43 protein-coding genes, 1 tRNA gene and 4 pseudogenes (1 of these 48 running past the window's edge) are annotated in these 57,671 nt (G+C 65.1%); 26 read left to right on the top strand and 22 right to left on the bottom strand.

Annotation, left to right across the window (positions count from 1 at the left end; all coding sequences use genetic code 11):
- On the bottom strand, positions 1 to 182 hold the 5' portion of the coding sequence (locus J7U37_RS18875; RefSeq protein ID WP_056181968.1) for a dicarboxylate/amino acid:cation symporter. Its footprint begins 1,129 nt before the window's first position; 182 of the gene's 1,311 nt are visible here — the first part of the coding sequence; its start codon is at positions 180 to 182; its stop codon lies beyond the left edge, outside the window.
- Positions 183 to 390: 208 nt separating this feature from the next.
- Here J7U37_RS18875 and J7U37_RS18870 point away from each other — a divergent pair, with 208 nt between their 5' ends.
- Both J7U37_RS18870 and J7U37_RS25165 read left to right on the top strand, forming a co-directional pair.
- Complete coding sequence (locus tag J7U37_RS18870) at positions 391 to 1,290, top strand: LysR family transcriptional regulator (protein ID WP_247636687.1); 900 nt, start codon at positions 391 to 393, stop codon at positions 1,288 to 1,290.
- 516 nt (positions 1,291 to 1,806) lie between these two features.
- On the top strand, positions 1,807 to 4,485 hold the full coding sequence (locus J7U37_RS25165) for a cadherin-like domain-containing protein (RefSeq protein WP_282103980.1): 2,679 nt from the start codon (positions 1,807 to 1,809) through the stop codon (positions 4,483 to 4,485).
- 412 nt (positions 4,486 to 4,897) lie between these two features.
- On the opposite strand, the pseudogene J7U37_RS18860 reads toward J7U37_RS25165, so the two are convergent.
- The 3 genes and pseudogenes from J7U37_RS18860 to J7U37_RS18850 form a co-directional block, all read right to left on the bottom strand.
- Positions 4,898 to 6,046, bottom strand: a pseudogene (locus J7U37_RS18860) (HlyD family type I secretion periplasmic adaptor subunit); the annotation flags it as partial.
- 108 nt (positions 6,047 to 6,154) lie between these two features.
- Complete coding sequence (gene istB / locus J7U37_RS18855; RefSeq protein ID WP_348773007.1) at positions 6,155 to 6,928, bottom strand: IS21-like element helper ATPase IstB; 774 nt, start codon at positions 6,926 to 6,928, stop codon at positions 6,155 to 6,157.
- Positions 6,918 to 8,294, bottom strand: a pseudogene (locus J7U37_RS18850) (IS21 family transposase). The gene istB and the pseudogene J7U37_RS18850 overlap by 11 nt, the downstream one beginning before the upstream one ends.
- 541 nt (positions 8,295 to 8,835) lie before the next feature.
- Here J7U37_RS18850 and J7U37_RS18845 point away from each other — a divergent pair.
- Both J7U37_RS18845 and J7U37_RS18840 read left to right on the top strand, forming a co-directional pair.
- Positions 8,836 to 10,530, top strand: a complete 1,695-nt coding sequence (locus J7U37_RS18845; RefSeq protein WP_247636683.1) for a methyl-accepting chemotaxis protein — start codon at positions 8,836 to 8,838, stop codon at positions 10,528 to 10,530.
- A 220-nt stretch (positions 10,531 to 10,750) separates the two neighbouring features.
- Positions 10,751 to 12,061: a hypothetical protein gene (locus tag J7U37_RS18840; protein ID WP_247636682.1), complete on the top strand. Its 1,311-nt coding sequence runs from the start codon at positions 10,751 to 10,753 to the stop codon at positions 12,059 to 12,061.
- 345 nt (positions 12,062 to 12,406) lie between these two features.
- Here the strand turns inward: J7U37_RS18840 and J7U37_RS18835 are convergent, their stop codons facing one another.
- A complete protein-coding gene (locus J7U37_RS18835; RefSeq protein WP_247636681.1) occupies positions 12,407 to 14,002 on the bottom strand; it encodes a porin in 1,596 nt (531 codons plus the stop codon).
- A 611-nt stretch (positions 14,003 to 14,613) separates the two neighbouring features.
- Between J7U37_RS18835 and J7U37_RS18830 the strand changes: the two genes are divergently transcribed.
- Positions 14,614 to 15,048, top strand: coding sequence for a sensor histidine kinase (locus tag J7U37_RS18830; RefSeq protein WP_056181574.1), 435 nt, complete (start codon positions 14,614 to 14,616; stop codon positions 15,046 to 15,048).
- A gap of 119 nt (positions 15,049 to 15,167) precedes the next feature.
- Here J7U37_RS18830 and J7U37_RS18825 read toward each other — a convergent pair.
- A tRNA-Gly gene (locus J7U37_RS18825) sits at positions 15,168 to 15,241 on the bottom strand.
- A 94-nt stretch (positions 15,242 to 15,335) separates the two neighbouring features.
- Between J7U37_RS18825 and J7U37_RS18820 the strand changes: the two genes are divergently transcribed.
- The 3 genes from J7U37_RS18820 to J7U37_RS18810 are packed head-to-tail and all read left to right on the top strand — an operon-like array spanning position 15,336 to position 18,017.
- On the top strand, positions 15,336 to 16,898 hold the full coding sequence (locus J7U37_RS18820; RefSeq protein ID WP_247636680.1) for an integrase arm-type DNA-binding domain-containing protein: 1,563 nt from the start codon (positions 15,336 to 15,338) through the stop codon (positions 16,896 to 16,898).
- A complete protein-coding gene (locus J7U37_RS18815; protein WP_247636679.1) occupies positions 16,895 to 17,467 on the top strand; it encodes a hypothetical protein in 573 nt (190 codons plus the stop codon). Before J7U37_RS18820 ends, J7U37_RS18815 begins: the two co-directional genes overlap by 4 nt.
- A complete protein-coding gene (locus J7U37_RS18810; protein WP_247636678.1) occupies positions 17,460 to 18,017 on the top strand; it encodes a hypothetical protein in 558 nt (185 codons plus the stop codon). Before J7U37_RS18815 ends, J7U37_RS18810 begins: the two co-directional genes overlap by 8 nt.
- Before the next feature lie 138 nt (positions 18,018 to 18,155).
- On the opposite strand, the gene J7U37_RS18805 is transcribed toward J7U37_RS18810, so the two are convergent.
- Positions 18,156 to 19,336 (bottom strand): IS3 family transposase gene (locus tag J7U37_RS18805; RefSeq protein ID WP_247636677.1). Its coding sequence is split into 2 segments (ribosomal slippage): positions 18,156 to 19,075 and positions 19,075 to 19,336, totalling 1,182 coding nucleotides; the frame shifts between segments, so codons are not numbered across the junction.
- A 515-nt stretch (positions 19,337 to 19,851) separates the two neighbouring features.
- Between J7U37_RS18805 and J7U37_RS18800 the strand changes: the two genes are divergently transcribed.
- Both J7U37_RS18800 and J7U37_RS18795 read left to right on the top strand, forming a co-directional pair.
- A complete protein-coding gene (locus J7U37_RS18800) occupies positions 19,852 to 20,241 on the top strand; it encodes a hypothetical protein (RefSeq protein WP_247636676.1) in 390 nt (129 codons plus the stop codon).
- Between the two features lie 866 nt (positions 20,242 to 21,107).
- Positions 21,108 to 21,626 (top strand): hypothetical protein, encoded by a 519-nt coding sequence (locus tag J7U37_RS18795; RefSeq protein ID WP_247636675.1) that lies wholly within the window; start codon positions 21,108 to 21,110, stop codon positions 21,624 to 21,626.
- A 114-nt stretch (positions 21,627 to 21,740) separates the two neighbouring features.
- Here the strand turns inward: J7U37_RS18795 and J7U37_RS18790 are convergent.
- Positions 21,741 to 22,843, bottom strand: a protein-coding gene (locus tag J7U37_RS18790; RefSeq protein WP_247636674.1) for an IS3 family transposase whose coding sequence is annotated in 2 segments (ribosomal slippage) — positions 21,741 to 22,582 and positions 22,582 to 22,843 — 1,104 coding nt in all. Because the reading frame shifts where the segments join, the coding sequence is not laid out codon by codon here.
- Positions 22,844 to 22,920: 77 nt separating this feature from the next.
- On the opposite strand from J7U37_RS18790, the pseudogene J7U37_RS18785 reads away from it, so the two are divergent.
- Positions 22,921 to 23,178, top strand: a pseudogene (locus J7U37_RS18785) (ISL3 family transposase); the annotation flags it as partial.
- Between the two features lie 105 nt (positions 23,179 to 23,283).
- On the opposite strand, the pseudogene J7U37_RS18780 reads toward J7U37_RS18785, so the two are convergent.
- From J7U37_RS18780 to tssI, 5 genes and pseudogenes are all read right to left on the bottom strand, one after another.
- Positions 23,284 to 23,643, bottom strand: a pseudogene (locus J7U37_RS18780) (transposase); the annotation flags it as partial.
- 632 nt (positions 23,644 to 24,275) lie between these two features.
- Positions 24,276 to 24,644, bottom strand: coding sequence for a hypothetical protein (locus tag J7U37_RS18775; protein ID WP_247636673.1), 369 nt, complete (start codon positions 24,642 to 24,644; stop codon positions 24,276 to 24,278).
- 667 nt (positions 24,645 to 25,311) lie between these two features.
- Positions 25,312 to 26,703, bottom strand: coding sequence for a type VI secretion system-associated FHA domain protein TagH (gene tagH, locus J7U37_RS18770; RefSeq protein ID WP_247636672.1), 1,392 nt, complete (start codon positions 26,701 to 26,703; stop codon positions 25,312 to 25,314).
- Positions 26,704 to 26,852: 149 nt separating this feature from the next.
- The gene (locus tag J7U37_RS18765) at positions 26,853 to 27,413 is read right to left on the bottom strand and encodes a hypothetical protein (RefSeq protein WP_247636671.1); all 561 of its coding nucleotides are present in this window, start codon (positions 27,411 to 27,413) and stop codon (positions 26,853 to 26,855) included.
- A gap of 7 nt (positions 27,414 to 27,420) precedes the next feature.
- On the bottom strand, positions 27,421 to 29,244 hold the full coding sequence (gene tssI, locus J7U37_RS18760; RefSeq protein WP_247636670.1) for a type VI secretion system tip protein TssI/VgrG: 1,824 nt from the start codon (positions 29,242 to 29,244) through the stop codon (positions 27,421 to 27,423).
- A gap of 99 nt (positions 29,245 to 29,343) precedes the next feature.
- Between tssI and J7U37_RS18755 the strand changes: the two genes are divergently transcribed.
- From J7U37_RS18755 to tssH, 9 genes are all read left to right on the top strand, one after another.
- On the top strand, positions 29,344 to 29,886 hold the full coding sequence (locus J7U37_RS18755) for an OmpA family protein (RefSeq protein ID WP_247636669.1): 543 nt from the start codon (positions 29,344 to 29,346) through the stop codon (positions 29,884 to 29,886).
- Between the two features lie 131 nt (positions 29,887 to 30,017).
- A complete protein-coding gene (locus J7U37_RS18750; protein WP_247636668.1) occupies positions 30,018 to 31,391 on the top strand; it encodes a type VI secretion system ImpA family N-terminal domain-containing protein in 1,374 nt (457 codons plus the stop codon).
- A 277-nt stretch (positions 31,392 to 31,668) separates the two neighbouring features.
- On the top strand, positions 31,669 to 32,229 hold the full coding sequence (gene tssB / locus J7U37_RS18745) for a type VI secretion system contractile sheath small subunit (RefSeq protein WP_247636667.1): 561 nt from the start codon (positions 31,669 to 31,671) through the stop codon (positions 32,227 to 32,229).
- Between the two features lie 69 nt (positions 32,230 to 32,298).
- Positions 32,299 to 33,792 carry a type VI secretion system contractile sheath large subunit gene (gene tssC, locus J7U37_RS18740; RefSeq protein ID WP_247636666.1) on the top strand — a complete coding sequence of 498 codons (1,494 nt, stop codon included), beginning with the start codon at positions 32,299 to 32,301 and terminating at the stop codon, positions 33,790 to 33,792.
- A 108-nt stretch (positions 33,793 to 33,900) separates the two neighbouring features.
- Positions 33,901 to 34,383: a type VI secretion system tube protein Hcp gene (locus J7U37_RS18735; RefSeq protein ID WP_247636665.1), complete on the top strand. Its 483-nt coding sequence runs from the start codon at positions 33,901 to 33,903 to the stop codon at positions 34,381 to 34,383.
- Positions 34,384 to 34,541: 158 nt separating this feature from the next.
- Positions 34,542 to 35,036, top strand: a complete 495-nt coding sequence (locus tag J7U37_RS18730; RefSeq protein WP_247636664.1) for a GPW/gp25 family protein — start codon at positions 34,542 to 34,544, stop codon at positions 35,034 to 35,036.
- Positions 35,033 to 37,000 (top strand): type VI secretion system baseplate subunit TssF, encoded by a 1,968-nt coding sequence (gene tssF / locus J7U37_RS18725; RefSeq protein WP_247636663.1) that lies wholly within the window; start codon positions 35,033 to 35,035, stop codon positions 36,998 to 37,000. The genes J7U37_RS18730 and tssF overlap by 4 nt, the downstream gene beginning before the upstream one ends.
- 61 nt (positions 37,001 to 37,061) lie before the next feature.
- Positions 37,062 to 38,144, top strand: a complete 1,083-nt coding sequence (gene tssG, locus J7U37_RS18720; RefSeq protein WP_247636662.1) for a type VI secretion system baseplate subunit TssG — start codon at positions 37,062 to 37,064, stop codon at positions 38,142 to 38,144.
- Between the two features lie 9 nt (positions 38,145 to 38,153).
- Positions 38,154 to 40,817: a type VI secretion system ATPase TssH gene (tssH, locus tag J7U37_RS18715; RefSeq protein ID WP_247636661.1), complete on the top strand. Its 2,664-nt coding sequence runs from the start codon at positions 38,154 to 38,156 to the stop codon at positions 40,815 to 40,817.
- A 136-nt stretch (positions 40,818 to 40,953) separates the two neighbouring features.
- Here tssH and J7U37_RS18710 read toward each other — a convergent pair whose 3' ends face one another.
- Positions 40,954 to 41,223, bottom strand: coding sequence for a hypothetical protein (locus tag J7U37_RS18710; RefSeq protein WP_247636660.1), 270 nt, complete (start codon positions 41,221 to 41,223; stop codon positions 40,954 to 40,956).
- Positions 41,224 to 41,297: 74 nt separating this feature from the next.
- On the opposite strand from J7U37_RS18710, the gene J7U37_RS18705 reads away from it, so the two are divergent.
- From J7U37_RS18705 to J7U37_RS18695, 3 genes are all read left to right on the top strand, one after another.
- Positions 41,298 to 41,801 carry a D-Ala-D-Ala carboxypeptidase family metallohydrolase gene (locus J7U37_RS18705; protein ID WP_247636659.1) on the top strand — a complete coding sequence of 168 codons (504 nt, stop codon included), beginning with the start codon at positions 41,298 to 41,300 and terminating at the stop codon, positions 41,799 to 41,801.
- Positions 41,802 to 41,929: 128 nt separating this feature from the next.
- Entirely contained in the window at positions 41,930 to 42,223 is a 294-nt protein-coding gene (locus tag J7U37_RS18700) for a hypothetical protein (RefSeq protein WP_247636658.1), read from the top strand.
- Between the two features lie 37 nt (positions 42,224 to 42,260).
- On the top strand, positions 42,261 to 42,821 hold the full coding sequence (locus J7U37_RS18695; protein ID WP_247636657.1) for a hypothetical protein: 561 nt from the start codon (positions 42,261 to 42,263) through the stop codon (positions 42,819 to 42,821).
- A gap of 11 nt (positions 42,822 to 42,832) precedes the next feature.
- On the opposite strand, the gene J7U37_RS18690 is transcribed toward J7U37_RS18695, so the two are convergent.
- The gene (locus tag J7U37_RS18690; RefSeq protein WP_247636656.1) at positions 42,833 to 43,126 is read right to left on the bottom strand and encodes a PAAR domain-containing protein; all 294 of its coding nucleotides are present in this window, start codon (positions 43,124 to 43,126) and stop codon (positions 42,833 to 42,835) included.
- A 287-nt stretch (positions 43,127 to 43,413) separates the two neighbouring features.
- On the opposite strand from J7U37_RS18690, the gene J7U37_RS25320 reads away from it, so the two are divergent.
- The 3 genes from J7U37_RS25320 (at position 43,414) to J7U37_RS18675 (ending at position 47,692) form a co-directional block, all read left to right on the top strand.
- Entirely contained in the window at positions 43,414 to 44,748 is a 1,335-nt protein-coding gene (locus J7U37_RS25320; RefSeq protein ID WP_247636655.1) for a M23 family metallopeptidase, read from the top strand.
- 66 nt (positions 44,749 to 44,814) lie between these two features.
- Complete coding sequence (locus J7U37_RS18680; RefSeq protein ID WP_247636654.1) at positions 44,815 to 46,881, top strand: caspase family protein; 2,067 nt, start codon at positions 44,815 to 44,817, stop codon at positions 46,879 to 46,881.
- A 217-nt stretch (positions 46,882 to 47,098) separates the two neighbouring features.
- A complete protein-coding gene (locus J7U37_RS18675; protein ID WP_247636653.1) occupies positions 47,099 to 47,692 on the top strand; it encodes an invasion associated locus B family protein in 594 nt (197 codons plus the stop codon).
- A gap of 70 nt (positions 47,693 to 47,762) precedes the next feature.
- Here the strand turns inward: J7U37_RS18675 and J7U37_RS18670 are convergent, their stop codons facing one another.
- The 7 genes from J7U37_RS18670 to tssL all read right to left on the bottom strand — a co-directional run.
- Positions 47,763 to 48,137, bottom strand: coding sequence for a hypothetical protein (locus J7U37_RS18670; RefSeq protein WP_247636652.1), 375 nt, complete (start codon positions 48,135 to 48,137; stop codon positions 47,763 to 47,765).
- Positions 48,138 to 48,163: 26 nt separating this feature from the next.
- Complete coding sequence (locus tag J7U37_RS25315; protein ID WP_348773006.1) at positions 48,164 to 49,819, bottom strand: transglycosylase SLT domain-containing protein; 1,656 nt, start codon at positions 49,817 to 49,819, stop codon at positions 48,164 to 48,166.
- Positions 49,820 to 49,919: 100 nt separating this feature from the next.
- Positions 49,920 to 52,010 (bottom strand): serine/threonine-protein kinase, encoded by a 2,091-nt coding sequence (locus J7U37_RS25155; protein ID WP_282103978.1) that lies wholly within the window; start codon positions 52,008 to 52,010, stop codon positions 49,920 to 49,922.
- Entirely contained in the window at positions 52,010 to 52,831 is an 822-nt protein-coding gene (locus J7U37_RS18650; RefSeq protein WP_247636651.1) for a protein phosphatase 2C domain-containing protein, read from the bottom strand. The genes J7U37_RS25155 and J7U37_RS18650 overlap by 1 nt, the downstream gene beginning before the upstream one ends.
- Entirely contained in the window at positions 52,822 to 53,562 is a 741-nt protein-coding gene (tagF, locus tag J7U37_RS18645) for a type VI secretion system-associated protein TagF (RefSeq protein ID WP_247636650.1), read from the bottom strand. The genes J7U37_RS18650 and tagF overlap by 10 nt, the downstream gene beginning before the upstream one ends.
- Before the next feature lie 4 nt (positions 53,563 to 53,566).
- The gene (gene tssM / locus J7U37_RS18640; protein ID WP_247636649.1) at positions 53,567 to 57,154 is read right to left on the bottom strand and encodes a type VI secretion system membrane subunit TssM; all 3,588 of its coding nucleotides are present in this window, start codon (positions 57,152 to 57,154) and stop codon (positions 53,567 to 53,569) included.
- A 76-nt stretch (positions 57,155 to 57,230) separates the two neighbouring features.
- Positions 57,231 to 57,671: type VI secretion system protein TssL, long form (gene tssL / locus J7U37_RS18635; RefSeq protein WP_247636648.1), on the bottom strand; the 441-nt coding region annotated here is incomplete at its 5' end.

The raw sequence follows: 57,671 nt of genomic DNA, 5'->3' as shown, positions 1-57,671 counted from the left end.
ACGATGCCCTGGACGACCACGCCGAAGACGAGCGGCGCGATGGCCATCTTGATCAGCTTGATGAACCCGTCGCCGAGGGGCTTAAGGGTCACTGCAAAGTTCGGCCAAGCTATGCCCAAGACGATGCCGAGGACGAGGGCGGCGACCACCTGCCCGAACAACGAACGGAAGAACCGCATCATCATACCCCAGTCCGTGGTCGAGTCGTTCCATGCCGGGCTCAGCCCGTTTTGTTCAAGCACGATCCACGCCGCAGGCGCTTTGGTCGGTCGACCTAAGCCTGCAGGGCTTCGAACGCTCGTCTTGCACGGTGGCACCATGTTACCAGCACATCTAGACGTCAAATATTCCGTATGTCTCGGTTAAGATTTATGAGATATCAATGTGACGATGGAACTTCGCCACCTCCGCTATTTCGTCGCCGTTGCTCGGCACTTGAGCTTCACCGCTGCCGCCGAGAGCCTCGGCATCGCCCAACCGCCGTTAAGCCAGCAGATCCGGGATCTCGAGGCCGAGGTTGGCACCGCGTTGTTCGAACGAACGACGCGGCGGGTGTCGTTGACGAGGGCGGGCGTCGATTTCCACGCACAGGCGCTCGACATTCTGGAAAGGTCCGGTGAGGCCGTGGAGCGAGCGCGGGCCATCGGTACCGGTATCGCCGGCATCGTCAATGTCGGTCTGACGGGATCGATGCTGGCCGGCCCGCTCGGACGCGCCATCCGCGACTTCGCGATGATCTATCCCGACGTGGATTTGCGTATTCACGAGATGTCGCCGGACCGACAGATCTCGATGCTGAAGGCTGGGCAGACCGACGTCAGTTTCCTGCGCAGTCCACCCCCAGACGTCGACCTCGTCAGCGAACGAGCCTGGTGCGAGACCGTTACCCTTGTCCTGCCGCGAGGCCACCGCCTGGCGCGGAGAGGGGCCATCGACCTTGCCGACCTGGATCGGGAGCCGTTCGTGTTCTTGCGGCTCTCGGACTCGCTGTTCGCCAAGCACCTCTGGCAATGCTGCGTCAACGCCGGGTTCGTCCCGAACATCACGCACCAAGTCGTCGAAGCTGCGTCGTTGACGAGCCTCGTTGCGGCTGGGCTCGGCATCGCCATCATCCCAGAGTTCGTCGCCCGACTGGCGCACGCGGACGTCGTATACAAGCCTGTCAGTGGACAACCGATCCGCGCCGACGTCTACGCCCTATGGTCAAGAGAGAAATCGGGACCATCGATCAGGAACTTTCTGGATGTTCTTCGATCAACAACGATCGCGAACATTAGAAATGACGTCTGAAAGCCTGCTGAAGGCCTGCCTCTGAGTTCGCATTGTGGACGGTGTTGGCTTTCCCGCCTCAGGCGACGTGAAACGGTGTGCGATCGGAACCGCATTCGACCGCTTGCGGGAAGGTTTCAAGTCGAGACGCATTTCGACGCCTCGCCAGTTCTCGAAGGGCGGTGATGGGTCGATGGCGCCACGGCCCGTCAGAACAATCATCTCGCCTGCACTCCGAAGTAAAATCTGCTGTTTAGCTGCGTCGATCTGTGTATATTTGACCAATGTTGTGTAATTATTTGAGATTAATGCTCGACATTTCATGGGCTGTCAAATTATAAAAATGGAAGCTTGACCATAAGACGGTTTGATCGTGTGGCGGGTTGCTTAATTGACGCATGTTAATGAATCGAATTGATTGACTCAATCCGATTTGGGCGATATCGGTAACTTCGTAGTTCAATGAAATTACAGTGTATCCGCTGAGGCTTTAGAAAAGTAGCGAGGTCTCGCCAATCTCGTTGCGCCGAGGAAAATATGTCCTACGTCGTGATACTCAACGAAACGTTCTCGTCATCCTCGGTCCTCACCAAAGGTGCCGCCTATGGAACGGTGGACCAGGGCGACATGATCTGGTTCCATCCCAACAACTCTGGAACGGCTTTCGCCAACGGTGACATGACGTCGGGTCATTGGCTGAACCGTCAGTTTGATCCGGTGAGCATTGCGGATGGCAACCTCGTCGTCACAACTCGGCCGGTGCCGAATGCGACGGGGGAGCGCGATGGGTTCACGACCATCGGAGGTATCGTCACCATTGATCCTGGCGCCCTCGATCCGAGCAAGGGCATGTCCTTTGGCTATGTGCAGATGGACAGCTTTGCTATTCCCAATGAACTCGGGCGCACGGGTTGGTATGGTGGAGCGCTGTTCGGCAAGAATCGCGCAGATTGGCATGAAGAGATTCAGCTGAGCGAGACTTCCAACAACCGTTTGGCGGTCGGAACGCACTGGGACATGCTTGGTCCGAATCCTTATAACGATGCCTTATTCACAAGTAACGCTGATATTGGCATGGCTACGCTCAACAACGTATGGGTGACCACACGTGCCACGTTCGGCGTTGAGGGGGGCGTTCTCTGGGAGGTCGGTCTGCAGGGCGAGCCGCTGCACGCGACCTACCGAAGCGAGATGCCCGAGCAGGGCCGTCCCAGCGACCTTGAGCTGGTCATTCAGACGCAGGTTCCGCGGGGTAATCAGTTCGAGACGCAGACCCAAACACAGAAGTACGACAATGTGATCTTCGCCGAAGCAGGTCTTGAGAATGGGCGTGTTGTCGATGTGGTCAGCACCCGACTGGATCTCAGCGACCACAGTTTCGCCGCGCTCCGTTACCTCGGCAATCACACCTGGGAGATCGATGACAATCTGTGGGTTGGTAAAGCGATTGCTAAGACGATCATCGATGTGAGGACAGATACGGGCTCGCACATCAGTGCCAGCGGCGTTGATGCAGATTTCTACCAGGCCGCGTACGGCGATCAGCTCGCCCAAACGGGCATGACAGCGGATCAGCACTACAATACGATCGGCTGGAAGGCTTTGCTCGATCCGAATGCGGTGTTCAACACCGCCTACTATCTCAGCACCAACCTTGATGTGGCGGCTCTCAATATCAACCCGCTTCAGCACTACCTTGAGGTTGGCGAAGCGGAGGGCCGCAAGCCAACCAGTCAATTGTTCGATCCGGACAACTATTATGCTGCTCATCCCAATGTGAAAGCAGCTGGTCAGAGTGCCATGATGCACTTCATGACGTCGGACAACATCCACGATCTGTCTTCGGATCTCAACTACGAGGGCGCCTATCCCGGAGGCAATCACCCGCCTTCCGCGATAGCCGACATCCTGTTCATGCAGGCAGGTACGCCCCTGATACTCTCGGCATCTGCGCTGCTGGCCAACGACACCGATGTGAACGGTGATACCCTGAGCCTGACCGGTGTCACCGCCGGTCTGAACGGCACGGTCCTGCTCAGCGGCGATCACGTCACCTTCATCCCGACGGCGGGCTTCTCTGGCGTGGCTACCTTCAGCTACACCCTTTCCGATGGAGCCCAGCACAGCGCGATCGGCAACGTGACCGTCAACGTCGCGCCCGCTCCTCCGCCACCCCCGCCGCCTCCGCCGACCCAAACCACGGCGCAGTATACGACGGGCGACGACGGCGCGAACGTCATCGACCACTCAGCCCGATCGGCACCTCAGCTGATCGCCGCCAAGGGCGGCAACGATATCGTCACCGGGGGGAGCGGTAACGATACGATCAACGGTGGCGAGGGCAATGATGTCCTCACCGGCGGGCTCGGTGCCGACCGCCTGACGGGTGGCGCGGGCGACGATCGCTTCGTATTCACCAAGGGAGATCTGGCCGGCACCACTGTCGCGACCGCCGTGCTCGACCGTGTGGACGATTTTGGCGGCGCCGGTGTGCCCGGCGGCGATGTTCTCGTCTTCCAGGGCTTCGATCCTGGCGCCGCCCTCATCCACATCAGTGCCAGCAACACGCTTCACAGCTACGAGGTCCGGGAAGGCGGAACGGCTGTCGGCCGCATCACCGTGGTACACGCCGGCCCCGCGCTCCTTTCGGACGACGTCTTCTTCGAAGGCGCCGCGCCGCCCACCCCGCCTCAGACTGCTCAGTACACCGCCGGGACGGTGGGTAACGATCTCCTGGACGTGTCGTCCCGCGGGACGCGGCCGCAGCTGGTCAACGGGCAGGACGGCAACGACATGCTGATCGGCGCGTCAGGGAACGACACCCTGAACGGCGCTGCGGGCGACGACCAGATCGTCGGAGGCAGTGGTAAGGATACCCTGACCGGTGGGACCGGCGGCGATACGTTCTTATTCAGGAGCGTCGAGGAAGCGGGGAACGGCACGAATACGACCACCGGGCGGGATGTGATTACGGATTTTCTCAGCACTCAGAGCGACCGGATCGATCTTTCAGCCATCGATGCGGTGGCGGGAGGGAGCGACGATGCATTCAGCCTCATCGGGACCGCAGCTTTCACCGCTGCAGGACAAATCCGGTACGTCGTGTCGGGCAGTACAACCATCATCGAAGGTAACGTCTCGGGAGCCGACGGCGCTGAGTTCCAGATCCAGCTTTCGAAGGCGATGCTGCTGACGGAAATCGATTTTCATCTTTGATGCCGGTGACCGGCCGCGACCCGCTTGGATCAGTCCCATAAAGTCCAGCCAAGAACGGCCCTGCATCAGCCACTTACCCCAGATGGATGGGAGCCTCCGGGCCTGAACTCAGCAGACTGTCCCAAATCATCTGGCGACGCACACCCTCCGCGCGGGCGACGGCGACGAGCAGATCATCCTGGCGGCAGATGGCGATGCCGGTTGTGTTGACGGGAAGAGGGTTCGGATACCTTGGACATACCCCTATCCATGGAGCCGGGGGAGGATGACGGAACACCTTCAGCCTATCCATTACCTCCCGCTACATCACCCAGCGCGTTCCACGATCCTTCAAAGCCGCCAAACTCAAGCTGAGAATCAGCCATCCCGCCCCAAGGAGATATTTCGAGGGGTTTGAAAAAGTCGCCGTCGCTCAGCGCTCACGGAGGGCCTCCCCGGCGATCTGCCGGATCGGCGAAAGGACGTAGTCGATGAGACGGCGTTGGCCCGTCTTGATCTCGGCCGTCACCGACTTGCCGGCCCTCAGAGGGATGGCCGTTCCATCGATATCGAGCGTGGTCCCGACGAGGCGGAGAGTGATCGGGAAGACGAGGTTCTGCATCCGGTCTGCCCCGACGCACGCGCGCTCACGCCTCGGGCGCGTCGAATCCTGTTCGAGGAGACTGGCATCGGGCTCGGGAATGGCATCCGACGCGACCCGCGTCACCGTCGCATCGATCGTACCGTAGCGGGTAAAGGGAAAGCTCTCGATTTCGAGCACAGCCGGCTGGCCGACCTTCACGAAGCCGATGTCTTTGTTGGGCAGGTAGCACTCGACCTCCAGACCGGCATCCTCCGGAACGATCCGCATCAATTCGTCGCCCGGGTTGACCACTTGGCCGATTGTGGTCAGCGACAAGGATTGCACGATTCCGTCGATGGGGCTGCGGATTGTCGTCTGATCCAGCTCGAGCGAAGTCCGCTCCAGACGCTGCTGATAGACGGATACCTGCCATTCGGCTTGGTTCAGCTTCTCCGAGTTTTCAGCGACGAAGGCTTTGATCGCGGCTTCGATGACGCTGTCGATGACCTGGAGGTTGGACTCGATCTCCGCGATCTGGCCGGTCTCCTGGGCCAGCGTGGCCGTCTGCATCGCTAGCGTTTCGCTCGCATCGATGACGCTCGCCCGCGTACCGGAATTCGTCGCCGCAAGTGACTGGCGCATGTCAACGCGCTCGCGGAGGATATTGACCAGGGCCTTCTGCGCCTCGATCGTCGCCATCAGGCGGTTCCGCTCGGCCTTTGTCTGATCCGCCTGGGATCGCTGCTTCTGAATGTTGGCGGCGAGCGCGGCGAGGTCCGCGGCCAAGTTCCGGGCCTTGGCCTCGCCGATCGCCGACGGAATGGAATCCGGAAAGGGAATTGCGGGCGGTTCTGGCCCGAGGCCCGCCTGGACATAGGAAAGGGCCGCTCTCCGCCGCAGAACCTCGGCCCGAAAATTCGCAAGTTCGGACAGGACTGCCTCGCGCTCGGTCATCGCCTCGCGAGGATCAAGCCTCATCAGCGGATCGCCGCGATGAACGAGGGCACCGTTGTCTGTTGATTTTCACTGAGAGTTGACCCGGCGTTTTCGTTGAGAAGTGACCCAGGTTCAGGGGCTGATGTTTGTCATCGGACGGGCTTGGTCAACTCACGGCGCGGCTCCTTTTCGGTTTTTCGGCTGCGGCACTGGCCCGGAAGCGGAGCTGTCGTTTCCAGTCTCCAGGATGTGGCAGTGGTGGGTGAGGCGGTCGAGTAGCGCGGTGGTAATTTTGGCATCGCCAAAGATCTCGTCCCACTCGCTGAAGCTGAGGTTAATGGTGATCACGACGCTTGTGCGCTCGTAGAGCTTGGACAGCAGGTGGCACAGCAGGGCTCCTCCTGAAGCGCTGGAGGGTAGATAGCCCAGTTCATTTAAAATGATCAGGTCTTGACGCAGCAACCGTTCCAACAGCTGGCCTGCTTTGTTTTGAGCTTTCTCTTGTTCGAGTGCATTGACCAGATCGATGATCGCGAAGAAGCGAACCTTCTTGCGATGGTGCTCGACGGCCTGCACGCCCAGGGCGGTCGCGATATGCGTCTTGCCAGTGCCCGGGCCACCGATCAGGACAACATTGTGCGCGCCGTCGAGGAAGTCGCCTCTGTGCAGGGTGCGAACCATGGCCTCGTTGACCTCACTGGCAGCGAAGTCGAACCCGGTCAGATCCTTGTAGGCTGGAAAGCGGGCGGCCTTGATCTGATAGGCCACGGATCGAACTTCCCGCTCGGCCATCTCAGCCTTGAGCAGCTGGGACAGGAGCGGGACGGCTCCTTCGAAGGCGGGTACGCCTTGCTCCACCAGATCCACGACGGCCTTGGACATGCCGTACATCTTGAGCCCACGCAGGATGACGATGATGGCGGCGCTGGCGGGATCATGACGCATGGGGTGCCGCCTTCCTGCGGAGCGCGTCGTAGCGCTCGACATCGGCCTTCGGCTCCTGAAGCAGGGCGAGCGCCTGTGGGGCATCGATGGTGGCCCCGCTCGATGGCTTCCCGTCGAGTAGCCGGTACAGGATGTTGAGGACGTGGATCTTGGTGGGAACGCCACCGTCGAGCGCCCGTTCGACCGCGCAGAGAACGGACTGCTCGTCATGGTGCAGCACGAGTGCCAGAATCTCCACCATCTCCCGGTCACCGCCCGGATGCTTAAGAAGGTGACCTTGCAGCCGCCGGAACGCGTCCGGCATGTCGGCGAAGGGAGCCCCGTTGCGCAGGGCGCCCGGCTTGCGCTGGATGACGGCCAGGTAGTGGCGCCAGTCGTAGACCGTGCGCCCGACCACGGTATGCGAGCGCGCGATGACCCGGGGATGCTCGCACAGGATCCGGCCTTCCGCAGCCACAACGATGCGCTGCGGGTAGATCCGCAGGCTCACGGGACGGTTGGCAAAAGAGGCCGGAACCGAATAGCGGTTGCGCTCGAAATGTACGAGGCAGGTCGGCGAGACCCGCTTGGTGTGCTCGACGAAGCCGTCGAAGGGACGGCCAAGCGGCATCAGGCTCGCCACTTCATTGGTTCACGCATCCGCGAATGTGCTGGGGAGTTCCCCATGCGAGATCTCCTTCCAAGCCGCAATGCAGCGCGTCTCAAGCCAGGTGTTCAGCCCGTCGAGATCGCCAAAGCTGGGTAACGGTTGCCATAGTCGACGACGCGCATCCTGAACGTTCTTCTCGACCTGACCCTTCTCCCAGCTCGATGCGGGATTGCAGAAGGTTGTGTCGAACAGCATCTCGTGGGTCTGAAGCGGGTACGGCCGCACGACGAAGACCCGACTGTGCGACAGCTTTGTATGAGCAACCTGGAGCTTGACGCGCTCGCCCCCGAGAACCGCCCAGTCCTCACTCCAGCCGAATTGGAACGCCTCCCCTGGCGCGAAGACCAGAGGAACGAACGTTTCCCGTCCCGTGGTCTGCTGCTGGGTCTGCCGGTCTTCTTTCCAACGGCGGATGAAAGCCGCGAACGGACCATAGGAGCCGTCTTAGCCAAGAGTAACAAGATCGGCGTGCAACTGCCGCGCAGTCCGCCGCTGCTTGCGGGACCGGTTCGCCTCGGCCTTCAACCAGCCTGACAGTTTTGCGGCGAACGGGTCCAACCTGCTGGGCCGTTCCGGCGCTCGATAAAGTGGTTCCTGCGTGTCCGATCGCAGATATTTGCGAATGGTGTTGCGCGACAATCCGGTCCATCGCGAAATCTCCCGGATCGGCATCCCTTCTCGGAATGCCCAGCGCCGGATGATGCTCAATAATGCCATGTCGATCACTCCATGACCCCCGACCAGCAAGCCAGGGGTGGGTTCAGACACGGGTCACTTCTCGATGGAAACTTCGGGCTCCGCCGGGTCAACTCTCAGCGGAAATCAACATCTACGGCATCCCCGAGCACATCCGCTGCGACAACAAGCCGGAGATGATCTTAAAGCCGCTCCGCAATTGGCTCGCCGAGCAAGGTACTAAAGTCCAGTAAGTAATATGAAAAATTCAATAAACTAATGAGCGCACTTAGATTTTATGTAGTTAGATCAATAACAGTTTCTTGCTAAATGATATTATCTATCCGAAAGACGAGGAGAAAATCCTGTTGTTGGGCTGGGCAGCGCCTAAGCTTGCATCATACAAATATATTAATAGTACGAATAGGCAATATACAATCGATATTTCAGGAATTTCAATTTTAAATATCATGTTATAGCCGCGATGTAGCGGCATTTTAACTGAATCGGTCAAGACTATCGCTCAGGTCAAATGTTCGGCACCATTTCAGGGCTGCCCGGGTGAACACCCTTGGGAGACACGATGCTCGATCGCCTTCGCCACCCCTCCTTGTCCCTTGGCGCGCGCGCCAGCCTGATCGGCACGGTCTTGATCGTGCTAGCCTGCGCCAGCGCCCTCGGGCTGACGGTGCTCGACTTGCGCTCGGACATGCTGAGCCGCGCCGGGACTGCTCTCGACCGCAACCTCAAGCTTCTGCGCACCACGCTCACCGACGAGGGCGGCCACTCAACATTCAATCTCAAGGACGGACGCTTGACTGTTGGAACCCACGTCATCGACGAGGCCGAGCCAGCCGTCGACCGCGTCAAGGACATCCTGGGCGGCACCGCCACCGTCTTCCTCGGCGATACGCGCGTGGCCACCAACGTGATCAATGCCCAGGGGCAGCGCGCCGTCGGCACCAAGCTCGCCGCAGGACCGGTCCGCGATACCGTGCTGGTCCGGCGCGAGACCTATCGCGGCGAGGCCGACATCCTCGGGACCGCCTATTTGACGGCCTACGAACCCATCCTCGACGCCAAGGGCGAACCGCTCGGCATCCTCTTCGTCGGCGTGCGCAAGGCCGATTACCTCGCAAGTCTCGACGAGACCGCCCTGCGCGCGGCGGGTGTCGGCGGCCTGCTCTGCCTGATCGGCAGCGGCGTCCTGTGGTTCGCCCTCCGGCGCGCCACGGCGCCCCTGCGCGGCCTGGAGACCACGATGCGCCGGATGGCCGAGGGCGACACGGCGGCTGCGGTGCCCGGGATGGAGCGCCGCGACGAGGTCGGCGCCATGGCCCGTGCCGTCGACGTGTTCCGCGTCGGTCTCGCCCGCACCCGGGCGTTGGAAGCCGAGACCGCCCAGGTTCGAACCGACGGCGAGGTCCAGCGTCGAGCCGCCCTCCAGGCGATGGCGCGGGACTTCGAGAGCGCGGTCGGCGGAGTCATGGCTGGCGTCACCGTAGCCGCGACCCAGCTTCAGGTGACGTCACACGGCATGGCCGGGACCGCGACGGAGACGGCGACCCAGGCGACCAACGTTGCCGCAGCAGCCGAGCAGGCGGCCGTCAACGTCGCCATCGTCGCTGCGGCAGCCGAGGAGCTCGGGACCTCCGTGGAGGAGATCGGCCGGCAGGTCTTGGGTGCCGCCGGCCTAGCCCATGCCGCAGTCGGCGAGGCGGACGCGACGGGCGGACATGTGCGGGCGCTCAACGAGGCGGCTGGCCGCATCGGCGACATGGTGCAGGTCATAGCCGGCATCGCTTCCCAGACCAACCTTCTTGCCCTTAACGCCACCATCGAAGCCGCGCGCGCCGGGGAAGCCGGAAAGGGCTTTGAGGTTGTAGCCGCCGAGGTCAAGACCCTGGCAGGCCAGACGGCGAAGGCAACGAGCGAGATCGGGCTGCAGATCGGCCAGATCCAGGCTGCGACGACGCAGGCCGTGGATGCGATCGGGGATATCGCCGGACGCATCGGTGAACTGGATTCCGTCTGCACCTCCATCGCTACCGCCGTGGAGAAGCAGGGTGCTGCGACCCGGGAAATCGTACGGAACGTTGCGCAGGCCGCCGTCGGCACCGGCGAGGTCACCTCCAACATCGCGGGCGTGGCGCAGGCATCGGATGAGACCGGGGCCGCCGCCAACCAGGTCCTGGCCTCATCCTCTAACCTCTCGGTCCAAGCCGAGCGCCTCGGCAGCGAGATGCAGCGGTTCCTGGCAACCGTCCGGGCCGCCTGAATGAGGGGCGCCAGCGTCGTAAACGGCGCCGGCCAGTTGCTCGCTCCATCCACTCAGAGAAGGCTCTGAGGCATTCGCCGCCGGTGCAGGCCCGATCGGCTGTTCTGAGACCAGGCAGCCGGATCGCTTTCGGTCGAGCTTGCGTTACCGTCGGTCGAGAAAGGCAAGCTGCACCTCCCAAAGGGTGCGCAGGCCGGAACCTGGGAAGAGAGAACTGTTCATGGGAACGATAGCGGGAACGCTGGCGACGATCGCTGCATCAACCTATTCCGATACCCTCGCCGGAATTCCCGCAGGCTTCGTGCCTCTCTCGGGCGCCGGGCTCACGAACGGCACCTACGCCAATCAGAACGCCTACGGCGCAGCCGTGACGGGGACCTTCGGCAATCAGTCCGTCGTCGTCCTGAGCTTCCGCGGCAGTGACGACCGCCAGGACTGGCTCAATAATCTGCGCAACATCAACGCCGATTATGACAAGCTCACGCCGCTCGTTTCGGCCGTCGACAGTTACGCCGCGCAGAACGATGCAACGGTGATCGTTACGGGCCACAGCCTCGGCGGCGCCCTCACTCAGGTCTTCATGGCCAACCACCCGGACACCGGCGACGTCCTCTATCAGGCGGCCACGTTCGGGTCGCCGGGTGCGCTGATCTCTTCGGCTGTCGATAATCGCATCATCAACTACGAAATCGCCGACGACCCGGTGCCCTATCTGGGGATGTACAGGGCGCAGATCGGCCAGACCGCCAGTTCCGATCCGATCTACGCCGCCACGGTGTCTGTGGGGCTCTCCACCGCCATCGGAGACGGTGTCACGGCTCAGGATGTGGCAGCCTCCATCCCGAGCCTGACGGCCGACTACGTCAACCGTGGCGCGATCGACTATCTGCCCGGCCTTGACGGGACAGAAACCACCCTGACGCCGTCCCAATTCCTCGATGCTGGAAGGTTTGTCGACACCTTCGTGCGGTACGGTGCTGAGCACGACGTGTCCGTCTATGCGGCTCGCGGAAGTAGTTCGACGGTTGCGGATCCTGTGATCCGGAGTTCCGGTGTGGACCAGCCGGATCCAGTGTTTCGCTTCTTCGACACCAAGACCGGCGATCACTTTTACACGACGAGTGCAGGGGAAAAGGCGCAAATTCAATCAACGATACCGAATTTTACCTATGAAGGCTCGCCCTGGTCGACACCGGACGAGAGCGTCAACACCCATGGTGTCTTCCGATTCTTCGATACGAAGACGGGCACGCACTTTTATACCGACAGCGTCAATGAGCGCGACGGCATCATCGCGAACCTCGCCAACTACAAGTTCGAAGGCGTTGCCTTCGAGGCATACAACGAGGCGGCGGGCGTGGGGCATATTACGCTCGAGCGCTTCTTCAATACGCAGACGGGCCAACACCACTTCGCCGCGAATGCCGAGGAAGCGGCCAGCATCAACATGGGCCAGCAGGGGGCCGGCTGGGTTGATGAGGGCAAGGCTTTCACGGTCCACGTATCGACCGATGGCCTATTGAACGCCTGAGGGACGCGTGTTTTCACGCCGCACATGAGCCAATTTGTGGGGCCTGAAAGCCTGCGTTAGGCTTTCAGGCCCTCATCCGCATCTGCCTCGTCTAGACATAGGAAGATGGCCGACCCTACGAGGGCGAATTCACCCCGTTCGACCTCGCCTTGAGTTCTATTACGCACGAACTCACAACAAAGAGCGGTGTTCGAGGCCCTGTTGTGCGCCAATCATGGCCGAACAGTCCCCGATCTCCAGAATGCGATCGGGGTCCCGTTCAGGCGCTTCACGTCAGTCGAGTTCCGACGTTGCTTCGCTGTCGCTCGGTCAGGTTCCTTCGATCCGACCTGATCGGATGCTGCTTTAGAAATCCCGCTGGACTCGGGCCCTCACGTGAACCGTGTCCTCGCTGGTCTTCGTCCGGATTGCATTGACCGGATTGTTGACGAAGGCCGCGTTCTGGGACGGGAAACGGCTCAGGTCGAGGACACGTCCAGAGGTGACATCGTACTGGGTGTACATCGTCTCGATACCGATATCGAGGTCACGGATGGGCGACCAGATCAGGCTTCCGCCGACGACGAAACGGTAATTGTCGCGGAGCACCTGACTGACATCGAAGAATCGCGTGCCCGGAACCCCCGGCCCGGCCGCCGTGATTCCGTAATAGGCGCCCTGCCGCGTGCGCGAGCCGCTGGCGAAGTTCAACTCGCCGTAGGAACCGAACACGGCCGAGCGGACTTCGGGTGTCCAGTAATGCAGCAGCGAGGCGACGGCCGTGAACGTCGTCGAGAGTTCGAGGCGGTTCGAGAACGGGTTCACAACGGCATCGTTGAAGTACTGGTTGAAAGCCGATCCCTGGATCGAAGTGGTGTTGCCGGCATAGGACCCAGTATAGGACGAGAACCCGGTATACATCCCCGCACCCTCGCCGTAGGCGGCCTGGAGGTAGAGCATGTCGCCGGGCGCGATGAAGGGCATGTTGATCTTCACGCCGCCCTGCACGGCCCAGCCATAGGCCGTGGCGAGGCCGGGGCCTGCGACACTGTTGGCCGCCGTTACGGCGCGGCCAAGGTTGGTTCCGGCGAAGGCCCCGGCGATCGGGTTGCCGTAATTAAGTTCATGGACGGCGGCCGAGAGCTGGGCCGAACCCCAGGTCGAGTCGTAGCGCAGGGCGCCGACGAAGTCGGGCATGCGGTTGCGCTGGACGACGTCGACGAAGCCGACCCCCGTCGGCGTGCCGTTGGTTGCGAAACCAATGAAGAGCGGGCTGCCGGCCAGGGTCGTGCCCGGCGCGTTCGCCGCCGTGAAGAGTGGGGTGCGTCGGAAGGTCGGGTCCTCCATCGAAACGGTGGCGGAGAAGCCGGAACCGCCGAGCTTCGTGGTGTAGGCCGCGAGATTCGTCGAGCTGACGTCCGAACCCATCGTGGCGGCGATGAACTCAAAGTCATGGGCATAGAAATCGTAGAAGGACGAGGCTCGGCCGGCCGTAAACCCGGCGAACTGGATGAAGGCCTTGTCGGTGTTCATGAATTGCTGGACGCGGCCCGCTTGGTCCTGCCCGGTGGCGCCGAATGCAAAGCCGATGCGCTCCACGGTGCCGGAGCGGATCGTGGGGGTGCCGGTGCGGCTTGCCGCCTCGAGGCGAAGGAAAGCCCGCAGGGTGCCGTAGCTGGTCTTCGTGCGCGCATCGACGTTGATGCGGGCGAGGCCGCGATACCCAGCGAGATCGCCGGAGGTCGAGGTGCCGCTCCCGCTTCTGCTGTAGGAGGTTTGGTACCCGGTCTCGAAGCGCGCCCGCCCGGAGAGCCGGATGCAGGTGTCGGTACCGGGGATGTAGAAGAAGCCGTTGCCGTAGGCGTTGCAGACGCGAACGAACTCGATCGGTGCAGACGCCTTGGTCGGAAGGTCGGCCGCTACCGCTGATGAGCAGACAACGAGAGTTGCTGCAGACGTCATCAGAATTCGATTGAGATTTTCCACGATTCTACCCCCAAAGACCAGAAATGCCGTTTCGGCATGAGCTCGCATTGCGTGCTGAGCTGACGGTCAGCACGGATGGGCATCTTTTTTTTTAAGCCGGCAAAGACTAGCTCAAACTTATGTTTGTACTAGATTGCTTATAGCCAGGCTTGAATTGCCTTTATCAATATAGAAGAATGAAAGTCCAGATTGATAAACTCGAAATTTCTATGATGTTTTAAAAATACAACAGTCAAGGGAGACGTGTTGTGCCCAGGCAAGGTGCGCCGATCTGTGTCGGCGGTGCCGGCGTGACCATCAAGGGGCAGGGCGGTCGCGCGCCGGCGTTTCCGCCGCCTCAGCGGGCGGTTGCAGAAGCTTCGGTGGGGAGATCCGGAAGACGATTTCCTTTGTCTCTGACAAGACCAAGGAAGATCGAGGCCGGACGATGCGCGGGCGGGAGGAAGGGGGAAACCTGATCGGCTCCGTTCATCGCGATGAGCCCGTGCCGGCCGGCCACCGGCTGCGGCCGATTCGGACGCTGATGGACGAGGGGGCTGGACAAGGTCGATATTTCCGCCCTCGTACGCGACACCGCCGCCGACTTCGTGAGCCTAGCGCTGAAGCGGGGCATCGAATTGTCCTTCGAGGCGCGAACCCAGCCGTTCCTTACCCTCGAACCGATTCTGCTCGCGGAGATCCTGCGAAACCTCATCGATAATGCTGTGCGCTACACCGAGCCCGGCGGTCAGGTGGCCGTCACCATCTCCACGGCGGGTGAGGGGCCCGGTGCCGACGTCCAGATCGCAGTCGTGGATAACGGCCCCGGTATTCCGGAGGCGGATCGCGAACGGGTGTTAGAGCGTTTCCACCGCCTTGATGCCGGACGCGATACGGAGGCCAGTGGGCTGGGCCTCGCCATCGTTCGCGCCTTCGCCAAGCAGCTTCGTGCCACGGTGACGCTCGCCAGCGGCGAGAACGGGCACGGCCCGCGGGCTGAGATCCACCTCCGTGCAGACCAGGACGATATCGTGGGAGCCTGAAGAGACTCGATCGAAATCGTGGTACGGAGCGGCGGCGCTGTTCCACTCCGTCTCGCCTTGGCGGGCGCTCTACCGCGAACAGGCCCTGGATAAAGCGAAATCAGCGATTGCGAGTTGGTTGGAGCGGGCGATCGGGATCGAACCGACGACATTCAGCTTGGGAAGCTATATCGCTCTACTTGAGCATGCCCGCACAGCCTGTTAACCAACACTGCCAAATACCTGTAAAACCAGACCTTTATCCGTGTCGCTACGCACTCGGCTGCGTTGCCTGACAGTGGATACCCGTGTTGTATCCCCGTTGTATCCAGGGGGTCGGCGTGGGCGAGACGAAGAGCCGAGGCAAGTATGCCCGCGAACGCGGCTTGATGACGGCCGACACGGTCCGGCGCGCGGCGGCCCTGATCGGCGACGGGACGCTCGCGACCCGGGGCGCCGAGTTCCTCGACACCGGGACACCGGGCCTGACTCTGCGCGTCACGCGGGCGGCGGGCACATGGTACCTTCGCACCCGGACGAAGTCGGTCCGCCTCGGCTCCATGGCCAGCCTGACGCTCCCCGCCGCCCGCGAGGCCGCGGCGCGTGCCAAGCGCGACGTCGACCTCGGCGTGGATCCGCGCGTCGACCTCGACATCTTCGAGCGCAGCCTGGCGCGCGGTGCCACCGTCGAGCACGCCACGGACGTCGCCTTTGCCCCCGAGGTACCCCAGCAATCCGAGGAGGAACGCCGGCGCGAGGGGCCCTGGCAGTGGCATGACCTGGTCGACCTGTTCCTGGCGTCGAAGCTCCCGACGCTCAAGGCCGGCTACGGATCGAAGTACGAGGCCTACCTGCGGGGCGACGAGTTCGAGCCCCTGCACGGTCGCGATCTCGCAGGCCTGCAGATCTCCGACTTGGAGGAGCTGCGGGACCGCGTCGCGGAATCCCGCACGGTCTCCGCCGCGGCCCGCGTCGTCGCGCAGGGCAAGGAAGCGTTGAGCTGGGCGTGGCGCTACCACGGCACGCGCTCCGGCCTCGGGCACGAGCGGTACCCGTGGTGGGACAGGTGGTCGATCCAGTACGCCCACACGCCGCGGGAGCACACGCCGACTGTCACGGAGCTCGTCCGAACCCTGCTCGTCGCCGAGCGGAACCTGGCGCTGGGAGCCACTGACCAGCGCACCGAGCCGGGCACGCTGGCGATGCTGTGGGCGATCGTCCTGACGGGGCAGCGCACCGGGGCCCTCGGAGGGACGAGGCGCGCCGGCATCATCCCCATGCCGGGCAGGCCCGGGTGGCAGGTCTGGACATGGACCGGGCAGGAGATGAAGGGGGGCCAACGTGCCGGCCGGCCGCATGCGTTGCCGATCCCGCCGGCGGTGCTGCAGGTGCTCGCCCCGTTCGACACCCGTCCGGATTCGCCGTGGCTGTTTCCCTCGCGGGTCGAGGGCCGCCACGTGACGCCCGTCGGCATGACGCAGTTCTTCCACCGCCTGGAGGGGCGACCGAAGGCGGGCAAGGCCGGATCGGTGACGCAACGGCCGAGCGGCAACCTGTTCGCGGCGAACCGTATCCGGGTCTGGACCCCGCACGATGCCCGGCGGTCGATCGCCACCTTCCTCGACGACGAGGAGCTGGGCGGCGCCGGCTCGGCGATCCTGGCGCACAGCCGGGGCCGCGGCGCCGATGAGGAGGCGCGGATCGAAGATATCACCCGACGGGTCTACGCCAAGGCGCAGCGTCTCGACGTGAAGGCCAAGGGCATGGAGGCATGGGTCGCCCACGTGCTCGCCGCATATGCGCAGGAGCGGGATGCAATGGTGCGTGCCGGCTTGATCTCGGGCTCGGCCGGCGCGAGTCTCCTGCCATGACCATGAGTGTGCACGATGCCCTGGAGGCCTGGGCCGAGGGGCGACTTCCCGTGGAGCGCGCCCTCGCGCTGACCGGGGCAGACTCGGTCGCCGACATGATCGTGCTCTGCGGCCTGTGCGACGTGCAGAGGCCACTCCTGGCTGGACCGCCCAAGGCCGCCTACGACCCCGCCGACGCCCGCTTCCTTGAGGGCATGCCCATGCCCCGGGCCCGGCCGGCCGGCCACATCGCCGAGGACGTCGGTCGCCCAAGGGACCTCTCGCCCGAGGAGCGCGCCGCCCGTCATGCCGAGGTCGTCGCGATGGTCCACTCCGCCCCGGACGCGCCGGCCGAACCCGGTGACGAGCTCTACCCCGTCGAGGACGGCCCCGGCTCAGGCCGGCGCGTCGAGCTCACCGTGCGCGTGCTCATCGGTACCGCGCGGTCCACCGTCATCGTTGCGGATCCCACCTCGGGCCGCGCCCTTGCCCATGAGGTCGTCGCGCATGGGGCCGAGCCCCAAGTGGCGGCCGATGCGGTCGCGTCCCTCGTGGCGAGTGGGATCGCAGGGAACCGCCAGGATGGCTGAGACCCTGCGGCCCCGGTCGATGGGGGCGTTCGAGGAACGGCTCGCGGCGAACCCGCGCCTGACCGACGACGACCGCGTGGCCCTGCGCGTCTGGCGCCTCGGCCGGGATGCGCGGGACCTAGCGGCGCGCGGGGACCCGGACGCATCCGCGGTGGATGCGGCCTTCCGAGCGGCGGAGGCCGCCGCGATTGAGGCCGAGATCCTGATGCGCCGGGTCGACGTCGAGGACCTGCGGGCCCGGTACCCGGTGCTTGCCCGGGACGCCGAGGTGACGACCGGAGTGGGGTGGCAGCCGATCCTCGAAGCCCTGCTCGATCGGCTCGCCGGCATGTCGGTGACCGTCACGTTGGTGCGCGAGAAGTTCGGCGGCATGGACGTGAAGGTCTATCCGGTCGGCCGCTGGGTCGAGACCGAGTTCGATTCCATGCGGGGGGTCAAGAAGCCCGCCGAGGAGGCGGCGCTCCGGACCTGCGAGGCCTGTGGAGCCCCGGGCACCCTACGGCGGAACGGGCGCGCCCGGACGCGGTGCGACAGGCACGCCGACGTCTGAGCCCCGATCCCGATGGACGGCATTTGAGCGATCGGCTTAGCGGGCCCTCAAGGCGGGCATGCCATCGTAACACGATGAGGAGATACGCGGGCCTCCCCATGAACTGATCGGCCCCCACGCGGTGGTCCAAAGGTAAAGTTAGTGCGCGGTAGGCCGCTCCACCACGGGTAGCTTGGCCGGCGGAGCTGGTCGGGTGAGCGCAGCCGGCCAAGCGGAGAAGGCTGGCACAAACACCTCGGGTGCCGGCGGCCGGTATCCCAGCGAGGCATGTGGGCGCACGCCGTTGTAGTGACGCCTCCAGCTTTCGATCACGATCTGCGCCTCCTTGAGTGTGTAGAAGATCTCGCCATTCAGAAGTTCGTCGCGCAGACGCGCGTTGAAACTCTCGACGTACCCATTCTCCCACGGTGAGTCTGGCGTGATGTAGGCGGTTTTGCTGCCGACCGCGGTAATCCAGGCTTGCACAGCCTTTGCAACGAACTCCGGCCCATTATCCGAACGAATATGGCCCGGTACGCCACGCAGGATGAAAAGGTCCGAGAGCACGTCGATAACGTCGATCCCCTTGAGCTTGCGTGCGACCCGGATTGCCAGGCATTCGTGCGTGAACTCGTCGAGCACGTTGAGCATCCGGATCTTGCGCCCATCGTGCGTGCGGGCCTCGACGAAGTCGTACGACCACACGTGATTGCGGTGTTCCGGGCGAAGACGAACACAGGAGCCATCGTTGTCCCAGATCCGCCCTCGTTTGGGCTGCTTGGCCGGCACTTTCAGCCCCTCACGCCGCCAAATGCGTTCGACGCGCTTGTCGTTGACGAACCACCCGGCCGCCTTCAGCAACGCGCTGATCTTGCGGTAGCCATAACGCCCGTACTTCTCGGCCAACGCCACAAGATCGGCCGTCAGAGCCTCTTCGTCGTCCCGGCCCCGCGGTACCTTGCGCTGCGTCGAGCGATGCTGTCCGAGCGCCCGATAGGCGCGGCGCTCGGAGACGGTCATCGTCCGCATGATGTGCTCGACACAGGCGCGCCGGCGCGCGGGGCTCAAAAGTTTCCCCGGGACGCCTCCTGCAGGATCAGCTTGTCGAGGGTGAGATCCGCAATCGCCTTTCGAAGCCGCTGGTTCTCGGTCTCCAGGTCCTTCATCCGTCGAACTTGATCCGACTTCAGGCCGCCAAACTCACGCCGCCATCGGTAGTACGTCACCGAACTCACGCCGAGCGCGCGGATTGCATCCGCCACGCTCTGGCCCTGTGAGATCAGCACATCCGCCTGCCGCAACTTGGCAACGATCTCCTCAGGCTTCGGGTGCTTTGCCATCTTGTCCGTCCTCCAGGCTCAAAAGCCATACCAAAGGGCGGACCACTTCAAGGGGGGCTGATCATGCCCATCAATCGAATCCGTGCGTGGGATATCGAAGTGAGGGTAGCACCGGCGATGCCTACAGCAAGCGGGAGCAAGCACTTAGGCAGGGGGCGGGAGGCAGGTCCCGAGCGCAATAATATAAGATGTAGCCGCCCCCTTCGGGGCCGGGCCGAAGTCGGCCCACCCCCTCATGGTCATCGCCCTTTATTATTGCGAATGTTACAGCCTCCGTTCAGGGCTAAAAGCCCATTGATTTCAACGAACGTCGTCAACTAATCCTCCCGCCACTCAGATATCTCGCGCACATTTCGCAGACGAATCGGGGGCGTGGCGAAGCTGGGTCTCCGGCAGGCCTGCCCAGTCGGTCTCCGGCAGGGTCAGCGGTAGGGCTAAGTTCAACTTAGCGAGTCGCGCCCTGGTGGGTTTCATGCCCATCCGGCATAGCCTGTATGCCGCAGGGGACAGCCGCCATGTTCGCCTATCCATCTCACGCCGAGGACGACCACGGCTTGGTGTTCGACGACGACGAGACGTACGCGCCGGACCACAGCCGCATTTCGTCAGTCCCTGCCCACGCCGCCGCCGCCAAGCGCGCAGCGGCCGCCCGGTCCCGCGAATGGCGCGAGCGGGCACGTAAGGCCGCCGAGCTCGACGCCGCGCTGGTGGACGCACTCGCCACGATCCAGGTGCAGGCCCTCGATGGCACGATCGGCGACGGCATCGTCTCGCCCTCGACCGCCCTGATGGGCGCGATGGGACGCGGGGATTTCCGCATCCTCGTGCGTAAGGGCTGGGACCGCGAGGTCGCCGCCAACGCCCTGAAGGCCCGCCTCTGCGCCGCAGCACCCGGAGCCCGATAGGCGGGGGTTGTCCGTTGCAGCGCCCGGGCCCGGACTCTCGGGCATGCGCCTCGCCACAGCCTACCTCGCTGCCATCCCTGCCGCCATCGAGGCATGGCGGCCCGACGCCATCGTCAGCATCCTCAGCCCCGGGCACCACGCCGTCCTGCCGGACTGGGGCGTAGCCAGGCCCTCGCCATCGTGGGTTTTGTGGCTACGGGCGCCACGCCTCAGCAGGCCTGCGCTTGGGTGCATGCCCAGGTGTCCCATGCCAGCCCGAACAGGCTGGTGCTCCGGCATGCCGAGGCACTCATGGTCATGCACCTGGTGGCCGCGGCGGAGGGGGGGCACCTACAACCGGGGGACGTCGGGGGCGGAGGGCGAGGCGCACCTATGGTCTGGCTGCATACACCACCCCCCTCGCGGGTCCTCCACAGAAAGTGCAGGGCCTGCAAGTTTCGCGCGTGACCACTCGTCTGATCCCAGACTGTGCATGCTCGGGCTGGAGCGAGCCCGGGGGGCACGAGCGCGGCGCGCCGGATCACCATTCTTGGCTCGCTGCCTGTCGTCGAGATTCCTTAGCCAGTGCCGTTCGCGAAGGATCCGCTTTCGAATCTTCCCGGCTTCTGACAAGTCGATCTTTCACCAACAAATTGAGCGCCATTCACAACGCTTTCAACAACGCCGTGTTGTGGAAACCGTTGGTCAAATATTTATTCAGTCAATGGTGTAATTTCATCTGGACTTATCTCAAAAACATGAGATTGTATGTCGATTTAGATTCGGATCTAAGCATAGCAATCGCCTAGACGTTAAGATCATCGCTCAACTCTAGCGGTCGCTGGCTCACATCAACTGCGCCAGTCAGCATTGAGGTGAAAACAAGCATGAAACGTCCTGTTTTAACAGAGCACTTGCCTGGGCAAATGACGATCTTCGAGATATGCGGCGAACCGGCCAACGAACAAACTAATTGCGCTGAAACAAATCTAAACTTATCTGTAATAAATACCGCTTCTGGTCCTGATCGTTTCAGCGCTAAACCAAGCAAAAAAGTCTCTAGGCTCAAGAAACGTCAAACGTTAACTAGTGATCTCCTGACAGCTCTGTTTGATGATGCTGGGCTTGGCAGGCGTCCCACCTGCAATGATTTGAACAAAATTCGCCGTATAATCTCTAAAGACATTCCGGAAGACATCCCATCTCCTGTCACAAAAATAGTTAGCGCTAGAAGAATTAACAAAAATATAGTCGCCCGCTTGCATCTATTCGACGGTGGAACGGGTACACTGACAGTACGGTTCGACAAGGATGAGTGGATGTGGGACCCACATGCGCCCGACAAGCGACCGTTTCACTATATCAATGGAGCATGGAGTCGCTTCGACGAAGCTGGTATTTTGTAGAACAGCAAATGGAGGAACGTATATCGCACTTCAGTGGCCTGCCCCTATCTGGTGGTCCAGGTTCGAAGTTCGTGCATTGTCGGTCTGGAGTTGACCCCGTTTGTGGTCCACGGCCTATGCAAGTTCTCGGGCTGTGACAGCTTGGTTGGCGAAGGCTCGGGGCGTCAAGCCGCCCAGGGCCGTGTGGGGTCGATCTTCGTTGTAGTGGCATCTCCATTCCTCGATGCGCTCACGGGCATCGGCCAGAGACAGGAACCAAGAGGCGTTCAGGCATTCCGCTCGTAGGCGGCCGTTGAACGACTCGACGTAGGCGTTGTCAGTGGGCTTGCCCGGTCGGGAGACGTCGATCTCGACCCCGTTCAGGTAGGCCCACTGGTCAAGCATGCGCCCGGCGAACTCCGGCCCATTGTCGACCCGCAAGCTCTTGGGCCGTCCCCTCAGCTTGACCAAGGCGTCGAGCGCCTCGGTCACCTGGAAGGCGCGGAAGTTGGCTCTCGGTGTGAGTGAGTGCGCCTCTCGCGTGTGGCAATCGACGATGGTCAAGATCCGGAATGGACGTCCGTCGAAGATGCGGTCGGATACGAAGTCCATGGCCCAGACCTCGTTGGGCCCACCGATCCCTGGCCTACCCTGACGGTAGCGCCAGGCCCGCTTGCGCTTAGGCAGCTTGGGCCGGATCGATAGCCCCTCGTCGCGGTAGATCCGGTAGGTGCGCTTGTGGTTCACCTCCCAGCCCTCCCGTCGCAGCAAGATGTGCAGCCGCCGGTAGCCGTAGCGGACCCGTGCGGCGGCCAGCTCCTTCAACCGCATCCGCAGAGCGACCTGCGGGTCGGCTCGCTTCCGGTAACGCTGGGACGAACGGCCGAAGCCGGTGGCCTGGCAGGCCCGACGCTCACTGATGTCGTAGGCCACCTGCAAGTGACCGGCGACTTCACGGCGAACGGCGGGCCTCACCACTTTCGTTTGAGGACGTCCTGCAGCATGGAGCGGTCCAGCGTCAGATCGGCGACCAGCCGCTTGAGCTTACCGTTCTCGTCCTCCAGCTGCTTGAGCCGTCGGATCTCCGGCACGCCCATGCCGACGAACTGCTTCTTCCAGCGGTAGAAGATCGGCTCAGATACGCCCATCTTCCGGCAAACTTCGTCCACCGAGGCGCCGTTCTCCGCCTGCCGCAGGGCGAAGGCGATCTGTTCATTCGTGAAGCGTTTGCGAGGCATGGCATCCACCCTCCTTCAGGGTTCAGGATGCCCGAAAACCTTGCGCTCAGCGCGGACCCGTTTGCTGGGTCAGGGTCAATCTCCTGTCCGGCTTACCGACCATGATCCGCGAGCGCAAACCGCCGGACCTCGACACCTGGATCGATACAGCTGCCCGCGGCCTCCTCGCGTCGTTCGCCAATGGCCTGTCGAGAGACAGGGCGGCTGTCGCGGCGGCGCTGTTCGAGCCGTGGTCGAATGGCCAGACCGAGGGGCAGATCACTCGCCTCAAGCTCGTGAAGCGGCAGAAGTACGGTCGAGCCAAGCTCGATCTGCTCGAAGCGCGGCTGATCGGCGCCGGGTCAGGCAGCTGCATCGAGAGTGCGCCAGGCCTCGCTTTGGGCGCCGATCCACAGTCCGGCACTCTCAGTGGTTTGATGCCCGCATCCAGAGGCTCCCGAAGAATGGCTGTCCAAAACCGCCGCGGATGGCAAAGCTTCGCGTGCAACACGTTCACGGCCGGCCGTGACGAGGTGGTGGTTGATCCGACCTAACAGGCCGTCGTCACGCCAGCCGCTGAAATAGCCGTAGGTGGTCGAACGCAGAGGTAGATCCTTGGGCATCAGCCACCACGCGATCACGCCGCGTAGCACGTAGAAGATCGCTTTCAGGATCTCCCGCACCGTCCAGACCAGCAGACGCCCGCAGGATGCAGGCTGAAGCATCAGCGGCTCGAGGACAGTCCACTCGGCATCCGTCAGGCCGGTTTCGTAGCGCAGGCCCGAGCAACTATGCTGCCGCCGGGTGGTCGGGGTCCACATGGCACTCCCAGATCAGGCTTCATCACCCTTCTGAAAATACTGCCACCCCGGCCACTCAACCTCAAAGCACACCCTTATCGGACGGTCTCCTACGCGACCGCCTTCATTCCGGAAATCCAACTACTTAGAGTGCATTAAAAACCGACACCTAATAACACGTAATTCGAAGCTAGGAGGCTGCTGGAACGCCTAAGATAAGGCCTAGAGACGCCGTACCAGGGTTCGAGAGGTGTCGCACTGACAGCAATCGGACGTGGTGGGAACGGACTGATTAACAGGGCTGTCGAACGGCTAAGATAATCAGCGACGTTCGTAAAACACAGCGCCGCAGCGCGGTAATTCTCTTTCGCCTCAAGCGGCCGGCAAACGGTCTCGAGATGCGCACGCGCCGCGGCGACCCTTTGCGACGATCCGAGTGAAACGTTCTTCGCTTGAGCCACTCCGGCGAAAGCCGTAGCAGCCAGCACGATGGAGAATACGATCACCTTATACGGATGCTTGAACATGCAACAGACTCTCTGCCTATCGAGGATCGTACACAAATCAATTTCCGAGGGCAAGCCTTAGTTCCGAGCTTACGGCACGGGCCGCCGATGGCACCAACCGATCGCTTTTGCCGGGCGATTCATTTGTCATAGGTAGGAGGCAACCTGTCCGAAACCCATCGCCCGGGCCCGGATACGTATCTGCATTTTCTGGTCCTCGCGCAGGGTGCCGAGCAGAGGTTGCACGGCAAAATAGACCCGCATGGATGTGCTGGTATCGAAGGCACTCGATGCGTTTTGTCCGGCCCGAACGAAGGTGAGTTGTTGCGCGCTGATCTCGTTCAGAACGACTTCGACCGGCGGCCAATGCACCGCCTGTTCCGGCGTGAGACGCAAGGAATGCCTGATCTGCCGAATGTCGGCTGGGGTGAGCACCTGCAGTCCTTTTAGAGCTGGCGCGGCGCGCGGTTTGTCAGGTTGCTGAGGCGGAAGCGCGGTCCGCTCCGGCACGGGCAAGGCCAGATCCCGAGTTGGCACCGGGGGGACGGACAGCAGCGCGGTGTGACGGCGAGCGGGGGAAGTCTCGCCCGCAGCGTGGGAGGGCAGCAGGATCGGCGCGCGAGGGTCGAACGGCGGATTACCGAGGGTCTCGGCGGGACCGGCCTTCACCGAACGAGGGGCTGAGGCACGCTCCAGTTCGTCACGTTCTAGGACACTGGGTAGGAGGGGTTGGGCCTGATCAATAAGAAGACTCGATCTAGGCAGCTCGGTTCCACTACCGCGAGGCGTTAGGGACACCACCGTGAAGGCCCCTAGTCCAACGAAAGCCGCAAACGCGAAAATGCCCGCTACGTAGGACGCCGCAGTTCTCCAGCGCATTGAAGTCTCCCACACAGACAGACGGAGCCCGACATTAGAGCATCACCCAGCTCCGTTACAATCAGCCGTGCCCCCAAAATCGGGGTGAAGTGCCGGGCCTTGCGGCGATCGACGGATCAGGTTTGTATTGACGCAGGAACTTATGCCAGCACACGACTTGAAGCTCCAGCACACGACCTGAAGCTATTGTCATCACCCAGGGTTACAGAGCTCGCATTTTAGGTCGCGGCCCGCTGCTCCGGATGCAAGGCATCCTGCCGCGTCACCGAATATCATCGCCCCACACGAACAGCCGTCAAATTTCTCATTTCCGACCGTCGTAGGAATCCGAGAAGTAGACCATGAAGGCGTCGATCATGCCGTCTTCGTGAGCCGCAGTCATAGCCGCCCACCGGCTGGCGTAGAGGTCCCACAGGCGTGCCTTGCGCGAGCCGAGTAGACTGCCCAAACCCCGGTCCTCGCTGAGTGCCTCCACGATCTCCTCCGGGTCGAGTTCCTTGAACAGGAGACGTAAGGCGTCCCGCATGGCCTCGAACACCTTCTTCTGATGGGCTTTGGCATCACGAAATCCGTCCTCGAGGGCGTCGTGCGCTGCGAGGTAACTTCGATTCGGACGCCCGAACATGATCTGAAGCGCATCGTCCACCGTTGGCGAGAACTTCAGCGGATTGTTGCCGACCGACTGGATCGTGGTGTGGGACGACACGCGGACGATGCGTTTGGTCTCCGTGCGCGCAGCGAGCAATTGCTTCAGGCTGTCGGCGACGAGGCGCGTGAGAACGCCGAGATCCTCGGCAAGATCGGCCGGATCACGCCACGCCACGGTTTCGGCCGGGATCCCGGCGCCCTTGGCGAAGCGACGCACGAACTCGTCCACTCCGACGGGGACCGTCGAGGCCGCCTGCGCCGCCGGGACCCGTGCTCCGGCTCCGACCGGGCGCGGAGGGTCGGCGATCTGCACGGTGCCTAAGGAGGGTTCGCCCCAAGGGTTCGGGGAAGGCGCCGGTTGCGAGGGCGGGGCCTGCGGCGAGCCGCGGAAAGGAGGCTCGGGAAAGGGCGAGCCAACGCTCCGGCCCGGATCGGGCCAGGGCTGGAACGGAGCCGTTGCAGGCGCATCATGGCGGTGCGGCCTCGCTTCTCCCTGAGACCCGAGCCCGGGAATGGCGTCGCCGGTCTGCGGCGGACGCTGGTCACGGCCGGGCCCCTCCGGCATGTCGATCAACTGTGCGGAGAAGTCGGGGCCGACGGGACCTGGCCGACCCGATGGCTTCAGGAGGCCGGGGTCGATCGGCCCCGGGGCGCCGAGGCTGTCGGCCCACGTATCCGCGCCGGCCGCACCGAAGGGCGGGCGCGCCACGTCCGGCTCCTGCCGCATTCCCGCCTCGCCGTCGATCCGGACATCGATGATGTACTGCCCGATATAGAGCCGGTCGCCGGTGCGGAGAAGGCAGGGCTCTTGGACCCGTTGCGTGGTCTGGTTCACGAACGTGCCGTTGCGCGACACGTCGTTGAGCCAGTAGGCCCCGTCCCGGAAACGGATCTCGCAATGGCGGCTCGACACCGTCGGATCGGGCAGGCTCCATTCGAGATAGGGGTCGCGCCCGATATCGAGCCTGTGTGTCCCGGAGAGGGTGTAGCTCAACGGGCCGCCATGGGGCAGGCTGGTCTTGTTCTCGATCGTCAGATGCAACGGCATAACGTACTCAACCGCTCCCGCGACGGGCCTCGGCCCGTCGGTGCTCGCCCGCAACTCTGCCTCCGCCTGTCATACTTGATGACCCGGCCCCACGGAAACGCCCGCGCCGCCTGAATAGCGGCGCAGGCGGCCTGTCCCGCTCGGAATCCTCAGGCGGTCTCCCGCGGCTCGCGCATCATGTGCAGCGCCCCGTCGAGACAGCGCCCGAGCTTCTCGGCACGGTCGCGGGCGGGCACGAGGGCAAGGGCGCTGAGCACGGCGATCCGCACGGCTCTGGCGGTGTAGTGAGGCGGCGACGGCACCACGCCGGGGACGCCGGGCGGTGCGATGTTCCCGCCCGACCAGCCTGCCGCGAGGGAAAGCCACGTCGTCGGACGCTGGCGGTCCTCCTCGGTGCCGAGCCGGAGCGCGGCGAGGCGCTTGTCCTCGTCCGGCGCGTAGACCCAGTCCTCGGCGGCGCGAAGCGCTGGATCTCGCGTCTCGACGCCGGGAATGAGAAGGCGCAGGCACTGGCAGGCCCACCACACGGTCTCACGCCGATCGAGCACGTACGCGCTGAAGGTCACGCCATCCTCCGGCGTGTCGCTCCCGCGCAGGATCTGCAGATAATGGAACGGCGAATCGGCGTTCGGCTCCAACATCAGGTCCTCACCGAGGGTCGGGAAGGCCTCAAAAACCTCTCGCGCCGAGCTGAAGCGAAGCTTGCCCATCGACCCCTCAATTGATCTTGATGATTGAGGCTTTTTGGGTGATGAACATGCCGTCTATCTTGATATCTCCCGACTCGATCTTGATCGACGAAGTCGTCATCGTAATCTTGCTGCTTCCGACTTTGAATACGATTTCCTGGGTAGCCGTGAAGGAGATTTTGCTGCCGACGGTCGCGTTCCAGTCTCCGCTATCGATCTTGAGTTGATCGTCGCCGTTCTTGATCTTGGTCGAGCGGGCCGGCGAGCCGACCGGCGTCTCGAAGGTTTCGCCGATCACCCGGGTCTCGGCGTGCCGGACGACCGTATCATGGTCCTTCTCCGCCCGCATCCGAATCGTTTCACCGCTTTTCTTGTCTTCGAACACGAACTCGTTGTAACCGTTGTGGCCTTTGGTCGAGTCCGACTTGATGCCGGAGATCGTCTTGTTGTCCGGCAGCGCGTAGGGGTAGCGAAAGTCCTTATTGTAGACGGTGCCGACCACGAGCGGCTGGTCCGGGTCGCCCTCCAAGAACTCGATCACCACCTCCTGGCCGACGCGCGGAATGAATTGCGTGCCCCAGGACTTCCCCGACCACATTTGCGCGACGCGCACCGGACGGGAGATCTTGGAGGTATCCCGGTTCCAATGGAATTGAACGAAGATCCGGCCCTCTTCATCGACGTCGATTTCTTCGCCTCGGCTCTTCTCGCGGGCAACGACGATGCCGGTCTGGGGGCCGCGAATGTGGGGCCGCGGGGTAATCAGCGGGGCTCGGAACGGCTGGTCGCTCTTCAGGAATTCGTAGTGGCCACGATAGTTTTCGCCCGCGTCGGACCCGTAGCCAGAGCTGTACCCCTCAGCTGTGTAGGTGTGCCGGGCCCGCACGACCAAGTACTCGGCGTTGTCGGTCGGGTGTTGCATCAACACCACAAGGCCGCCGGGATGAAGGCTGATGGCGTCGCCCTCCGCGTATTTGCGGCGGTCGGCGGCCTGGGCTGCTTCGAGCCGCACCTTGGCGAAACTCCGGCCGCGGTCCTGCTCGGTGTAGCGCCCTGGATAATCGTAGAACTCGAAGTTCGATTTCTCGTAGCGTTCGGAACCCGTCGATTCCGACTTCAGGTCCGCCGTCGGCTTCATGTAATCATGGTCGTTGAGCGTGATCTTGCCTGTGCGAAAGCGCCGCTCCGCCGCCCATTCGGAGAGGTGCTCGCGGTCGCGTCGATCGTCCCCGACCAACGGGATGAAGGGCAGGCCGCCGGAAATCGGGATCTTCCGGTGGCAGGACCGGGAGTCGGCCAGTACCAGATTGTGCTTGTCCCGCGAGTGCTCGTAGAAGACATACAGCCCGAATTCCTCCATCAGCCGCGAGACGAAAGTAAGATCGCTCTCGCGGTATTGAACACAATATTCGATGTCAGGATAGTCGACTTCATTCGCTTTTACAGTATAGTCGCCAAATCCGGCCTTATCGAAGACTTCCTTAATGATTTTGACGACATTCATTTTTGAAAAAATACGGCAATCACCCCTCTGGCCGAGGAGCCATAGCCACGGCCGCAGCACCAAGCGGTATGCGTAGTATGCCTGCTCCTCGCCCGTCCACTGTGCTTCGACAAGTATTCCGTTAAAATGGCGTTCCGCGCCGCGATAACCGGAGAAGGCAACGTTGCAGGCTCGACCAATGGATTTGCTAAAATCGATGTTACGGTTGGGGCTCAAGGCGTCAATTCGATATTCGAATAGTTCGCTTAAGCCTTCCTGTGCTTCGAACTGAGCAATGACAAGCTTGTCGCCTTCCACGGGAGTCGTCAATTTGGCGATGCGCGTGGTTTGGGATGGGTCGAATTGCATACGTTGAATCGCCTTTGTCCGCTTTTCCGAACGGCCTTTATTCTTGACAGTAGCGGATGCCGCGGCCATAGTCACGCTGAGACGTTGGGGGTCGGGACGATGGTAAGTTTCGCAAAATTGTCGCTTGGTATCTGCGGGTGCTTGATCCTCGCGGGTCCCGCGTTCGCTCAGGTTCAGCCGGCCTATCGCGCCGACGAGATCGAGAGGCACTTCCTCCCGGAGAACAATCTCGGTGCGCCGCGGGCCCTGTGCATTGGCGCGGAGAGTCAGTGTTCGAATGTCACCCCCGCCGCGCCGAAGACGACGTCCGGCTTCGATCTCCTGGTCAACTTCGAATATAATTCGGACCGCCTGACGCCGGCGGCCAAGGCCAACCTCGACGAGTTCGCCCGTGCCATGCGCGGCGCCCGTCTTGCGCGTGCCTCGTTCACGGTCGAGGGTCACACCGACGCCAAGGGTGGCGAGAAGTTCAACATCGATCTGTCCGCCCGGCGCGCCGACGTGGTAGTGCGTTATCTCGAGGCTCACGGTGTCGCCGCCGAGCGGCTCGAGGCTAAGGCTTTCGGCAAGTCCCGGCCGCGCACCAACGATCCGGCCGATCCCCTCAACCGCCGCGTTGAGGCCCGCCTGCGCGCGCAGTGACGCGGACACGTGCTTGGACGCGTTGTGTGCGGCGGGTCGGCGGAATGCGGGATTGAGGGTCGTGCTCGGGCGCTTTTCCGCCCGGGTGGGCCGCGGTCCCGGGATCGGCCTTGCGGGACCTTCAGTGCATCATGGCTGCTTTGAATTTTTCCGCATTCGGCAAGCCGATCTCGGCGTCCGATCCGTGCGGGCCTGACCTCGATTTGGAAGGCGACGTCGCCTTCATGAATTGCCTGGCACAGGCGGATGCCGTGCTGCCGACGCAGTTCTTCGTGCAGGTCGGCGACGCGAACGGGAAGCCTCGCTCGGTCATTTTCGACCGTGTCGATTCCGGCAAGGGCACCGAGTACGATTTTCCCGGACAGCTCAAGACCGTCTCGCGGCTGCTCGATCGAACCCGGGATGTTAGGCTGCTGTCGCTCGCCGGCCGTCTGACGGCCCTGAACCGCGATCTGCACGGATGTGCGGCCTGTGTCGCGGCGACGGCGCGCCTTCTGCGCGACCATTGGGGCGACGTCCACCCCCGGGCGGAGAGCGGCGATTTCGGCTATCGACTCGGCGTCCTCCAGGCGCTCGACGACCTGTCGACGATGGTCCTGCCGTTGCAGCACCTGACCCTGTTCAGCAATCGCCGTCACGGCCCGATCAGCTTTCGATCCTACCTCGTGGCCTCCGGCGCGGCCCAGGCGCGCGAAGACGAGACCGCAATCGCCGAGCGCGAGTTCGAGCGTGTTCTTCAAGATGCCGATCCCGACGATCTCGCGGCCTGCCGAGAGAGCGTCTCCCTTCTCAACGAGGCCGCTCGCACCATCGCGGCGGTGACCGGCGAACGCGTCGGAGTGCGTGATGCGGTTGGACTCGCACAGCTGATCGACCTGTCGGCCAAGATGGCGCAGTTCCTCGCGCCGGCCGGCCCGGCGGCGGACGCTCAGGCGACGCCCGGGCCGACAATCGAGGACGATGCCATTCCCGCGGCGTCTGCGGTACGCGCGTCAGGCGCCGCGCAGGCCAAGGGCGCCGGCGGAGAGGTAGCGAACGCCCCTGCCGCCCGCGCCGCCCTGGAAGCTGTCTCCGACTACTTCCGTCGCCACGAGCCGTCGAGCCCGGCCGCTCTCTTGGTGCGTCAGGCAGAGCGTCTGATCGGGCTGCCGTTCCAAGACGTCATCCGCATGCTCCTGCCGCGCTACGCCGAGGATGCCACGATCTACATCGGCCCGAAGCCGGAGAAATCGTTCCAGCTCAACCTGGAGCGCGTCGCAGCCGGCCTCGGAGAGGCTGCGGCGGAGGATGGAGAGGAGGTCGCCAAGCCGGTGCATTTCAACGTCGCATCGCGGGGCGGAGCCGTGGCCTTGCTGCGACAGGTCGCAGCCTTCTATCGCGCGCATGAGCCGTCCAGCCCGATCCCGCTCTTCACGGACCGGGCCTGCAGCCTGATCAACCAAGATTTTCTCAGCATTCTCTCCGACGTGCTGCCCGGCGTCCGCCTGGCACGCGACAACGACTAGAGCAACGGCCTGAAAGTCTATTCTGGCTTTCTAAAGAGGACGCTGCCGCACAAAACCATCGGGGATCAGTCTGGATCCGATATCCAGGGCGGTTCTCCGAAGCGTCCGCCGCCGACCCGGATCGGTCCGGTGAGAGGGGCGCGACACAACGAGAGCCAGAGCGGCACCCGACCATTAGGTTCGGGGGCTGCTCCGAGCGAAACGTCTGGGCGGGCGCTTCTCGCGCCTGCCCAAGGCGCCGGTGCCAAGCCGGCGAACATCGAATGAGGAGGTTGCCATGGCTGATTCGGGACAGAAGTTCATCAAGCGCAATCGCCCGCCGCGGGTGCACATCACCTACGAGGATCCCTACGACGCCGAGCGCAACGTTGAGCTTCCGTTCGTCATGGGAGTCATGGCCGACCTTTCCGGCACCAATCCCGGCGTCGAGAAGGAGCGGTTCGCCGAGCGCAAGTTCGTCGAGTTCGATATGGACAATTTCGAAAAACGGATGGCCAAAATCCAGCCCGGGACGTCGTTCCGCGTTCCGAATCGTCTATCGGATAAGGAAGATGAGAAGCTGTCAGTGAATCTCACTTTCACGAAGATGGAAGACTTCAGCCCGGCGGAGATAGCTCGCAAAGTAGAGCCGCTCGCATCTCTGATGAAAGAGCGCGAGCGCCTGTCCAATTTGCTGCGCTACATGGATGGAAAAGTTGCAGCGAGCAGCGAGATTCAGGAGCTGCTGAAGGATCGCGAGAAGATGGCCGCGGTCCGGGAGATGCTGGAGCGGAGCCGCTTGGCCAAGGAAGCCACAGAAGCCGAGGCCAAGGACGAGTCCGAAAAGGGCGACGCGTGATTCGGCTGCCGCACCGGCGCGCCTCGACCGCACCGAAAACGAGATGAGGAGGCGATGATGTCATCGGGTATGACCGGCTTCGACCGCCAGCAGGATGGCGGTGTGCAGACGGAAGCGGACGACTTCTCCGAGATCCTACGCCAGAGCTTCAAGCCGCGGACCAAGGAAGCTAAGGACGAGGTCGAGAGCGCGGTCGAGGTGTTGGTCACCCAGGCCCTCGCCAATTCGAACGTCATCAAGGAGGATGTTCTCGACACCATCGAGGGCATGATCCGCGAGTTGGACAAGAAGCTGACCGTCCAAGTCAACGAGATCCTTCACGCCGAGGAATTCCAGAAGATCGAGAGTGCGTGGCGCGGTCTTCATCACCTCGTGATGAATTCCGAGACGGATTCGAGCTTGAAGATTCGTGTCCTTAACGCGTCGAAGAGCGAGTTGTACCGGGAGCTGCGGCAGTATCCGGGCGCGCGCTGGGATCAGAGTCCGCTGTTCAAGCAGGTCTACGAAGCCGAGTTCGGTCAACTCGGCGGCGAGCCGTTCGGCTGCCTGATCGGCGATTACTACTTCAGCCATCAGCCGACGGACGTGTCGCTGCTGCGTGACCTCAGCAAGGTGGCGGGCGCCGCGCACGCGCCGTTCTTCGCGGCGGCCGATTCGACGCTGCTCGGAATGGACAGCTATACGGAACTCGCCAATCCCCGTGACATCGGCAAGATCTTCGACACGCCGGAATACGCGGCCTGGAAGTCCCTCCGCGACGCACCCGATTCGCGCTATGTCGGGCTTTGCCTGCCGCGGGTGCTCGCTCGGGTTCCCTATGGCGCCAAGACCGAACCGGTCGAGGAATTCGCCTTCGAGGAGGAGACGGACGGCCACAAGGGCGAGAAGTACGCCTGGATGAACGCCGCCTACGCGATGGCGACGAACATCAACCGCGCCTACAAGGAATGCGGCTGGACCGTCCGCATCCGCGGCGTCGAGTCCGGCGGCGAGGTCGCGAACCTGCCGAGCCACACCTTCCCGACCGACGACGGCGGCGCCGATCTCAAGTGCCCGACCGAGATCGCAATCAGCGACCGGCGCGAGGCGGAACTGGCTAAGGCCGGTCTGATCCCACTCATCCACCGCAAGAACACCGACAAGGCAGCCTTCATGGGTGCCCAATCGCTCTACAAGCCGAAATCGTTCTTCGGCGAGAAGGGCACCGAAGCGACAGCGTCCGACAATCTCTCGTCCCGTCTGCCGTATATGTTCGCGGTGTCACGGTTCTCTCACTATCTCAAGGTTCTGGTTCGCGATAAAATTGGTTCCACGAGAGAGAAGGAGCAGTTGACGAAGCTGCTTCAGGAGTGGATCAATCAATATGTCGACGGTGATCCGAAGAACTCGTCGGAACACGTGAAAGCCCGCCGGCCCCTAGCGGACGCTCGGGTGGACATATTCGAGAATGAAGAAAATCCTGGTTATTACTCAGCACGATTCTATCTTCGGCCTCATTATCAGCTCGAAGGTATGGATATCGGTATGAGCTTGGTCTCGCGGCTTCCCCCCGTGCCGACCTGATCGTAATACAGATATACACAGATCGTTGGATCGACGGCGGAGACATGATCCGCCACTTGGACTGAAGACGCCTATGACCGCGTCCTGGGCAAATGGAGGAAGCAAGCGATGGCCGTTGATATTTTTCTCATCCTCGATGGGATCGAGGGCGAAGCACAAGACAAGACACACGAGAACAAGATCGATGTTCTCGCTTGGTCCTGGGGTGCTGCACAGTCCGGCACGACGCACATGGGCAGCGGCTCGGGCGCGGGCAAGGTCGCGGTGCAGGACATCAGTGTGACGAAATACATCGACAAATCCAGCCCGACGCTCTTCAAGTTCTGCTGCACGGGTAAGCATATTGGGAAAGGCAAACTGGTCGTCCGCAAGGCCGGTGAAAACCCGCTCGAATACTTGACGATCGAGATCAACGAAATCATCGTGTCGCATGTGTCGATGGGCGGATCCGGTGGCGAGGATCGGTTGACCGAGAACGTCACGCTCAACTTCCGCGACTTCAAGCTGGTCTACACGATGCAGGAGAAGAACGGCAGCAAGGGCAAGCCGGTCGAGCACAAGTGGGACATCGCGAAGAACGCCGAAAGCTGAGCGCTACCCGCGACGGAAGCGCGTCAGGGTCCAGTCAGCATCGCCGGGCACGCATCGCGCCCGGCGATGCTGTCGCCCATCACATCATGAGTCGGTGCGGCCCCATGACGTCCCGTGTTAGAGCCCCCTTCGTCGAAGCATTCCGGAGTGCCGTCCGGGTGCGCGACAGGGGCGATGCCCGTGAGCGAGACGATTCTCCCAGTGAATCGGTCGAGGGGCGCGCGGTGGTCTCCGGTCGGCGCTCGGTCACCAAAGGCGCCATTTCCGAAAGCGATCTCCAGGCCATCGTCCGGCACGATCTCACCGCGCTCATGAACACGGTGCATTTCGCGGCGGGGGAGGATCTATCCGATCACTCTCATGTCGCGAGCTCGATCCTGAATTTCGGTTTTCCCGACCTGCTCCGACGCTCCATCGACGAAAACAGGATCAACGATATTGGCGCCGAGATCGAGACGGCCTTCACGATTTTCGAATCACGTTGCATCCCGGGCTCCGTGCGGGTGACCCCGGACAGCCGTGTTCCGATCGAGGAACTGCGCGTCCGCTTCATCATCTCCGCCGAGATCAGGTCGGATCCCCTCAATCTGCCGGTGCGGTTCGTCGCCGATCTCGAGCGGGACACCGGCAAGATCGTCGTCCAGCGTCGATGAACCAGGAATTCCTCGACCTGTACAACCGCGAGCTCGGCCTGCTGCGCGAGCAGGCCCGGGAATTCGCGACCGAATTCCCGGGCATCGCGGAGCGGCTCGGCGGCCTGCTCGACGAGCGGTCCGACCCGATGATCCTCGGCCTCCTGGAGGGCGCCGCCTTTCTGGCCGCGCGAGTCCAGCTCAAGCTCAAGCACGAGTTCCCCGAATTCACCACCAACCTGCTCGAGCAACTCGTCCCGAACTACCTCGCGCCGACGCCCTCGGCCCTGCTCGCGGTCGTTGCTCCGACCTTCGGCGATGCCGCCCTGCGCATGGGACGGACCATCCCGCGCGGCGCCTACCTCGACGCGACGCACCGTGAGCAGCGTGGGCGGGTCGCCTGTCGCTTCCGCACGACCGCGAATCTCACGATCTGGCCGTTCGAGGTCACGCGCGCGGAGTACGCCTCCACCCCCGGCCCCTTGCAGGTACTCGGCATCCCGACCGGCAAGGACACGGTGGCGGGCCTACGCCTGTCGCTGTCCGTCCGCACCGCGGCGCGGCGCGAGGACGAGCTGCCGGAGACGGTGGCCGCCCGTTCTCCCGAGGCTTGGTTCAAAGGTTGTCCCGTGGACCGGCTGCCGATCCACCTCGTGGGGTCCGAAGCCGACGCGGTGGCGATCCTGGAGCAGATGATCGCGCATCGGACGGAGGTGTTCCTGCGCCGCTGCGGTCCGGTCGGCGATCCGACCGTGATCCGCCTGCCCGAATCGGTCATCGAGCCTCTCGGCTTCGGGCCGGACGAAGCCCTCGTTCCGGAGGACAAGCGTGTCTTCGAGGGCTTCAATGTCCTGCGCGACTATTTTCTGTTTCCGCGCAAGTTCCTCGGATTCGCGCTGACCGGCCTGCGCCCGTTCCTCGAGACCATGGAGGCGCAGACCATCGACATCGTGATCGGTCTTCGGGAGGCGAACGGTCGTCTCTCGGCGGCGGTTAAGCCGGATGTCTTCGCGCTCCATGCGGTTTCAGCGATCAACCTGTTCCGCATGTCCCTGGATCGGGTGCCGGTCGTTGCCCGTCAGCACGAATACCATCTCGTTCCCGACCGGAGCCGCTGGCTCGACTTCGAGGTGCAGCAGATCCAAGAGGTCTATGCCCATTACGCCGGCCGGGCCGACAAGGTGCGGGTGCCGCCGCTCTACGGCGACGAGTCGCAGCCGGGGGGGCGGCCCGCCCTCGGCTACACCATCCGGCGTCGTTCGCGCCGACGCACCAATGCCGAGCGCACACATGGCGTCGCGTCGGACTACACCGGATCGGACGTGTTCCTGTCCCTGGTCGAACCCATCCAGATCGACAGCGCTGCCGACGAGGGCGTGGTCGAGTTGAGCGTGCGGGCCCTGTGCACCAACCGCCACCTGCCCGAACAGCTCCCGATCGGCGAAGGGGCTGCCGATTTCCACTTCATCGACGACACGCAACTCACGGTGACCTGCGCCGCCGGCCCGACGGCGCCCCGGGAAGCGGTGGTCTCGGCGATGCGCAGCCGTACCGAAACGGCCCATACGGGCGCGGTGGCGTGGCGCCTCGTCAACATCCTGAGCCTCAACCATCTCGGATTGGTCGCCCGCGGCGCGGGCGGGAATGCCGAGGCGTTGCGCGAGATTCTGATGCTGTTCGCGGATCTCAAGGACAGCGCGGTCGAGCGGCGCATCCGCGGTGTGCGCAGCATCGACAGCCGGCCGGTGGTACGCCGCCTCACCCGGCGCACCGGCACCGGGATCGCTCGCGGCACCGAGATTACCGTGGAGCTGGAGGAGAAGACCTTCGAGGGAAGCGGCGTCTTCCTCCTCGGTGCGGTGCTCGACCGCTTCTTCGCCGAGTATGCCGGGCTCAATCACTTCACCCAAACGGTGCTGCGGACCCCGGAGCGCGGCGAGATCATGCGCTGGCCCCCGCGGGTCGGCGCGCGGAGGCCGCTGTGACGGACGATTCCTCCGCTCGCCGCGGGGCGCACCGGGCGGTCGGTTGCCGAGGTTGCACTCCGTGAGCCGCCGCGACGACCTGCTGCGCGAGCCTTGGGCCTTCGATCTCCTCGGCACGCTCCGGCTGATCGAGCGGAGCCACCCCGAACTGTCTCGGATAGGCGATAGCGCTGTGCGGTCGGAGGAATATGTCGGCCTCGGCGAGAACGCATTCCTCGAATTTCCGGCGAGCACTATAGAGGCCGCGGTCCTGCGCGGCGAGCGGATCGACCTGTTCGTGCGCTTCCTCGGCCTCCTTGGGCCGCAGGGGCCGCTGCCGCTCCACGTTACCGATGAGGTATTCGGCTGGCAGCTGGCCGGCCACGACGCCTACTCGCGTTTCCTCAACATCCTCAACCATCGCTTCCTTCAGCTCTTCTTCCGGGCCTGGGCCGATGCCCGGCCGATCGCCCAGGCCGACCGCCCTTCGGAGGACCGGTTCCTTGCCTATATCGGCAGCGCCATCGGCATCGGCAGCCCGGTCCTGCGGGGGCGCGACTCGGTGTCCGACAGGCATCGCCTCGGCTTTGCGGGGCTGCTCGCCCCGACGGCGAAATCCGCATCGAGGCTCGCCCAGGCCGTGGAGGGACTGTTCGGAATCCGCTGCGAGGTCGAAGAGTTCGTCGGCACCTTCCTGACCTTCGAGGTGGCCGACCGGAACCGCCTCGGCCAGGCCTATTCGTGCCTGGGCATCGACTTCCTGGTTGGCGCCAGCGTCTACAGCGTCGAGGACAAGATCCAGCTGAATCTCTATGCGGCGAGCCTGCACGAATATAAGCAATTCCTGCCGAACGGACAATTCTGCGTGCCGCTCGCGGACTTTTTGTATTCCTATCTCGGCAGCGAGTTCGAGTGCGACGTGGAGCTGGCGCTGCGCAACCGCGCTCTGGTCCCGTTCCAGTTGACCGGTGCGATGGACCCGGCCGCACCGCTGCTCGGCTACACGACCTGGCTGCCCAAGGGATCGTCGTCCAAGGGGGCGTCGTCGGAAACCCTGCCCGAGGGGCACGCGGACCATCCGGACACCTACCGCGGCCATGCGCGCTTCAACCCGGCCGAGCGCGCGCAGCGCGTGCCCGGCTCCCATTCCTCCGCCGTACGCTAGGAGACCGCGATGGCCGAGATCACCCTTGAGACCGTGGCCGGCAAGCTCAACCGCGTCGGCTACGAGGCCTTCTTCCAGGCCATGCGCCATGCCAAGGGGGCGGGCAACCGCACCATCGAGCCGGCCCACTGGCTCTTCCACCTACTGCAACGCAACGGCACCGATCTCGGTCTCACCGCCGACGCCTACAAGCTCGATCGCGGCAAGCTGCTGACCGATCTCGATGCGGCGGTCTCGGCGTTTCGGCGCAACGTCACCGAGGCGCCGACGGTCTCCAACACCCTGGTCGACCTCCTCGACCGTGGCTGGCACTACGCCACGCTCCTGTTCGGCGAGACCCAGATCCGGACCGGCCACGTCCTGGTCGCGGCCCTGAAGGCGCCGGAGCTGCGGCGCGCCTTCATCGCCCTGTCCCAGGAATTCACCAAGATCCCGGTCGATACGCTGGCGGCGGAGCATGCCAAGGTCTGGGCCCGGTCCGAGGAGGAGAACCTGCGCCCGATGGACGGGTCGGGCCCGGTCGCGGCCGGCACGCCGGGGGCCGAGGCCGCCCGCGGGCAGACCGCTCTCGACCGGTTCTCGCAGGACCTGACGGCCCGCGCCGCCGCGGGCGGCATGGATCCCGTGCGGGGGCGCGACGACGAAATCCGCCAGTTAATCGACGTGCTGATGCGCCGCCGCCAGAACAACCCGATCCTCACCGGCGAGGCGGGCGTCGGCAAGACCGCGGTGGTCGAGGGGCTGGCCCAGCGCATCGTCGCCGAAGAGGTGCCGCCCGCGCTCAAGGGCGTCCGCCTCTGTGCCCTCGATATCGGGCTGATGCAGGCGGGCGCCTCGATGAAGGGCGAGTTCGAGCAGCGCCTGCGCTCTGTGATCGACGAGGTCCAGTCCTCGCCGCAGCCGATTATCCTGTTCATCGACGAGGCCCACACCCTGATCGGGGCCGGCGGCCAAGCTGGGACGGGCGATGCCGCCAACCTGCTCAAGCCGGCTCTCGCCCGCGGCACGCTGAAGACGATCGCGGCCACCACCTGGGCGGAGTACCGCCAGCACATCGAGAAGGACCCCGCGCTGACCCGGCGCTTCCAGCCGGTGCAGGTCGGCGAGCCGGACGTGGCGCGCTGCTGCGACATGCTGCGCGGCCTGCTTGGACCGATGCAGGACCATCACGGCGTGCGCATCGCCGACGCGGCCGTGGTCGCGGCCGTCGAACTGTCGCATCGCTACATCCCGGCCCGCCAGCTTCCCGACAAGGCCGTCAGCCTGCTCGACACCGCCTGCGCGCGGGTCGCAATCAGCCAGACCGCGACGCCCGCGGCGGTGGAAGACGCTCGCGTCGCCATCGCGGCCGGCACAGCCGAGCGCGACGCCCTCACGGCCGACCGCGATCTCGGTGTCGCGGGCGAGGCGCGCATCGCCGAGATCGATGCCGACCTCGCCGCCAAGCGCGAGGGGCTGGCGCGCCTGGAAGCCGAGTGGGAGACCGAGCGGAGCCTCGTCGAGGAAATCACCCGTCTTCGCAAGGATCTTGGCAAGGATCTCGGAAAAGACCTCGGCAAGGAGGCCGATAAGGACGCGGGTTCGAACGAGGCGACGCGGGCGGCGCTCGCCGAGCGTGCCGCCAGCCTCGAGACGCGCGATCCCGAGGGGCGGATGATCTACGCCCATGTCGATGCCCAGGCCGTGGCCTCGGTGGTCTCGGACTGGACCGGCATCCCGATCGGCCGGATGGTCCGCGACGAGATCGAGACGGTCCTGCGTCTGCCCGAGATACTCAACCGCCGGGTCGTCGGCCAGTCGCACGGACTCTCGGTGGTCGCCCGGCGGATCGAGACGAACCGTGCCCGCCTGGAGAATCCGAACAAGCCGATCGGCGTGTTCATGCTCTGCGGCCCCTCGGGCGTCGGCAAGACCGAGACGGCCCTCGCCCTCGCCGAGGCGCTCTACGGCGGCGAGCAGAATATGATTACAATCAACATGAGCGAGTTTCAGGAGGCGCACACCGTCTCGACCCTCAAGGGCGCCCCCCCGGGCTATGTCGGCTACGGCGAGGGCGGTCGCCTCACCGAGGCGGTGCGGCGGCGGCCCTACAGCGTCATCCTGCTCGACGAGGTCGAGAAGGCGCATGCCGACGTCCACGAAATCTTCTTCCAGGTCTTCGACAAGGGCGTGATGGAGGACGGCACCGGGCGGCGGATCGACTTCAAGAACACCCTCATCATCCTGACTTCGAACGTCGGCACCGATCTGATCATGCAGCTCGCACAGGACCCGTCCTACGCGAGCGATCCGGACGCAATGGCGGCGGCCCTGCGCCCGCAACTATTGCGGGTGTTTCCGGCTGCCCTGCTCGGGCGCATCGTGACGATCCCGTACTTCCCGCTCTCGCCCGACATGCTCGCCGGCATCGTCCGCCTGCAGCTCAATCGGATCGGCCGGCGCATCCGCGACAACCATGGCGCGGCCTTCGCCTACGACGACGCGGTGGTCGATCACATCGTGGCGCAGTGCAACGACCCCGATTCGGGCGGCCGGATGATCGACAACATCATCACCAACAGCTTGTTGCCGGAATTGTCGCGGGAGTTCTTGAGCCGGGCGATGGCGGGACACGCATTGGTCGACGTGAAGGTGTCGATATCCGACGGCAGATTCAGCTATCACGTGACCTGAGTAAACCTTTCGCGCCGGTCTCGACGGACCGCAAGCGATACCATCGGACAACTTATGGGACGAGCCTATGCCTTTGCGTCACGATGCTGAGAGGCTGTTGTCAAAATTATCGGTCATTGCCTGTCTTATTCTCGGATCATTTCATGCGGCCGCTGCCGGAGAGAACGTCTTGCTTGGAAGCTGGACGCGAGATCGGGATTGCAGCAGGCCATTCTTCAAATTCAAGGATGCGTCCGCGCAGAAAATCATGGATGCGGATGGCAAAGCCTTCTCGACGAATTTCTCGAACGTCACCTACGAATTGCTGGAGCCACGATCGATACGCATCGATTTTAACGCCGAGCACGGTATCGGGCGAGTCAAGAACAAATCCGAACTGGTCATCGACTTGATCGACCAACAGCACGCATCGATCCGTACCGATCGCGGAGGGGCAATCGCCCTGGATCGATGCTCGAACAAATGAGGGAGGTTGTAGACATGTCGCTAGCAATGAAGAAGGCCCCAGGACCTGCTATTCCCGGCAGGAAACTGAGCAAGCATTTCTCCTTAAAAGAAATGACCGTGACACAGACCGGTCTCAGTAATTCGATTGATGATCAAGCGATCATCCGTCGTCTGGAGCTGGTCTGTCAGAACGTCCTCGAGAAGGTGCGGGAGCACTACCAGCGTCCCATCATCGTTCACAGTGGATATCGGTCGCCGCTCGTCAACAAGGCGGTTGGTGGGGCCGCGACTTCGCAGCACGTCCGCGGCGAAGCTGTAGATTTTCACGTCATGGGAAACTCGCTCTACGACGTTGCGATCTGGATCTCCGGAAATATTGATTACGATCAATTGATTCTTGAAAATTATCTCGGGGATCAGCACGCAAATGGATGGGTGCATTGCTCATACGGCCCGCGAATGCGCTATGATAACTTGACGAAGTTCAAGGGATCGAAGAAATATCATCAGGGTATCCTCAAGTCGGCGGTGGGCTGACACGATTGTCCTTGCGTGCATCGATATCGAGCAGGCCGTAGATAGACTGCTCGTCGAGAGGTCAAGGCGGCATCACGGGCGGGCGGCACGATTCTGCCGCTTCGAGCTTATCACCGAATGGACTGCCTATGAGCACGAACAAGTTCGAACAGGTCGACGAACCACCGCCCGATGCGCTCGCGCTCGTCTTGGCCCACGACGGCGACAAGCAGTTCGGCCAGTTTCTCTGCCCTGCCTCCGCCACCGGCGGTCGCTTGCCGAAGGACTTCCGCAGTGCCGAGATGCCGCTGAAGGAGGCGTTCCGGGCGGCGATCAAGTTCGCCAACGACGTCAAGGTGGCGATGGTGGTCGTCGATCCGGACGGGCTCTGGCAGGCCGAATGGGGCACGCTCCACCGGGACGACGAGTCCGACGAGGCGTGAGGTCGATCATCGTCCGTCCAGAGAGGCGAGGCACGGCTTGCAGTTCGATCTCACCTCGGAGGAGGCGTGCTCCTTCGCCATGGGTTTCTTCCGGTTCTCGCTGATCGAGGTGCCGATGCGCCTCGTGCGCTTCAGCCATTCGGCCGCGGGCGAGGCGGGGCGCCTCGGTCGGTTCTGGATGCACGCCTCCGACATCGCCGCGCTGCTTGCGCAGCCGGGCACGGGCCGCGACCTGATCGGCCGGGTGAGTGATCGCTGGGCGATCTGCGACGACTGGGGCGACAAGGCCGTCCTCTGGACCCTGACGATACCCCCGGTCGCGCGAATCCTGGCGGCGATCGGCAAGGCGCATTTCCAGCCGACGATCTCGCCGAAGACCCTGGAGCAGCAGAGGGATCGGAATGCCTGGAACGCCCTGAGCTGTCCGGTCTACTGGTTGCCGACCGGCGGCGCTTCCTATGCCGGGGGTGGCCTGCAATACATCGTGCCGGTACGGACCACCGACGGTGCGCTCAACCGGGGGATCGATGCGCTGATCGGCCCGCCGCTCTCGACCGACAAAGTCGCCACGAACCTCGGGCTCTTCCTCGGAACCTGAGATGCGCCGGTTCAACCGCCGATCAGGACCGTCGGCAGGCCGGTGACGATCTTGCCGCCGTGGGCGGTCGTGTCGCCGATGCGGGCGGCGGGCTTGCCGCCGATCAGCACGGTACCCGAGCCCATGACGATCGAATCGATCGGTCCGACGCAGGTCGCGAAGTCGCCGATGCGGGCTGCGGGCTGGCCGCCGATCAGCACGGTCGGGCAGCAGGGGCCGATGATCGGGCCGCCCACATGCGGCACGACCCCGGTCACCGCCGGACAGACGTGATTATCGGTGATGCGTGCTGCCGGCTGACCCAAGGTTTTGCTCCCCACCGCGAGACGTAAATCACTGTAGCCGAAGGCCGGCCCTCCGGCCAAGCCGGTCGCGAGGCCGGTGTTCCGGACGGACGAGGTCGCTTGCAGTGACGCCGCGCTGCCACGGCAAGGCCCAACTCGCACTGGATTGTCCGTCGGCTGTCTACACGCGCGGCGATTTCCTGTAGACTTAATGTCATATCCGGGCTGAGGTCCGGCCTTGCAGAAAGAACCGAGTGAAGCAGACGCGCACGAGGCTCGACCGAACGGCCCGACCCGGGCCGAGGCCCGTGCCCCTACGAGGGGCGCGGTGGCCGCTCGTGCTCGTCTGCGGTTCGCTCCTCACCTGGGCCGGCGCCGCGTCGTGGCTGGCCTACGATCGCGGCGAGGCGACCGCGCGCGTCCAGGCCGAGCAGGCGGCGCAGCGTGCGGCCTACGAAGACAAGGTCCGGGCCCTCACGCGCCGTCTCGTCGGCGTGGCGAGCCATCAGATTCTCGAACATGACGGCCTGGCCGGACGCCTGTCCGACATCATCACCCGGCAGGTGGAGATCGAGAACCGCCTCGCCGCCCTCTCGGGATATGCCAAGCGTCTCGCCGAGGCGCCCGGTGGCCAAGCATCCGGCTCGGCTGCATCCGGCTCGGCCGTATCCGGGGACCGCGCGCTCGCGGCCGTTGCCGCCACGACGGCGAACTCCGCCGCCGAAACCACCCGTGACGCAGCCCCCGGGCCGGACGTGCTGCGGCTCGGGGCCCCTCGCTCGGTCAAGCCGTCCGTTCCGGTGCCCGGCACGGGCCCCCGATCGGACCTCAATGATGCGCCGAGTCTCGGATCGGGGGCGGGGGACGCAACCGGGGCGCGGGTCCGGGCGCTTCTTGCCCTCACGCCCCGCGAGCAGTTCGACAGCCTCGATCACGCTCTCGATCTGGCCGAGCGCGCCGGACTCGGCATCCTCGGCAGCTTCGGTCAGGCGACCCGTGCGATCTCCGATCGGATCCGAACGGCGGTGGCGGGCCTCGGCCTCAGCTTGCCGGCAGTGGCGACGGCGCGGTTCGCGCCGCCGGCTCATTCGCCACGTGGCTCGTCCTTCGAGGACGGCGTGCAGGCGTTCGAGGCTGGGTTCGACGAACTGCGCCGCTGGCGCCTTGTGGTGGAGACGGTACCGCTGCGTCGACCGATCGAGGGGCTGGAACGGGCGCTGACGAGCAATTTCGGCACCCGGAGCGATCCGTTCACCGGGGCCGCCACCATGCATGCCGGCATGGATTTCCGCGCGCCCGTCGGCACCGGCGTGCGGGCGAGCGGGGCCGGCAAGGTCGTCACCGCTGAAATAACCGGGGGCTACGGCAACCTCGTCGAGATTGATCACGGCCATGGCGTCGTGACGCGCTACGCGCATCTCTCGTCCTATGCCATCTCGACCGGACAGACAGTTCGGCCCGATACGGTCGTCGGGATGGTCGGCTCGACGGGACGATCGACCGGTCCGCACCTGCACTACGAGACGCGCCTGAACGGGACTGCGATCGACCCGATGCGCTTCCTCAAGGTCGGCGCGGCTCTCCTCGACACATCCTCATCGGTCCCGGCGTCGTCGGCGGCGGCCGAAGCCTCGGAGGATTGAGTGCGGCTCTCCGGGACCAGCGCTGGATTTCGGTCGCTCGTGCGGCGGTGCGCGTTGCCTGTCGGCTTGGCTGCGCGCGCCGTCCTGCTCGTCGCGCTCGCCCTGTTCCTGAAAGGGGAGGGCGTGCAGGCCGCCGAGCGTGCCTCGACGCCCGAGCGGCGCGTCGCGCTCGTGATCGGCAACTCCAATTACGTCAATTTCCGTCCCTCGCTGCCGAATCCGCGTAACGACGCCGAGGACGTCTCGGCCGCCCTCAAGGAGGCCGGGTTCGAGGTCTTCCTCGGCGTAGACCTGACCAAGAGGGGCATGGAAGACCTGTTATACGGCTTCGCGCGGGCAGCGATCGGCGCCGATGCCGCGGTCACATACTATGCCGGCCACGGTCTGCAATATCAGGGTCGCAACTATCTCGTTCCGGTCGATGCCAAGATCGAGGATGAGATCGACATCAATCGCTATACCGTGAAGGTCAATGATCTCGTCGATGGCGTCAGCCTCGCCAAGGGCGTGCGGATCATCATCCTCGATGCTTGCCGAAACCTACCGCTCGACGTGCGTGGCAACAGCAGCATCGCGGTCGATAGCGGCCTGGCGCGGATCAGCGGTCGCGGTCTCGTGGTCGCCTACGCGACGCAGGCGAACGCTCTGGCTTACGACGGCACCGGCCGCAACAGCCTCTTCACTGCCGCGTTCCTACAAGCGATGAAGGAGCCCGGCCTGGACCTGCCGCAGTTCTTCCAGGATGTGAGCACCACGGTCGACCGGAACAGCGACCGGCGCCAGACACCCGAGCTGTCGCTCTCCTATCCGGGCAAGTTCTTCTTCAACCGCAGCGAGACGGCGACGCAGGCTTGGGAGCGGGTCTACGACAGCAACGCCCCGAAAGCCTACAAGGAGTTCATCCAGAAGTATCCTAAGCACTACCTCGCGGACGCGGCTCGGGGCCGGATGATCGTCATCGAGGAGGAGATCCGTCGCAAAGAGTCGGAAGCCGAGCGCGAGCTCCAGCGCCTCCAGGCGGATCTGCTGCTTCGGCGCAAGCAGGAGGACGAGGCGCGTCTGCGCAAGCAGGAGGACGAGGCGCGTCTGCGCAAGCAGGAGGACGAGGCGCGTCTGCGCAGGCAGGAGGATGAGGCCCGCCTGCGCAAGCAGGAGGATGAGGCCCGTCTGCAAAGACAGGAGGAGGATGCGCGGCTGCGCAGGCAGCGCGAGGCCGACGCGCGCATGGTGGCGGAGGAGGAAAAGCGCCGACGCGAGTTCGAGGAGGAAGTCGATCGCCGGGTCGCCGCGATGGAACTCAAGCGTCGAGAAGCGGAGGCGCGCCAGGCCCGCAAGCCCGATCCGGTCGAGCGGCAATACGCGATGCTGCCGCCGGGGACAACGGGCCCCGCTCCCGATGGCCGCGACCTCGGCACATCCCGGACCACCACACCGGACAAAACCCCGTCGGACAAAGTACCGCCGGAAAGTGCCTTCCCGCCCGACGTGCTTGAGCGCGACCGCTTGCACCGCGAGACCGAGGCCGAACTCGGACGCATCGGCTGTCTCCGCGAGGGCGCCGACACCGAATGGAACGACACCTCGATCGCGGCGCTGAGCCGCTATGCCCGACAGGCCAAGTCCTCGCCGATTCCCGACGAGCCGACACCGGAACTGCTCGATCTCCTCCGGCGCCAGCCGGCTCATTTCTGCCCGATCGAGTGCGGCGCCGGCCAGCGTCCGAGCGGCGATACCTGCATCGCCGCCACCCGGCCGGAGCAGCAGCCTAAGGCCGTGGAGCCTGCGGAGCAGAAGGCCGTCGTGCACAAGCCAGCGAAGCCGAAGCCCGAATCGGCGCCGGAGCCGAGGCAGGCCATACACAGCAAGCCGAAACCCGAGCCCAAGCCCAAGCCCAAGCCCAAGCCCGAGTTCAAGCCCGAGCCGAAGCAGGCGCGCGAGCGGATTGAACCCCGTCATCAGGCGCTCCGTACGCCGACGCGGCATCCGGTCGAGGCGGAGCGCGCCCGTCCCCGTCCGGCGCCCCCGCCCGTTGCAGTCTCGCGTCCGCCACCGGCGCCTGCGCCTGCGCAGGTCACGACGTCGACCGCAGCCCGGTCGCCGCGGGGTGGCGCCGTGATGGGAATCGGTTTCTGAGGGTTGTGCGGCGTCCGCCAGGGGGGTGAGCGTGGCCTCGACCGCACCGGTTGGGCGGTCGGCCACCGCCGGACGGACGGCTCAGCAGGCGTGAGGCCGCGAGCGGCGATCCCGACGTCAATCCAGAAGGCTCCCGTGTGTCGTCCGGCCTATAGGCAGGCCCATCGAGATATGGTTTAGACGCCGGACCCACTTGAGGATCTCGACGGGTCTCCCCATGCGACTGCGTTCCTTCCGCCTCCTTGCCCTCGTTCCCGGCGCGGTGGTCGCCGGCCTCGGTATCCCAGCGAGTGCCACGGAGGGCGCGGGACGCCCGCCTGTGCAACACGCCCAAGCCCCGACCGTCCCGGCCGAGCCGCTGATGACGACCGCGACCTTCGGTGACTGGCAGATGCGCTGCCAGCGCGTGGCCGACGCGGGCAAGACCCGGAAGCTGTGCGAAATCTCGCAATCGATGCAGGTTCAGGGGCAGACCGCGCCGATCGCCCAGGTCGCGATCGGTCGCGTCCAGGCCGGCGATCCGCTACTGATGACGGTGGTGCTACCGACGGACATCTCGTTCCCCAGCAGCGTCCGGATCATGGCCAACGAGATAGACACTCAACCCTTCGAGGTGTCCTGGCGGCGCTGCGTCCCGAACCGGTGCATCGCGGAAACGGCGGTCAAGGACGACGTGCTCAAGCGCTGGCGCGCCCTCACCGAGTCTGGACGGATCAGCTTCAAGGACAGCGCCGGGCGCGACCTCGCGCTGCCGATCTCGTTCCGCGGCTTGCCGCAGGCCCTGGACGCGCTTCTCCGCGAACCGGCCTGACACGCCCGACCGGTGCAGCTCCTCCCGCCGGGATGACGCGGGATCGGCGATCACCGTTCGGGACGACGCCTCAACGCAGATTGCCGGCGATCGCCTCCTCCGCCTGGCGCAGGGCGCGCTCTGCGGCACGGCGCGCCCGTTCGGCACGTTGCCGTGGCGTCGGGGCCGGAACGGGTGCGGCGGCCGTGCCACCTGTGGCCTCCGCGTCCGGCGTCGGTGGGAGAAGCGTCACCGTCGAGGTCCCGCTCTTTGGAGGCGCGGCCGGTTCGGCCGGCGTGGCTGCAGGAGGCGCGGCGACGGGCGCCTCCGGGCCCGGCACCCCGGCCCCCGAAGCGGCGCCTTGAGCGAAGGCCGCAGGCGCGGTCGCACCGAGCATCGCCAGCAGCCCGAGGCCCGCGAAGCAGGCGCGGGGTCCGCTCCCGATCGATCGAATGATCGCACTCATCACGCGTCTCCTTGCTGTGGTAGCTATCACTCCGAGGCCGTCTGCCGCGGGGGTCCGGCGGTCGGTGCGGGCTCCGGCTGACCGACGGAGTGGACGCTCCTGTAGCGGTTCAGCCGCATGCCGATCATGGTCTCGAACTTGTCCCGAACCACGCTCACCGAGAGGCTGCGCCGCGTGCCGTCGCTGCCCGAGGCGTAGAAGATCGGCTGGTTGGCGGCAGCGGGCCGCGGCAGTAGCTCCGCCGCGGCAGCATCGGGCGCCGCCACCGCCCGGGTCAGCAGGCGCTGCGCCCCGTCCGGCCCGAGGAAGTGGACGAGGTAGGTCTCGCCGCCGGTCAGCGGGCGCCCGAGCACCCGAGCGAGGCGGTTGCCGTCGCGCTTCAACATCTCGGCGGCGAGCACCGCCGACAGGTAGGCGTCGCTGCGCAGGGCCAGGATGCGGCTGCGCTCGGCCGACGACAGGTCGCCCGCGACCAGCTGGGCTTCCCGCTCCAGCCCATAGGTGCTGCCGAAGTCGCGCACCACGCCGAGCCAAGTCTTCTCGATGAACTGGAACAGCCCCGTGGCCGAGGAGGTCTGAGCCTGGACCTCCGTGGCGAAGCTCGATTCCTTGTCGGCAATGGCCATCAGTAGAACCGGATCCATGCTGGTGACGCGCGCGGCGCGGACGATCTTGTCGACGAGGTAGCGGCGGATCCGCATCGGCCCGAAGGTCAGGACCTCGTCGGGGTTTGCCGGTCCCTTAGTGTCGAGGGCGATGGCCAGCGAGGCATAGGCGGCCAGCTCCGGCCGGGCCTCGGCACGGCGGCGGGCCGAAGCGAGATCACCCTTCAGGATCGAATCACCGACGCCCTGAGCCAGTTTCACCGATGGGCGGCTGAGCGGACGGGCTTCCGAGACCGTGATGCGCTTCAGTTCGACGCCCGCAGGCGCGGTGCGGATGACCGGCACCGGCAGGGCGCTGGGTGCCGGATCGGCGTCGGAAACGTCGTAGAGTTGCTCGGCGACTTCCGGGGACACCACTATCACCGCCGAATCGTCGGCGAGCGCCAGGATCGCCGTGGCCTGCGTCAGTTCGGGATCCTCCACCGGCTCGTCCGGCACCATCAGCAGGCCGACGCCGATCGCCACCGCGGCGAGCCCAGCGATGAGCGATAGGCCGAAGTAGCGGTAGCGCGCGATCTCGGCCGAGGGCAGGAGCGAGAGCAGGGTCGACCACGCGGTCTCCCTGCGCTCGGGCGTCATCGTCGGCACGGCTCCCGCGACGTGCTCGGTCACGAAACCGGAGATCGTCGAGAACCAGTCGGTCTCGCCGGGGTGGTCGGCGCGCTCGTGCTCCATCGTCGCGACCCGCTGGGCCAGAGGCTCGGCCGCCGCCTGGGAGCATCCGAAAGCGCGGACGAGGTCGCGCGGGCCGCAGGGCCGCCCAGACGCCTTCAGATAGATCGCGTAGAACCAGTGGCGAAGCGGTGGCTTGGCCCGGGCGAAGGGCGTCCCTTCGCAGGGATAGAGGCTGAAGCCGCAATCCCGGCACGCGAACGCCCGACGCTTGGCGATCGGCATGAAGCCGGCCGTGCGCTCGCAGGCCGGGCACGGAGCCGCACCGTGGCTCATGCGCATGACCTCGGCGAGGCAAGCCTCCTCCGAGATCTGAGCGGCGAACGCATCGTAGGGAAGCGTCAAGGATCGGCCCCGTGGGCCGGCACGGCCCAATCCATTTAAACCCGGTCGGCCCACGTGAAAAGCAGACCCAAGTGAAAAGCAGATCAACGGCGCCGCCCGGTCAGGCACCGCCGCTCAGGATGAAGTACTTCGCCGAGATGCCGATCGGACCCTTCGCTCTCTCGTCGGCGAGCTGGCGGAAGAACTTGTCGGCGCCGACGCTCCCGGCTTTCAGCCCGGCAATCAGGCCGGCGAGCGGGCGCGGGCTCGCGAGGGCGACGACGAGCTGCGGGGCCGTCTCACCCTCCGGGCGGCTGCCGATCAGCTGCAGCGTCACCGTGAGGGTGTCCCCCTCGCGCTTCGTGAACCGCGACAGGCTGTGGACCTGGCCGTCATCGGCGACGAGCAGCAACTCGACGTGCTTGTCGGCCCTGGCATCGGCGGTCACGATCATGTTGCCGCCGCTGCGCACCTGATCGGACTTCAGGGTCAGGGTCGGCGGGCGTCCCACCCGTTGGGTCTCCTGCGCGGCCAGCGCGGTGACGACGGGGCATTGCGGCTCGGCCACCTGGCGCAGATTAATCTGCGGCTCGAACCCGAAGGTGCGCTGGACGGCGCTGTCGAAGCCCATGAAGGCGATCGGTGAGGCGCCGAGCGCCTCGACCGTCGCCGAGCCGCGACCGGCCCGGACCAGCGAGGTGTAGAAGCACGGGCCGCCGTCGTAGCTGCGGATGAACGAGCGGATCTCGCGCTCCCCCGCGTTGCGCATCGTCGGCGATGCGCGCGGCGGCTCGGGCCGCGTGTCGGGCGGCAAGTCAGGTGGCAAGTCGGACGGGAGGCCGGGCGGCAGGTCGGGCTCCTGCCCGGCCAAGGCCGTGCTCTCGCCCGTGTCGGACGCGCGACCGGAGGAATCCTGGCCTCCATCCGGCCCCGGAGGCTTTTCGATCGGCGGCGGCGCGGGCGGGGCCTGAGGCACCGGGCGCTGCACCGGAGCCTCCTGCCTCGGGAGATTCTGCACGGAAGGCCTCTGATCGGACGGCCTCGGCCCCGCTGAATCCGGCCCGGACCGTCCCTGCGGGGACGAGGGCGGCGGCGCGACGGTCGGCGGCGTGGGGGAAGGAGAGGGCGGCGGATCGGCCGGCGGAGGCCATCCCCCGTCCGGAGCGGATGGGCCGGTTTGTGGCGCCGACCCGGCGAGGCCCAGGAGGTCGGGGCGCAGCACGAACAGGCTCCCGCCGCCGGCCGCGGCCAGGAGAACGACGACGAGGGAGGCCACCGACGCAGGGCGCCCCCATCTCGACTTCGACTCGGGGGACGGTTGCGGCCGGCGCTTCTTGCCGATCTGCGTCTGCTGACCCGAGGCCAGTCCCGGCGGAACCCGGGATGCCACCTCGCCCATGTTCGCCGGGCGATCCTTGGGGTTGGGCTGCAGCATGGACTGCAGCACCGGCCGGAGGACCTTGTCGATGCCGGACAGGTCGGGCACCGCGCGCCGGGCGTTGATCACGTCGACCTGCGAGCGCCCCATCTTCAGCGGCTCGCCGCGCACCGCCTCGGCGATGACGAGGGCGAGGCTGTAGATGTCCGAGCGAGGGCCGACATCGCCGCCGAACAGCCCGAGCTGCTCGGGCGAGACGTAGTTCATCTTGCCGGCGAAGCCGCTGCCGATGATGGTGCCCTCGCCGAGGATCGAGCGGGCGATACCGAAGTCGATGATCTTCGCCTTGGCGACCTCGCCGTGGGGGATCAGCACGTTGTCGGGCGAGAGGTCACGATGGATGATGCCGAACTCGTGGGCGGCATCGAGACCGGTGGCGAGGCGATGGAGCAGCGTGAAGGCCTGATCCGCCGTCAGCGGCGTCTGGCGCAGCATCTTCGAGAGCCCGGCCCCCTCGACGTACTCCATGGCGAGATAGGGCAGACCGAGATCCTGATCGATCGAGAACAGGAAGTAGCGGACGATCGCCGGGTGGTTGAGGTTGTGGAGCGCCGACGCCTCCCGCTTGAACAGCGACAGCACCGCCGGGTCCTGCCCCAGTTCCGGACGCACCGTCTTGATCGCAACGACGTCGCCGTTGGCGATCGAGCGCCCCTTGTAGATCTCGCCCATGCCGCCGGCGGTGATGTACGACTCGATCTCGTAGATTCCGTTGAGCCGGGTGCCCTGGCGGAGCCGGATGTAGGGGCCGGGCGCGAAGCGGGTCTCTTCCATCACACGCGACCTTCCGGCGGTTCGACCGCATCTGCGGCGCGCGAGCCCGGTTCGGGCGACGTATCGGAATCGAAGCGGACCACCACGACCGTGACATTGTCCTGGCCGCCTCGTTCGAGGGCAAGAGCCACGAGGGCGTCGCAGGCTGCCTGCGGCGCCTGTCCGTCGGCGAGGCGCAAAATGTCGTCCGCCTCGGCATGGGCCGTCAGCCCATCGGAGCAGACGACGAAGGCGTCGCCGGGCGCGATGACCCCGTTGAGGAAGGCGAGTTCCGGCTCGGGCCGCACGCCGATGGCCTGGGTAATCACGTTGCGTCGCGGCCAGACGCGGGCCTCCTCCTCCGTCAGGAGGCCGTTGTCGAGAAGGTGCTGCACCTCCGTGTGGTCGCGCGTGAGCTGTGCGATCGCCCTGCCTCGCAGATGGTAGACCCGGCTGTCTCCCGACCACAGGCAGGCGAAATGCCCCTCGAACGTGAGCAGCACCGCCACCACGGAGCCGCTCACCTTGCCGTTCTGTTCGGCGAGCGCGTGGATCGCGGCGTTGGCCCGCAGCAGCCGCTCCTCCACCCGCGCCCGCAGGTCCTGGGGCGTCACCGCTGCGCCGACCGTGGCGAGACTGTCCACGACCATGCCGCTCGCGACCTCGCCCGCATCGTGGCCGCCCATGCCGTCCGCGACGGCGAAGACGCCGCTCCCGGGCCCGAGCAGAAAGCGGTCCTCGTTGAGTTCGCGCACCCTGCCGGCGTGGGTCGCCGCCCCATACGCGGCCCTCCACCCGCCGACGGCCGGATCGGGATCGGGCGAGGGATCCGTCAGGGGCATGGTGATCCTTCGGGCAAATCGGCTTGCGGGGCGAGGGGCGAGGGAGGCGGAGCGGTCTCGGACGGGGCTCCGGTCAGCAGCGTGGCGAAGAGCGAAGCCGCCGGGAGGCCGGGAACTGCCAGGGCGCGGGGGGCGACCCCACCGCCGCCGAGGGTCCACCAGATGCTGCTGCCGGCCGCCGCCCGGCCTGGATCGGCCCGGCACAGGCGGTCCAGGCCGGCACGAACGTCGCCCTCCGGCAGCGCCGTCGCCCAGCCGGCGGGTGAGAGCGGCACCACCTCCATCGGCGGCGTCGGCGCCCCGGTCGCCGGACCGCCGAGGGCCGAGAGCGCCGCGAGCAGGTGATCGAGGCTCGTCTCGGGGGAGAGCGCAGAGAGCAGGATCTCCTCGATCCCGTCCAGCCAAGCCTCCTGCGGATCGAGGTCGGGCGAGAGGATGGTCTCGCCCTGTTCGGCCCGCGCGAAGAGCGTGAGGGGAAAGTAGCGGCCGATCCCGTCCACCGAGGGCATCATCGCCCCGAGCACGATGCCGCCGCACAGCTCGCGGCCGAGCCAGAACCGCCAGATCGGCGCTTGCAGGAAGGCGGCCTGCCAGTTCTCGCCGAGGGCGAGGCGGCTGGCCGCCACGCCGCCCTGCACCCAAGGCTCCCAGAGCGACAGGAAGTCGCGCGGCGCGTTCGGGGCGACGAAGTCGCGCTTGGCCGGGAGCTTGCCGAACAGGCCGCAGCGCATCGCGTCAGATTCCCGTCGGGCAACGGAAGTCCCGCAGGGCTGGGAGCGCGAGCGGGTTGAGGAGGGAGCTGACGTTGATCTGGTAGGAGAGTTGGCGCCCGCCGATCACGAAGGTCGCGACGATCGCATCCCCCTGCTTGAGCACCGAGCCGGTGTCGAGCAGCCGGTAGAGCGACCAGGTCCCGATCTTCTCCGTGACGAGCGGTTGGGTCCCGTAGCCGAATCCGAGGGTGATGGCGGCACGGCCGAGCCCTGACGGCCCGGGCCATTGCATCGTCACCGGCGCGTTGACCCCCTGCTGCGTCTCAATCTGGCTCCCGCTGACCTCAAGCTTCGCCTTGGAGACATCTGCGCTGAGGGTGAGCGGCGTCACCGCGAAGCCGAAGGCTGGCATGTTGCCGCCGGTGGGGAAGAAGGCGTCGCGAATCTCGGCGGCCCGCTGGAACTCGCGCAGGGTCGCCGGCGAGAGCCCCCGGGCGACCGGATCGTCGGGGCGCCAGGTCCATTGCGGGCGAGAGCGGTCGGCCCGGGCCGCGAGGTTCTGCGTGAAGAAACGGTCGAGGATTCCGCCCGGCCCGAACAAACGCGCGAAATCCGCCAGCGGGGTCTCGCGCTCACCCGAGCGCACGAAGGGATAGCGGTTGTCCACGATCTGCTGGCAGTCGCGGATCACCTGCTCGCGCAGGGCCTGCCCGAGCTGCGAGGACGCCGCCCCGTTCGCCGCGTTCTCGAACTCATTCCCGATCTGGCGGATCATCGGCTCGAAGGGCGGCGGGAAGCGGGACGCCAGGGCCCGCAGCGAGCGGGTCTGGGTAATCAGGGTGTTGTTGGCCTGCGCCGCCTCCGCCGGGTTGAGGGCAGTGAGGACCGCGTTCTTGATCTCGTTCAGATTCTGGATGAGCTGGTCCACGGCACGCCGCTGCGGATCGCCCTCGACGAGGACGTGGAACTGGCGGAAGCTCGCCTCGATGTTCCCGCCCAGCGGTTCGTTGGTAGGAATCGCGAAGCGGTCCGCCGCGCGGGATTGGCCGCGCACGATCGCGGCGGCGCCCGCCACCGCGCCCGCGGGCAGGACGGACGAGGCGGCCCGTTCGGCGGCTCCGGCTGCCGCTTGGCCCAGGGCGGCCTTGGCCTGCGCGTCGTCCGGCCGGGCCGCCGTGCGCTCCCGGGTGAGCCGGGTCTCGTCGCGCAGGGATTCGAGGATCTGTTTGAGCGGCGAGGTCGGCGCGGCGATCGCCTGCAGGGCGAGGTAGCGTGGCTTGTCGCTCTGAAGCGGGCGCAGCTTCAGCCGCGCCAGGGCCTGATTCCAGGCCGGGACAAAGTCGCGCGCGTAGAGCTTCAGCAAATTGCCGAAGAGCGAATCGTACTGCGCCTTGTAGGCCTGCTGCTCGCCCGCCGGCCCGAGCACCCAGCGGTCCCGGTCCACCGCCTCGGCCACATCGCCGAAGCGGTCGATGAAGGCCTCGTAAAAGCCCGCATAGGTGAAGAAGAACGGCACCCGCACCCGGTCGAGGTCGCCGCCGACCGCCTCGAACACCAGGGCGGTGTCGGGGCCGCCGGCCCGCAGCGCGGTCCAGTCGCGCTGGACCGCCGTCCGCGCGTCCGATTTCAGCAGCTCGTAGGCGCGCTCGGCGACGCTCAGCCGCGCCAAGGTGCGCTGGCAATCGTCGACGAGGGACTGGTTGATCGTGACCGGCAGCGCCGCGCCGTCCTCGAGGTCGAGCATCGCCTTCAGATGCTGTTCGAGGAACTCACGGCCCTTGGCGAAACCTGGGCCCGGAAACAGGTTCTCGGCCCAGTCCCGTCGCATCCAGGCGATCACGAGGTCGCGGTCCGGCGGGGCCTCGGGCCGGCCGCCGATCATCAGGTAGACCTTCAGCGCCTCGTAGAGAAAGCTCGGATTGTTGCGGTTGGCCTCGAGCTGCTCCTCCAGGCGGAAGATCAGGCGCGGCCGCAGCAGCCGCTCCAGCCCATCGTGGTAGGCGGTCATGGCCGCCGAGTTGAGCCGCCCGTACTGGCTCAGACCGAAGGTGGCCAGGACCGGCTGCGCCTCGTCGCGGGTGGCGTAGCCCGCCGGCATGTAGCGGAGGGTGTTGAGCAGCGGCACCACCCGCCCGAGCTGGCGGTCGGCTACCACCGGCTCGCGCAAGGGTTCGGCGGCGTCGGCGCGGTAGCGGGCGAGCAGGCCCTGGCTCTGCTGGATCAGCTGGCTGTTGCGCAGGTAGCTCGTCCACCACAGGCCGACGAGGAGCGCGCAGAGCAGCGCGAGGCCGGCATAGGCGGCGAGCCGGGCGATGTGGCTGCGGCGGACCGCGGTGCGGTCGGTCGAGACCCAGCCCGCCTCGCCGATTACCACCTTCTTCAGCAGGTCGTTGAGGAAATAGCTCCTGCCCCGACCGGCCTGGGCGGCGCCCGCGGCGACGTCCTGCGAGCCGAAGCTGCGGGAGAGCGCCCCGATCAACAGGTCGATCGGCGTTCCCGACTGCGTGCCGGACGTAAAGTAGAAGCCGCGCAGGGTGGCGTTGGCGTGGTAGCGCGACGGCTCGAAGATGCGGTTGAGGAAGTCGGTGACCTGCGGCTTGATCGCGGCGAGCTGGCTCGGGAAGCCGAACAGCACGGCACGGGCGGTCGGAGTCGGCTCGTCCTGCAGGCGGTCGGGCAGCCAGGCGTTGGTGCGCTCGACCAGTGCGTCGAACTCCTTGGGCACTTCGCCGATCATGTTCCGGGTCTTGTCGGCGGTCTGGAAGGTATGCCCCCAGACCATGCGCCGGTCGCTTTCCGGCAGATGGCCGAAGAACTCGCTGAAGCCGGCGATCAGGTCGGCCTTGGTGAACAGGGCGTAGACTGGGAAATCGATCCCGAGGCGGTCGTGCAGTTCCAGCAGCCGCTTGCGCACGGCGTTGGCGTGGGCGGTGACGGCGGCCTCGCCGCCGGTCACGAGATCCTCCAGGCTGATCGCCACCAGCACGCCGTTGACCGGCTGGCGCGGCCGATGCCGCTTGAGCAGGGCCAGGAAGGCGGCCCAGCTCTGCCGGTCGGTTCGGGCGTCGGAATCCTGGGTGGTGTAGCGGCCCGCCGTGTCGATCAGCACCGCGCCCTCGGTGAACCACCAGTCGCAGTAGCGGGTGCCGCCGCTGCCCGCCACGGCCTCCGGCGTCGTGCCGTGGGCGAGGGGGAACTTGAGGCCCGAATTGGTCAGGGCGGTCGTCTTGCCCGATCCGGGCGGGCCGATGATGACGTACCACGGCAACTCGTAGAGAGCGTCGCCGCGCAAGCCTCGCAACTTGCGCAGCGTCGCGAGGGCGTCGCGCATGGCGGTCTGCAGGACCTCGCCATCGTGCTCGGGCTCGTCCGTCTCGGCGAGCTCGCGTTCCAGCGCCTTGATCGACCGATGCCGCTCGACCAGCACCCAGGCGACGTAGCCCCCCGCCGCCAGAAGCACGACGGCGCAGATCAGGCCGCGGATCCAGGCGGCATCGAAGGGGCGCACCTCGCCCACGGCAACGAGCGGCCCCACGAACCAGACCAGCGCGCACAGGGCCACGGCTCCGACGAGGGTGGCTCCGAGGCGGATCCAGGCAGCGAGGCTCATGAAACGGGATCCATGGAAGAACGACTTGGGGTAACGAGGGACATCGTCGGGGCCGGGACAGGGACGGTCTTGATGTTCAGCCGCCGCGCGGGATCAGGATCTCGACGCGGCGGTTGCGGGCGCGGCCCTCCAGTGTGTCGTTCGAGGCGATGGGCTGGTCGGCGCCCTTGCCCTCGACCGTAATCCGGTCCTTGACCGGCTCGGTCCGCAGGATCTGCACCACGGCCTGGGCCCGCTCGAGCGAGAGGTGGAAGTTGGACGGGAAGCGGACGGTCTTGATCGGCGCGCTGTCGGTATGCCCGATTACACGCACGGCTCCGGGCTGGGATCGCAGGAGGGTGGCGACCCGGTCGAGCAGCGCCTTGAACTCCGGCTTCACCACCGCGTCTCCGGGGGCGAACATCGCCGCGGCGAGCCGCAGCACGATCTGGTTGCCCGTCTCGCCGACCGTGACGCGCTGGGCGGCGATGTCCTCTTGGAGCGCGGCGCGGAGCTTGGCGGTGGGGCTGGCCGGGGG

This window comes from Methylobacterium sp. 37f, assembly GCF_023093475.1.
Classification (GTDB): domain Bacteria; phylum Pseudomonadota; class Alphaproteobacteria; order Rhizobiales; family Beijerinckiaceae; genus Methylobacterium.
Note: the sequence above shows the minus strand (reverse complement) of the source record. Positions and strands in the feature narration are given on the sequence as shown.

Excerpts from the sequence above, each read along its gene's own strand:
- J7U37_RS18835 (WP_247636681.1), bottom strand. The coding sequence starts at position 14,002 with ATGACGTCTGCAGCAACTCTCGTTGTCTGCTCATCAGCGGTAGCGGCC.
- J7U37_RS18700 (WP_247636658.1), top strand. The coding sequence starts at position 41,930 with ATGAGCACGAACAAGTTCGAACAGGTCGACGAACCACCGCCCGATGCG.
- J7U37_RS18810 (WP_247636678.1), top strand. The coding sequence starts at position 17,460 with ATGGCTGAGACCCTGCGGCCCCGGTCGATGGGGGCGTTCGAGGAACGG.
- J7U37_RS18795 (WP_247636675.1), top strand. The coding sequence starts at position 21,108 with ATGAAACGTCCTGTTTTAACAGAGCACTTGCCTGGGCAAATGACGATC.
- J7U37_RS25155 (WP_282103978.1), bottom strand. The coding sequence starts at position 52,010 with ATGGAAGAGACCCGCTTCGCGCCCGGCCCCTACATCCGGCTCCGCCAG.
- tssB (WP_247636667.1), top strand. The coding sequence starts at position 31,669 with ATGGCTGATTCGGGACAGAAGTTCATCAAGCGCAATCGCCCGCCGCGG.
- tssH (WP_247636661.1), top strand. The coding sequence starts at position 38,154 with ATGGCCGAGATCACCCTTGAGACCGTGGCCGGCAAGCTCAACCGCGTC.
- J7U37_RS18755 (WP_247636669.1), top strand. The coding sequence starts at position 29,344 with ATGGTAAGTTTCGCAAAATTGTCGCTTGGTATCTGCGGGTGCTTGATC.
- J7U37_RS18765 (WP_247636671.1), bottom strand. The coding sequence starts at position 27,413 with ATGGGCAAGCTTCGCTTCAGCTCGGCGCGAGAGGTTTTTGAGGCCTTC.
- J7U37_RS18735 (WP_247636665.1), top strand. The coding sequence starts at position 33,901 with ATGGCCGTTGATATTTTTCTCATCCTCGATGGGATCGAGGGCGAAGCA.
- istB (WP_348773007.1), bottom strand. The coding sequence starts at position 6,928 with ATGCGTCATGATCCCGCCAGCGCCGCCATCATCGTCATCCTGCGTGGG.
- tssI (WP_247636670.1), bottom strand. The coding sequence starts at position 29,244 with ATGCAATTCGACCCATCCCAAACCACGCGCATCGCCAAATTGACGACT.
- J7U37_RS18675 (WP_247636653.1), top strand. The coding sequence starts at position 47,099 with ATGCGACTGCGTTCCTTCCGCCTCCTTGCCCTCGTTCCCGGCGCGGTG.
- J7U37_RS18670 (WP_247636652.1), bottom strand. The coding sequence starts at position 48,137 with ATGAGTGCGATCATTCGATCGATCGGGAGCGGACCCCGCGCCTGCTTC.
- tssM (WP_247636649.1), bottom strand. The coding sequence starts at position 57,154 with ATGAGCCTCGCTGCCTGGATCCGCCTCGGAGCCACCCTCGTCGGAGCC.
- J7U37_RS18845 (WP_247636683.1), top strand. The coding sequence starts at position 8,836 with ATGCTCGATCGCCTTCGCCACCCCTCCTTGTCCCTTGGCGCGCGCGCC.
- tssC (WP_247636666.1), top strand. The coding sequence starts at position 32,299 with ATGACCGGCTTCGACCGCCAGCAGGATGGCGGTGTGCAGACGGAAGCG.
- J7U37_RS18870 (WP_247636687.1), top strand. The coding sequence starts at position 391 with ATGGAACTTCGCCACCTCCGCTATTTCGTCGCCGTTGCTCGGCACTTG.
- J7U37_RS18840 (WP_247636682.1), top strand. The coding sequence starts at position 10,751 with ATGGGAACGATAGCGGGAACGCTGGCGACGATCGCTGCATCAACCTAT.
- tagF (WP_247636650.1), bottom strand. The coding sequence starts at position 53,562 with ATGCGCTGCGGCCTGTTCGGCAAGCTCCCGGCCAAGCGCGACTTCGTC.
- J7U37_RS18815 (WP_247636679.1), top strand. The coding sequence starts at position 16,895 with ATGACCATGAGTGTGCACGATGCCCTGGAGGCCTGGGCCGAGGGGCGA.
- tssF (WP_247636663.1), top strand. The coding sequence starts at position 35,033 with ATGAACCAGGAATTCCTCGACCTGTACAACCGCGAGCTCGGCCTGCTG.
- J7U37_RS18800 (WP_247636676.1), top strand. The coding sequence starts at position 19,852 with ATGTTCGCCTATCCATCTCACGCCGAGGACGACCACGGCTTGGTGTTC.
- J7U37_RS18750 (WP_247636668.1), top strand. The coding sequence starts at position 30,018 with ATGGCTGCTTTGAATTTTTCCGCATTCGGCAAGCCGATCTCGGCGTCC.
- J7U37_RS25165 (WP_282103980.1), top strand. The coding sequence starts at position 1,807 with ATGTCCTACGTCGTGATACTCAACGAAACGTTCTCGTCATCCTCGGTC.
- J7U37_RS18705 (WP_247636659.1), top strand. The coding sequence starts at position 41,298 with ATGTCGCTAGCAATGAAGAAGGCCCCAGGACCTGCTATTCCCGGCAGG.
- J7U37_RS18650 (WP_247636651.1), bottom strand. The coding sequence starts at position 52,831 with ATGCCCCTGACGGATCCCTCGCCCGATCCCGATCCGGCCGTCGGCGGG.
- tagH (WP_247636672.1), bottom strand. The coding sequence starts at position 26,703 with ATGCCGTTGCATCTGACGATCGAGAACAAGACCAGCCTGCCCCATGGC.